Below are 57,671 nucleotides of genomic sequence, written 5' to 3'. Positions count from 1 at the left end.
GGGGACTCCGGTCGGGCGTGCCTCGGCGCGGGTGACGTCGACCTCGCCGATGGGGACGGCGGGGCGCTCGACGCTCTTGGCGGCGGTCGTCCGCGCGGTGACGGCGCCGACCTCGGTCACCGACCCCCAGGCCTGGCACTCGCCGCAGCGACCGACCCACTTGACCGTCGTCCACCCGCACTCCGTGCACCGGTATGCCGGTCTCGTGCCCTTCGCTGCCATGCGGGCCAACCTAGGCGAGCCGACCGACAGGGCGGGGACGCAGGGCGTGCCCGGCTGCCAGCACGAGCGATCCTGCGGCGCAGGTCAGCCAGAGCGGTCCCACTCCGGCGGCGAGCAGGGGCGCACCGACGAGGGGTGCCACGACGGTCGCGACGCCCCAGGACAGGCCGAACACCGTCATGACGGCGGCGCCCAGGCCCAGTCCACCCATCCGCGCCGCGGTGGCCTGGTACGTGCCGAGCAGCAGCGAGCCGCTGGCCCCCTCGAGGACGGCGCCGAGGACCAGACCGGCGAGGTCGCCGGTCGCCCACAGCGCCAGACCCCCGGCGAGCATCACGTGCCCGACGACGAGGGCGGTCCGCGGCGGCATCTGAGCCTCGAGGCGGGAGAGCACCCGCTGCGCCGCGATGGCCGAGGCAGCGGCGACGGCCAGGACCCAGCCGGTGGCCGATGTCGAGTGGCCCGCCCGGTCGACGGCCAGCGGGAGCATGAAGACGATGACCATGACGAGGGTCGCGTGGACGGTGCCGATGGCGGTCCACCCGAGAAGCCGCCGGGACAGGGCGGCTCGCCACGGCGAGGGGTGTCGCTCGGCGCGAGCAGACGGGAGCAGGACGACGGCCGCCCCGGCAGCCACGACGCTCGAGACGGCGTCGCAGACGAAGATCGCCGACACGCCCCACCGCCCGAGCAGCGCCGCGAGCAGTCCGGAGACGACGCCCGCGACCGCGAGGGTCGACCACAGAAGGGCGAACGCGGAGGCCTGCCTCGACGCCGCCACCGTCTCGGCGATGATCGCCTGCGTTGCGGGTTCGATGAGCTCGTAGGCCAGCCCCAGGACGAGCACCGACCCGACGACGACCGGGACGGTGTCGCCCACCCCGATCGCCAGCAGGGCGGCCGCGCAGGACAGCAGCCCGAGCACGACGGTCCACCGGGCCCCGAGCCGGGTCGCGAGGACGCCGCCGAGGATGCGGCTCGGGATGGTGCAGGCACCGAAGACGGCGAGCACGACGCCCACCGACGACAGGGACATGCCGAGGTCGCGGGCGAGCCGCAGGCCGAGGAAGCTCATCCCGAAGCCGCCGAGCCGGTTGACGACCCGCACGGCGACGACGGCGCGCAGCACCGAGGTCGGGTGGGTCAGCGGCACGGGCGCGACCCTACGTGGCCGCACCGACGCCTCGCGCGTCGCCGCCCAGTCGCCGACCCATGCCGCACTCGACCTGCCCAGGTGCCCTCGCTGGTCCATGTCACTCTCGCCGGTCCATGGCGTCCCAGGGCCATGCATGAACGGGAACGACGTGGACGATCGGGACCTGCAGGACCTGCGGGCTTCGGGCCACAGGCCACAGGGAACGGGCCACAGGGAACGCGACAGCGCCCGGCCCCCCACAGGGGACCGGGCGCTGTCGGCGAGCGGGCTTCGTCAGCCGGCGACGACGTTGAGCGTCACCTTGGCCTGCACCTCGGGGTGCAGGCGGACGAGGGCCTCGTGGGCGCCCGTGCTCTTGATCGGGGTCGGGACCTCGATCTTGCGCTTGTCGAGGTCCGTGCCGATGGCGGCCTTGACCGCGGCGGCGATGTCGGCGGAGGAGACGGCACCGAAGAGGCGTCCCTCCTTGCCGGAGTGCGCGGGGACCGTGACGGGCTTGGACTCGAGGTTGCCCTTGATCGACGTGGCCTCCTCGAGCGACTTCACCTCGCGGACCTCGCGGCCCTTGGCGATGGAGTCGACCTGCTTCTGTCCGCCCTTGGTCCACGCCGTCGCGAGGCCGCGACGGAAGAGGAAGTTGCGGGCGTAGCCGTCCTTGACATCGACGACGTCACCGGCGGTACCGAGGCTCGAGACCTCGTGCGTGAGAATCACCTTCATGTCAGCTCTCCTTCTGGTGCAAGGTCGCCGCGTCAGCGGGACGAGCTGGAGTAGGGAAGGAGCGCCATCTCACGGGCGTTCTTGACCGCGTTGGCGATCAGACGCTGCTCCTGGACGGACACGCCGGTCACCCGACGAGCGCGGATCTTGCCGCGGTCGGAGATGAACTTGCGCAGCAGCGCCGTGTCCTTGTAGTCGATGTTCTCGACCTTCGCCGCCTTGAGCGGGTTGGCCTTCTTCTTGGGCTTGCGCACAACTGGCTTGGCCATCGTGGTGCTCTCCTTCTGCTGAGCTCTTCAGCGGATGAGCCCTGGTCTCCCAGGGATGGTGTGGAACGTTGGAGTGTGGTGCTGTGACTCAGAAAGGGGGCTCGTCGTAGGCCGGAGCGTTGCCCCAGCCTCCCTGACCACCCTGCTGACCACCTGCAGGCTGGCCGCCCTGGGGCGCACCACCCTGTGAGGAACCGGCCGACTGACCGCCGGCAGGCTGGTTCCAGCCGCCGCCCTGGCCGCCCTGCGAGGCCCCACCTGAAGGTGCGGATCCGCCGGTCGCCCACGGGTCCTGCTGGGCCCCGCCGTCGCCGCCGCCACCAAAGCCGCCACCGCCGCCGCCACCGCGTGAGGTCTTGTTGACCTTGGCGGTCGCGTACTTCATCGAGGGGCCGACCTCGTCGACGTCCATCTCGATGACGGTGCGCTTCTCGCCCTCCTTGGTCTCGTACGAACGAGACTTCAGACGACCGGTGACGATGACCCGGGTGCCCCGGGCGAGGGACTCGGCGACGTTCTCGGCCGCGTCACGCCAGACCGAGCAGCGCATGAACAGCGTCTCGCCGTCCTTCCACTCGTTGCTGGCCTTGTCGAACGTGCGCGGCGTGGAGGCCACGGTGAAGTTCGCGACGGCAGCACCCGAGGGGGTGAAGCGCAGCTCGGGGTCACCGGTGAGGTTCCCGACGATCGTGAGGACGGTCTCGCCTGCCATGGATCAGATCCCTTTGGTCTGTGAGCGGTGAAGCGGTTTCAGGGTGCGCCGTGGGCGCGGTCAGCGTGGAACGCTGTGACGAGAGTCAGGCAGCGGGACGAAGGAGCTTCGTCCGCATGATCGACTCGTTGAGCCCGAGCTGACGGTCCAGCTCCTTGGCGGTGGCCGGCTCCGAGGTGAAGCGGACGACGGCGTAGATGCCCTCGGCCTTCTTCTTGATCTCGTAGGCCAGACGACGGCGGCCCCAGATGTCGACGTTGTCGACGGTGCCCCCGTCCTTGGTGATGACGGTGAGGAACTTGTCGAGCGACGGCTGGACCGTGCGGTCGTCGAGCTCCGGGTCGAGGATGACCATGAGTTCGTACTGACGCATGCGTTAACCCGCCTCCTTCGGTCTGAACGGTCACGGTCTCTCCGTGACAGGAGGGTATGCAGCGCTGCCGACACCGCCGTGGAGTTGTCCACAGGGCACAGGCAACGTCGCCAAGGGTACCGGCAGGACGGCATACGGCTAAATCCGGGCCGGCCCCACTTCCTGGACCGGCTCCGGCGCGCCCCTGGGGTCGCCCTCGTCGCCGACGGAGGGCCCGGTCGCGGTCTGCCAGGCCCGCGACGCGAGGTACACCACGGACGCCACGCGCAGGAGGAGGGCCAGGGCGTACCAGCTCGGCGGCAGCGACCGGTTCGCGTCCTGGAGCCCGGCGAGGTAGAGCCAGACCGCGACGAAGTGGACGCCCTCCGCGAGCGCCCAGACGAGGTGGTCGCGCCAGCGCAGCCCGGCCAGGGCCACGAGCGGGACCAGCCAGAGCGAGGACTGCACCGGGAAGGAGCGCCCGCTGACGAGCACGACCGCTACGACGACCAGCGCCACCGCGCCGAGACGTGGCGTGCGCGGCGCCCCGAGCACGAGCACGCCCGCGAGCACCACGGCGAGCGCGACCCCGAGGACGCCGAGGACGGTGAGGGTCGTCGGCGACCACGCGCTCCCGCCAAGGGTCGGGAGGTACCAGACCGAGCCCAGCCCCGCCCCGTTCTCGAACGACGCCGTCCACGCCCGCGTCAGCGTCGACGGCGAGGTGAGCAGCAGCGGTCCGGCGACGACGGCGACCACGCCCAGCGCTCCGCCGGCGACACCGGCCAGCTCCCGCTCACGGCCGGTGCGCCACGCGTGCATCGCCACGACGACGAGCAGCAGCGCCGGATAGGTGCGGGCCATGACCCCGGCACCGAGCAGCGCCCCCGCCAGCACCGGGTGACGGCGGCTCCACGCCCACAGCCCGCCCGTGGCGAGCACGACACCGAGCAGGTCGGGCGACAGCAGGAGGGTGAGCGCGGCGACGGGAGCGAGGGCGACGTGGAGCGGGTCGGCGCCGGGTTGACCCGGGCTCGTGCGCACCCACCACGCCATGAGGACCAGGGCGGCGACGGCGAGCACGGCCCACACGCCGAGCACCCAGCGCTGCGTCGCCAGCGCGCCGCTCCCGGGTGCCAGACCCGAGACGAGGGAGACGACCGCGCCGGTCAGCGGCGGGTGGTCGAGCGCGACGTCACCCGCGAACCAGGCACCGACCCCTCGGTCGGCACCGCTGGTCCGCACCGAGACGGCGAGGTCGGAGTAGCAGAAGCGCCAGAACGGCTCCTGACCTCCCCACCCCCGCTCCAGGCAGGGCCCCTGCCGCCACACGGACACGAGCACCGGCAGCGCGGCGAGCAGCGCGACGGGAGCGAGGGCCGCCGCCGTGCCGCCCCGCCGGGCGGGCACGGGTCAGCCCTGGGGTTCGTCGCCGGTCGAGGGCGTCGGCTCGGGGGGGGTCGGCTCGGGGAGGGTCGGCACGGGGACGGTCGGCGTGCCGGGCCTGGTCCTCGTCGGCCCGGGGGTGGGCTCGGGTTCGGCCGTCTGGGTCGGGGTCGGCTCGGACGTCTGGGTCGGGGTCGGGGTCGGGGTCGGCTCCGGCGCCCGGGTCGTCGGCCTCGGGGTGTCACCGGTGTTGCCGCCGGTGTTCGAGGGCCGCTGGGTCTGCCTGGGGGCGGCGTCCTTGTTGATGTAGGCGGGCTCCGGGAACGTCAGCTTCTCCATGCCGTCGGTGGCGACGCGCATGTAGTCGGTCCAGAGCCGGACCGGGATGGTGCCACCGGTGATGGCGCCCCACCCGGGGACGTCGTCCATCTGGTTCTCCTCCTTGATCGACCCGTCGCCCTTGTACATCCCGACGGCGGTGGCCAGCTGCGGGGTGAACCCGTCGAACCACGCGGAGTAGTTGTCGCTCGAGGTCCCGGTCTTCCCGGCCGCCTCACGGTCGAGCCGGTCGCCGGCGTACTCGCCGCTGCCCCGCTCCACGACCTGCTGCATGGAGTAGACGACGTCGGAGACGAGGTCCTCGTCGAAGACGCGTTTGGTGACCGGCTTGGCCGTGTAGTCGAAGGAGTCGTCGGTGGAGGCGACCGCCTGGACGTAGTAGGGGGTCGCCCTGACGCCCTTGGCGGCGAGGGTGGCGTAGGCGTTGGCCATGTCGATGACCTTGACGCTGTCGCTGCCGAGGACGTTGGCGTAGTTGGCGTTGAGCTTGGTCGTGATGCCGGCCGCCGTCGCCGCCGCCGCCGTCTTCTTCGGCGTGGCGAGGATGTTGAGGCGGGCGAAGACGGTGTTGACCGAGTCGGCCGTGGCCTCGGGGACGGTGATCCGGCCGAAGTCGCGATTGTTGAAGTTGCGGACCCCGCCTCGCCGGTTGAAGTCGGTCTCGCCTGCGGGGTTCTCGAACTCGTCGAAGTACTGCGGGCTCGACCCGTCGAAGCTGTTGCGGATGCTCACGTCCCCACCCTGGAGGGCGGCGATGAGGGTGAAGATCTTGAAGACCGACCCGGCCTGCATCGTCGCGTCGGTGGCGGTGTTGAACTGGTTCTTGGCGTAGTCGGCGCCGCCGTAGAGCGCCTGGACCGCGCCGTCACCCGGCTTGATCGAGGCCAGCCCGACGTTGAGGCCGGTGGCCCCCTTGGGCATGCGCTCGGACACCGCGGCGAGGGCGGCCACCTGCTTGGGGCGGTTGATGGTCGTGGTGATCCGCAGCCCACCGCGGGAGATGTCGGCCTCGGTGAGCTTGACCTTCCCCGCGAGCTCGTCCTTGACGAGCTGGACGATGTAGCCGGCGGGACCGGCCGCCGACGGGGGCTTGTAGGGCTCGAACTTCGGGAACACGGCGGCGGTGCGCTGCTGCGGCGTCAGCCAGCCCTGGGCGACCATGGCGTCGAGGATGTAGGAGGAGCGGGTCTGCGCGTTCTTGGTCTGCTCGGCCCCGAGGCGGGGGTCGTAGAACGAGGGGCCGCGGATGGCGGAGGCGAGGAAGGCGCCCTCGGCCGGGGTGAGCTTGGAGACGTCCTTGCGGAAGTAGGCCTTGGACGCGGTCTGGATGCCGTAGGCGCCGCGGCCGTAGTAGATCGTGTTGAGGTAGTTCTCGAGGATCTGGTCCTTGGACTGCTGGCCGTCGATCTTGACCGAGATGAGGATCTCGCGCGCCTTGCGCTGCAGCGTCCGGTCCTGGCTGAGGAAGTAGTTCTTGACGTACTGCTGGGTGATCGTCGACCCGCCCTGCGTGGCCGAGCCGCCCTTGACCGCGACCCACACGGCGCGGGCGATGCCGGTCGGGGAGATCCCGTTGTTCTCGTAGAAGTTGCGGTCCTCGGCGGCAAGCATCGCGCGCTGCACGTGGATCGGGACCTGCTTGAGTTCGACCGACTCCCGGTTGAACTCGGAGATCCGCGCGAGCTCGGACTTGCCGTCGGAGTAGTAGACGACCGAGGTCTGCGCGGTCGCGACCTCGTTGGGCTTGGGCACGTCGGTCATCGCGTAGGCGACGCCCAGGCCGACCACGCCGAGCAGGAACAGCGCGAGCAGCGTCCACAGGATCCGACGGGGCCACGAGCGGCGCTTGCCGCCCTTGGACCGCTTGGCGGGGGTCTCGCGGCGGCGGCTGGCCTCGACGCGGGATCGGGGTGTGGAGCTCATGAAGGACTTTCGGACGACCGGTGCGGGCAGGGCGGCGCGCCCTGTCACGCAGGGTCGGCCGCATCCAGTATGACGTGCCGAACCTGAGAACCGTGCTCAGGGAACTCTCAGGTCCTGCGCGCGACGGCGGCCGTGAGCTGGGCGGCGACGGTGCCGCCCTCCTCGAGGAGGGCGTCCCCGCCCTCGATCCGGAACGGCACGGGGACCCGGGCCAGCCACTCGCGGACGTACATCGCGGGGTTGCTCGTGCTGCCCTCCAGGACACACCCGTCCGTATGCCGTCCGAGCCGTCCCATGGCCGGGTGCACCCACCGCTCGACCTCCTCCACCGCGGCCGCGAAGACGACGCGGGTCTCGTGCTCCCACCCCACACCGAGGTGCTGCTCGAGGGCGGCGACCGGGTCGAGATCGTCGGGCCGCTCGAAGGGCTCAGGGAGCATCTCGACCTCCCGCACGCGGTCGATCCGGTAGGTGCGCACGGCCCCGGCCCGATGGGAGTGGCAGAGCAGGTACCACCTCGTGTGGCGCACGACGACGGCCCACGGGTCGGTGGTGTCCTCCCACGTGGACCCGGAGTCGCTCGCGTAGGTGAGCCGGACCCGGCGCTGCTGGGCGCTCGCGGAGACCAGCGCGCTGGTCGTCGTCGGGTCGGGCCGGCTGGGGTGCCGGTCCGGGGTCGCCGAGGCGTGGTCGCGCAGGGCGGTCGCCTCGCGGGCGGCGCCCCGGGGCAGGGCGCGCACGACCTTGTCGAGGGCGGAGCCGACGTCGTCCGCGCCGCCGGAGGTGGCGGCGCTCGGGTGGCTGTCGATGACGGCCATGACGAGGCTGAGCGCCTCGGTCTCGGTGAACACGACGGGGGCGAGCGCGGCGCCGCGCCCGAGCGCGTAGCCGCCGTGCGGTCCCCGCGTCGACACGACGGGGATGCCGGCCTCCCGCAGGATCGCGACGTGGCGCCGCGACGCGCGCTCGCTCACCCCGAGGCGGCGGGCCAGCTCGGCGGCGGTCACGCCCGGACGGTTCTGGAGGATCTCGAGAGTGCGCAGCGCCCGCGCGGTGGGGCTGATCTCGCCGGGCACGGAGGTCACGAGGACACGCTCGCACGCCGGACGGCATACCGGAAGGGGTTCGTCCGGATCACCTCCTACGGTGACGGAGTCAGGAGCGAGCACCACCCCAAGGAGATCGACATGCACCTCGTCCTCATCGCCGGACTCTGGCTCGACGCGGCAGCGTGGGACGCCGTCGTCCCCGAGATCAGCGCGCTCGGGCACACCGCCGTGCCGGTTCGGCTGCCCGGGCAGGGAGACGGTTCCGCGGGCGCGACCTTCGACGACCAGGTGGTGGCGGTCGTCGCCGCCGTCGACGCGGCTCCGGCGCCCGTCGTGGTCGTGGGGCACTCGGCGGCCTGCAGCCTCGCGTGGGCGGCCGCCGACGCCCGCCCGGACGCGGTCGGCTCGGTCGTCTTCATCGGGGGCTTCCCGGTCGCCGACGGGGCGACCTACGCCGACTTCTTCGACCCGACCGGGGACGCCGTGCCGTTCCCCGGATGGGAGACCTTCGCCGGGCCGGACTCCGACGACCTGGATGACGAGGCGAAGGCTCGGTTCGAGGCCAACGCGGTCCCGGTGCCGGTGGCGGTGACCCGCGGGGTCGTCCACCTGCGCGACGATCGCCGCTACGAGGTCCCCGCGGTGCTCGTCTGTCCCGAGTTCTCGCCGGCGCAGGCCCGGGAGTGGATCGACAGCGGCGACGTCCCCGAGCTCGCCCGGATCCCCCGGCTCGAGCTCGTCGACATCGACTCCGGCCACTGGCCGATGTTCTCGGCGCCGCGCCGCCTCGCCGAGCTGCTCGTGGCGGCGGTACCGACCACGAGCTGAACCCTCCGCTCGCACACGTCCTCGATCGGCGCTGTGCACTGCTGCGCTGAGCCGCAGCAACGCACACTCCGCCCCCCGCGCGCTGTGCACTGCTGCGCTGGGGTGCAGCAGTGCACAGCAGCGCGCGAGGAGGTGCTCGGCGTCGGGATGTATCGGGGCGATATAACCATCGGGTACAGTTCGGGTGACAAAGGCTGACTTTGTCAGTGACGACCCCGGACGAGCGTGAGGTGGTGATCCGATGAGCAAGCGCTCCCAGCTGCTCGACTTCGCCCTCCTCGGCCTGCTCCACGACGGCCCGACGCACGGCTACGAGCTCCGTCGCCGACTCAACGAGGCGCTCGGCGCGTTCCGCGCGCTGTCCTACGGGACCCTCTACCCGGCCCTGTCGGGGCTGCTCGACCGGGGCCTCATCGCCCAGCAGGCGCCGCCGGCCGCTCCGGCGACGACCGCGGCCCGGCCTCCCGGGCGCAACCGGATCGTCTACGCGATCACCCCGGCGGGCAAGGAAGCGTTCGAGGAGGCCGCTCGGCGCACCGACACCGCGGCCTACGACGACGACGGCTTCGGCGTAAGACTGGCCTTCTTCGGGCGCACCGAGGCCGACGTCCGGATGCGCATCCTCGAGGGACGGCGCTCGCGGGTGCAGGAGCAGCTCGAGACCGTCCGCGAGAACTCCGAACGCGGCCGGGAGCGCCTCGACTCCTGGACCGCGGCGCTCCAGCGCCACGGCGAGGAGAGCACCGAGCGCGAGGTGCGCTGGCTCACCGAGCTCATCGACGCCGAGCGCCGCCACCCCACCGACCCCGGCCCCCAGCCGTAGCCGGCCACCCGAACCACCCCCCGACCAACCCGAGGGCCCGGGCGCACGCCACGGACCCCGCCGCAGGACACACAGCACCACACCATCACCGAAGGAGCACCACCATGGGATCGATCCGCGTCGCCATCGTCGGCGTCGGCAACTGCGCGAGCTCGCTCGTGCAGGGAGTCGAGTACTACAAGGACGCTGACGCCACGGCGACAGTGCCCGGCCTCATGCACGTCACGTTCGGCGACTACCACGTGAGCGACGTCGAGTTCGTCGCCGCGTTCGACGTCGACGACAAGAAGGTCGGCAAGGACCTCGCCGAGGCCATCAACGCCTCCGAGAACAACACCATCAAGATCGCCGACGTCCCCACGACCGGCATCGAGGTCCAGCGCGGCCACACCCTCGACGGGATCGGCAAGTACTACGCGCTCACCATCGACGAGTCCCCGGCCGAGCCCGTCGACGTCGTCCAGGTCCTCAAGGACGCCCAGGTCGACGTGCTCGTCTCCTACCTGCCGGTCGGCTCCGAGGTGGCCGACAAGTTCTACGCGCAGTGCGCCATCGACGCCAAGGTCGCCTTCGTCAACGCCCTCCCCGTCTTCATCGCCTCCGACCCCGAGTGGGCCAAGAAGTTCGAGGACGCCGGCGTCCCGGTCATCGGCGACGACATCAAGAGCCAGGTCGGCGCGACCATCACGCACCGCGTCATGGCCAAGCTCTTCGAGGACCGCGGCGTCACGCTCGACCGGACCTACCAGCTCAACGTCGGCGGCAACATGGACTTCAAGAACATGCTCGAGCGCGAGCGCCTCGAGTCCAAGAAGGTCTCCAAGACCCAGGCCGTCACGTCCAACCTCACCGGCTCCCTCGCCGGGCTGACCGACAGCCGCAACGTCCACATCGGCCCGTCCGACTACGTCGCGTGGCTCGACGACCGCAAGTGGGCCTACGTCCGCCTCGAGGGTCGAGCCTTCGGTGACGTGCCGCTGAGCCTGGAGTACAAGCTCGAGGTCTGGGACTCCCCCAACTCGGCCGGCATCATCATCGACGCCATCCGGGCGGCGAAGATCGCCAAGGACCGTGGCATCGGCGGCGCGCTCATCAGCGCCTCGTCCTACCTCATGAAGTCCCCGCCCGTGCAGCGCGAGGACACCGAGGGCCGCACCAAGCTCGAGGCGTTCATCGCCGGCACCGAGGAGCGCTGACCCAGCCGCTCCCACCGCGACTGGTCTGCACCCACCGCCGGGGTCCCGATTCGGGGCCCCGGCGGTCCGCTGCGCGCCATCGGTCGGGGAAACCGGACCGGGGTCAGCTCGCCGAGAGGAGCACGACGGCCCCGGTCGTCGCGGTGCACCGGACCGGCTCCCCGCCGTCGCAGCTGAGCGAGTACCACTTCCCGGTCACCGGGCTGAACGCCCGCAGGTCCGTCGGGCCGCTCGGCGTCCCGGCCTTGCGGTATGCCGTGCGCACGGCTGCCGCGAACCCGCACGACGTCCGGTCGGTCCCGGCCCAGGCGGTGGCGACGGCGTCGTCCCCGCTCGTCGAGCACCGGGTTGCGTCGGCGGGCACGGCCCCGGACGGCTGCGACCCCGCCGACCCGGTCGGCGACGCCGAGGGTGACCCCGGGCCCGGCGAGACCGCGCCGGGCGCCCCCTCGCCCTCGCCGGGCGGTGTCGATGCCGACCCGGACGCCGTTGACGCCGGCGCCACCGGCTCGGGGGAACCGGTGATCCGGACGAGCGCGAACGTGCCGGCGACCGTGAGCACGACGAAGGTCGCCACCATCGCGAGGATGCTGCGCGGAGAGTGCGACCGAGAGCCCGGCGACATGGGCGTCGGGTGCGGCGAAGGGCTCGGCCCCACGGGACCCACGCGGGGCAGCTCGGCCGTGCTGTCCAGGTGCGACGGCTCCCGGTCCCGTGACGGCGCGGGGTCGCGGGGCCGCTCCGGGTCGCGGGAGGCCACCGGCGGCAGGTCGGTGCCGACACCGAGCACCGAGCCCAGCTCGACCCGGGAACCGCAGCGCGAGCAGTACGCGGCGTCGGGGTCCAGGGGGGATCCACACGAGGGGCAGGGCGGCATGTCAGGGTCCTTCTGGCGGGGCTCTGGGCGCCGGGGCGCCCGATCGAGCCGTTCACGCTAACGGTCCCGGCCACCCCCCGTCGACACGCGCACGGGCATGCTGCGGCGGCGGATCCGCGAAACGGAGGTGGCCGGCATACGGGATCGCGTGGTTACCGGTGCGTAGTGGATACGGTCAGCCGTATGCCGCACCACGTCGTGTCCGACCTCGTCGCCAACGTCCTCAGCATCGCCGTCCACGTCGGCGACACGGTCGAGGTGGGCACCGAGATCGCCCTGCTCGAGTCGATGAAGATGGAGATTCCCGTGCTCACCGAGCAGGCGGGCACCGTCAGCGAGGTCAAGGTCGAGGTCGGCGACGTCGTCCAGGAAGGCGACATCCTCGCGGTCATCGCCTGACGAGCACCGACCCGGCCTACCGTCGGACGGTCTTGGTGACGGTGGGGCTGCCCGGTCTCGACATCGTGATGACGAGGTCGCCACCCCTGGCCGGGACGTAGTAGGTGCCCGCCCACGTGTAGCCGTTGCCGGCGGGTCCGACCTCGACGTTGCAACAGCTGTTGTGCGCGCCGCCGAACCCCTTGTGGTCGAAGACGATGTTCCATGACGTGTTGCCGGGGAAGTCGCGGATGTCGAAGTCGATGAAGTTCGCGGAGTTGAACCGGACGTTGTAGATCTCGGCGTTCTTGGGCTCGGGCACGGTCTTCGCACGCACCCCCGCGGTCGCGCCGCTCCAACCCGCGGCACTGTGCGCCCGGACCCGGAGCCCGTGCTCCTCGGAGTATCCGAACGTCTGGCTGTGGCTCTCGCGGTTGTCGGGCGCACGCCAGTTGCCGCCGTCGGTGCTGATCTGGACCTGGTCGATGGCCCGCCCGTTGGTGCGCAGGTTCCAGCGCCAGACGATGGTGCGGTCGTTGACGTTGGCCGACACGTTGTTGGGCTCGAGGGTCGGGCCATAGGGCTGGACCTGGTTGCTCGTCGCCTCGCTGGACTCGCGACCACCGGTGTTGACGGTCCTGGCCTTGATCGTCAGCGGGTCGATCCCCATGTTGGGCAGCGTGAAGGTCACGGTCGTCCCCGGCGCGCACCCGCACGCGTGCGTGCCGGACTTGCCGCCGCCGCGCCAGCGGATGGCCTGGAAGGCGCCCGCGCGCGGCTGACCCACCTGCACGCTGACCACGACCGACTTGTCGGGGGTGGGCGTGCTGGCACCCACGCTCGGGTTGCTGGGGACGCCGACGGACGTGTACGTCCACGGCGTGCCCTGGGGCGACTCGAGGTCGGCGCCGTTGGTGGCGGTGACGGAGTAGCCGTAGCGCCGCCCGTCGTAGGGGATCGTGTCGCCGAGGGTCCGCGTCTGCGCACCCACGCGGCCGATCTGCGTCCAGCCACCGCCGTCGACGTTGCGGTAGACGGTGTAGTGCTTGAGTGGCGGGCCGTTGGGATTGGTCTGCTGGTTCCACGAGACGGTGATCGACTCGGAGTCGAAGCCCGCGCCCGGTCCACGCGTGGCGCCGGTCACGCCCGACACCGCCGGCGGGGTTCCGGCCGACTGCATCTGCACGGCGGGGCCGAACGGTCCGGCGCCGGCCTTGTTCCAGGCCTGGACCGCGACCGAGTACGGCGTGTTGTTGTCCAGACCCGTGGCCGCGGCCCTCGTCGCCGTCCCCGCCGCCTGCACGGTGCGCGCGGAGGCGCCCGAGCTCGTCGGGACCAGCCGCACGACGTACTTGGTGATCGTCGAGCCCTTGTTCGGAGCGGGTGACCACCCCACGCCCAGGGTGCCGTCGCCCCGGCTGAGCATCCCCACGCCGGAGGTCGCCTCGGGCTTGGTGTCGGGCTGCACGACGTTGCTGGCGGCGCTCGGCGGGCTGTCGCCGACCGCGTTGCTGGCAACGACGGTGAAGGTGTAGTCCTTGCCGTTCGTCAGGCCGGTGACCGTGCAGGGCGATGAGGTGCACCGCAGCGGGCTGCCACCGCTCCACCGGACCGTGTAGTGCGAGATCGTCACGCCGCCGTCGTAGCCCGGCGCCACCCACGAGACACGGGCCTGGCCGCCGGCGATCCGGTCGGCCACCGCGCTGACGCCGGTCGGTGCGGTCGGCTTGCCGCGCATCGTGATGGTGACCCGGCCGGCCGCCTGCCGGCCCGGGCCGTCGGCGACGAGCAGCGACACGGTGGCGTTGGGGCTGGGCTGCGAGGTCGCGCGCAGGGTGAGCGTGCAGCCGCTGCGCGAGACCTCGATGCCGGTGCCGCTCTCGAGCTGGGCGGCGGCGATCGAGCACGACGGCTTCTCGAGCGGCGAGTCGAGGTAGCGGCTTACGTCGATGGACTCGGACTCGCCCTCGTTGAGGCCGTCGACGCGGATCGGTCGCAGGCGCGGCTGGCCGACCACCGGCAGCGGCTTGCCGTCGGGGCCGAGCCCGGCTCCCGCGCCGGCCCCGGCGGCATCTCCGTCCCCGGCGCGACCGAGGACACGCACGGGGAACGTCACGGACGGCATACCGGGAGAGGTCACGGAGACCGCACCGGTGCCGGAGGGCGCACGCCCACCCGCGCTGAGGGTGACGAGCCGCCCGCCGCTCTCGGCCTGCTGGAGGTCGGCGCCGTCGGGCTGGGGCTCCCACTTCGCGGAGAACTCGAAGTCGTCGAGGGCGGTGCCCACCGGGAGCCACGCGCGGCAGTACGTCGGGATGTCGACCTCGCGCGCGCGGCCACCGGCGGCGAGGACGATGGGCGCGTCGGGGCAGCGCAGCAGCGGCACCTTGGGTCCGACCTGGACCGGGACGGAGACGTATGCCGTCCGTGCATCGGCCGCATCCGCTGCATCTTCCTGGTCGCTCACCTCGAGCATGAGCGCGGCCGGGCCGATGTAGCCGCCCAGGGAGGTGAGCCGCACCGCGTCGATGCCCTCGGCCTCGGCAGAGACGAACTGTCCCGGGGAGGCCGAGACCGTCGCGGCGGCCGTGATGCCGATGACCTTGTTGCGGGGGGACTTGACGTAGTCCGCAAGCTTCACGGTCCTCGTCGAGTCCTGGTCCATCTCGATGAGGGCCGCGTCGACGACGAAGGGCGCGCCCTTGGCACCCGGCGGGACGAAGATCAGGGCCATCGCGCGGGCCTCGTCCTCGTCCTCGATGACGTAGGGGACGGTGTGCGCGTGGTCGAGGAGGGTGACCCGCACCTTGCCGGCCTCGATCTTCGCGTGCGGGGAGAGGACCTCGACGACCTTGAGGGTGGCCGGGTCGGAGTCGATGTCGGTGTCGTTGACGAGGGCGTCGACCAGGGCCGTGGTCTCACCGGCGGCCGGCTTGGCGACGTCGTCCTGGGCGATCGGCGGGTTGACGAAGCCGACCTGGCCGCGCACGAGGAGCGTCGTGCGGGACGGGTCGAAGATCCCGTTGTCGATGCCGTAGACGAACTGGTGGGTCGCGGCGTCCGGCTGGGGGGCGACCGTCGAGATGGTGTCGTCGTCCTCGTCGACCGTCCACTGCTTCTGGGTCGCGCCCGGGTTGAGGTCCTTGTGCTCCATGCGGACCGCGTCGCCGCGGGCGATGAGGTCGTTGCGCAGGACGTGCGCGGTGACCTTCTTGCCGGGGGCGGCCACGACCTCGTCCTCGACGGCGACCGGGGGCTGCGGGTCCCCGGGGCGCACGACGCCGACCCGGACGAAGGCCTGGCTCGTCGCGCCGAACCGGTCCTGGACCTCGTAGCGGACGAGCTCGGTGCCGGCCGAGTTCGGGTAGCCCTCGTAGCGGATCGTCGACGGGCCGACGGAGACGACGCGGCCGTGGGTGAGGTCGAGGGCGTCGGCGTCCTTGCCGACGATGCCGCGCAGCGTCACCGAGTCGCCGTCCGGGTCGACGCCGGTCGCAGGGATGGTCAGGGTGACTGACTCCCCCGACGTCACCGAGCCGGAGAAGCTGCGGGCGATGGGCGCCTGGTTGGGCGTGGTCCGCGTCGGGAGCGGGTTGACGGTGACGGTGAGGCGGCCGGTCTTGGCCCGCTCGGGTGCGCCCTCGGCATACGCGGCGTACTCGATGACGACGTCCTTGGGCGCGGTCAGGCCCGCGAACTCGGGGACGTAGCGGACGAGGTTGCCCGAGGCGAAGGCGCGGGCCTCCCCGCCGCCGACGACCTTGACGCTGTCGGGGGCGAGCACGAGGGGGATGCCGTCGGCCATCGTGTCGTTGTCGAGGACGCCGACGGAGACGCTGTCGCCCTCACGGACGGTGGCCCGGTCGTCCTCGACGGTCGGCGACGCGCCGGGGAGCGGCGGGCGCTGGACGACGTTGATCGTTCCCGTGGTGCGCTTCGTGCCGTCGCTGATCGCGTACTGGACGGTCCCCTGCCGGCTGCCCTCCCCACTGATCGGTGACGGCTCCAGGGCCTCGATCCGGACCCACCGTCCCTGGTAGACCGTCGCCCGCAGCCACGTGCTGTCACCGGCGACGGTCGCGCTCTGGGTGACGATGACGTCGGCGCGCGGGCTGTAGTCGTTGGCGAGGGCGTCGATCATCGACGGCGCCTGGTCTCGCAGCGAGGCGCTGTCGGGCACGGCGACCGGCGGGGCCTCGGGGTCGCCCGGTTCGACGACGTCGATCCGGATGCGGCCGGGGCTGACCGTGCCGCCGGACTGCGCGGCATACGCGAGCTCGGTCGTCCCGAGGCCGTTGGGCGTCACCGTGACGACGCCGGTCGTGAGGTTGGTGTCGACGTCGAGGGGGCCGGAGGGGGCGACCTCGCCGGCGAGGCGCATGCGGGCGTCGGGGTCACCGGGGTCGGCGCCCGGGATGTCGTTGCCGAGCGGCTCGAGCTGCACCGGCTTGCCGAGGACGGCGCGCACGACGTCGGGCTGGGTGCGGGGCGGGACCGACGTCGGCTCCGCGAGGTCGAGGACCGTGAGGTTGATGTCGCCTCGGGTGCTCTGGCGGCCGTCGTTGACGGCGTACTGGACCGTCGCGGGACCCGGCTTGACCGGCGCGGTGACGCCGACCCGGCTCTGGCCGCCGATGACGGTCGACTGGTCCACGGCGTCGACGGTGAGCGGGTCGCTCTCGCCGTCGCGCCAGTCACCGAGCACCGAGGCGGACACCCGGCCGCCGGAGACGACAGGGTAGGTGGTGCGGGCGAGGTCGGCCTTGCCGTCGCGCACCCGAGGCGGGGTGTTGATCTCCTCACCGACGACGGTGAGGACGATCCGGGCGGCGCCCTTCTGCTTGGCCTTGCCGTTGCTCACCTTGTAGGAGAGCGTGATCGTCGACGCGGACGGGTTCGCCGGGACGGTGACGTCGACGGTCTGCCCGTCGCTGGAGACGGACGCGGTGACGTCGGACGCGCTCGGTGCCGTGAGGTCCTTGGGGTCGATCGCGAGGATGGAGCCCTTGGCGTCGGTGTCGTTGTCGAGCGGGTGGATCTTGCTCGTTCGACCGGGACGGAGCCGGAGGTTGTCCGGCATCGCCTTGGGCGGCTGGCTCACCTGCTGGTCGTCGACGACGTTCTCGTCCTTCTTGTCGTTGTCGTCGTCCTTCTTCGTCGGCGGGATGAGCGAGTCCCAGTTGTCGATCTTCTGCTTCGTGGAGTCGAGGTCCCACAGCTCGCCGGTGTCGAGGTGGTTGAGGACGATGTTGCCCCGGTTGACCCGGAAGGCGACGCCGTCCCGGACGACGCCCTTGCTCGCGTCGCCGAGGGCACCGGCGGCCACGGCGTCGGTGCGGCCGCAGTTGGCGCCGTAGAAGACGTTGCCCGTCTCGGCCCACGCGGCGTGCAGGCAGCCGCGCAGCACGACCGGCCTCGTGACCAGGGGCGGGTCGACCGAGCGGTTGGCCTGGTCGCGCACCTCGACGCCGCCGACGTCCTCGGCGTCGCCGCCGCTGAGCCGCACCGCCCGGGCAGATGTCGCATTCGCGATGACGACCGTGTCGGCGTCCGCTCCCGGCTGCTGCAGGGCGGCGTATGCCGGCCCGTCGCCGAGCGCCGCGCCGGCACTGACCGGCTCGTCACGTCCCTCGACGTGCAGCTCGTCCGTGCTGGGGTCGTAGAGGACCCAGGTGTCGCCGACGGCCGTGAGGTCGAGGAGCGCGGCGCGCACCGGTGTGGCCACCGTGACCGGCTTGGCGAGCCCGTCGCCCGCGGGCGCGATCGTGAGGACCGTGCCGGTGGCGCCGGAGGCGGCGATGACCGCCCCCCTGGTGTCGACGGCGATGACGGCGTTGCCGCCGATGGTGGCCAGCGGCTTGGTCGTGGACCCGACGCCCTCGAGCGAGGTGATGCCGTCCTTGGTGTCGACGCGCTGCGCCCACACCTTGCCGGACTTCGGGTCGACGGTCGCGATGGTGCCGCCGCGCAGGTCGACCGTCGCCGGGGTGAACTGGCCGGCCTTGGCGGGCAGCGGCGCCGGGGCGGCCGCCCCCGACTCCTCGGACGTCGCGGTGCGCACGTCGATGGGCAGGAGGGTGTTGCCCGTGGCCACGCCGACGACGGCGGCGCCGTCCTGGAGGATGTCGACCTTGGAGCCGTCGGCCAGGGCGGTGGAGACCCCGGCGTCGAGCTGGCGGGCCTGGGTGTTGAGCCGGCCGAACTTGGCCTGGGCCGACGACGAGACCCACACGCCGCCGTCGCCGACGTCGGCCTCGTGCACGGTGGAGCCGCTGCTGGTCACGGCGGCATACGTCAGGAGGGACGCCGCGATGGCGACGACCCCGACGGAGGCGAGCCCCCGCCGTCCCCGGGGCGCGACCGCGACCCGACGTTGACCCTGCTTCATGACCTGACCCCGCTCCAGGGGGCGGTGTCAGCCCCACCCCGACGCGAGCCAGTTTCGCACGCCCCGGCGTCGGTCGGGATGGGGAGGACTCCCCGTCCTGCCGCCCCGCCCTCCATCAGTAGTTCGGCCAGGCGTACCAGTCGGAGTAGCGCTCCACGCCGCCCTGGATCACCACGACCCGGACGCGGCCCACGTTCACCCCGTAGAGGCAGTAGCTCGTGTGGGTGCCGCTCTGGGCCGGGATCTGCCACGAGAACGGCCCGACGATGCCGAACTTCTCGGACTGGCACCGGTAGCTCGCCCCGCCCACGGTGAAGTCCTGGTAGTCGAACACGACCTTCGGACACCCCCGGGCTCCCGGGGCGCAGTTGCCGGTGCTGCCCGGGGTGGTCGCGGTGTGCAGGCTCTGGGTCTGCCTGACGTTCGTGACCTGGGGTGCCGGGGGATCGTCCGTGCGCTGCGTCATCTGGAGGACGGGGGACTCGCCGCCGGCCGAGTAGGCCCGGATCTTGACCGTGAGGTCCTGGGAGAAGTTTCCGCTGGCGCCGATGGAGGTGATCGGTCCACCGTCGTGGTTGGCCGCTCCCGTGACGACGACCCGGGTGATCGGGCGTCCGTTGGTCGGCAGCGTCCAGTTGTAGGTCACCGACCGCCCCGACGTGGAGCCGCCGTTGGGGTTGGGCCGCGGGGTGGCGCCGTAGGGCTGGACCTGGTTGCTGCCCCCCGACGGGCTCGACGAGCGCGTGCCGTTGGTCGTCGTCACGGTGAACGTCTGCGGCGTGGTGCTCAGCTGGCTCGTCGTGACGGTGACCCTGCCGCCGGCAGGACAGGACCCGCAGGGGAAGGTGCCGCTGGCACCGGTCGACGACCGCCACGTCACCGACGTGAACCCGCCCGACCGCGGCTGGCCGAGGCTCACCGTGAGCCGGGCCCGCTCGTCGTTGTCGGGTGTCGCGGCGGTCACCGACGGCGTCGACGGCTGGCCGACCGACGTGAACGACTGGGTGTTGGTCTGCGGTGACGTGAGGTCGGCGCCGTTGGTCGCGGTGACGACGTAGTCGTAGCGGCGGCCGTCGTAGCGGACCTGGTCGTTGGTGCTGGTCGTCCCCGGCGCCGTGGTTCGAATCGCCGCCCAGCCCCCGCCGTCGACCCGGCGGTGCACCGTGTAGTTCTTCAGCGGCGGCCCGTTGGGACGGGTGGTGTCCCACGAGATCGCGATGGAGGCGAGGTCCTTGTTGGCCCCGACGCCGTCCGGGGCGAGCTTGAGGCCGGTGACCGCCGGTGGCGTGCCGGCGGACTGCATCGTCACGGCCGGGCCGAAGGGCCCCGGGCCGGCCTCGTTCCACGCCTGGGCGGCCACGGAGTACTGCACCTCGTTCTCGAGTCCCGTGACGGGTGTCCGGTTCGCGGGGGCCGCCACCTCGACCGTCCGCGCCGAGCCACCGGCGGCGAGGGGGACGAGCCGCACGACGTACTTGGACACGGCACTGCCCTTGTTCTCGGGCGCTCCCCACTGGATGCTCAGCGAGCCGTCGCCGCGGCCGGCCATCGTCACACCGGGGACCGGCCCCGGCTTGGTGTCCGGTCGGGCCGCGGTGCTGGGGCCACCGGGGTCGGACTCGCCGACGACGTTGGTCGCCGTCACGGTGAAGAAGTAGTCCTTGCCGTTGGTGAGGCCGTCGATGGTGCACGGCGAGGCGCTGCAGTCGAGGCTGCCGGTGGAGCCGCCGGTCCACGAGGCGGTGTAGGTGCGGATCGGCGCACCACCGTCGTAGCTCGGCGCGGACCAGCTCACCCGGGCGCGGCCACCGGCGGCCCGGTCGGCCTGGGCGGCCACGGCCGTGGGCGCACCCGGACGGCCGAGCATGGTCACGGAGACGGCGCCGTTGGCGGAGCGGTTGGGCCCGTCCGAGACGGTGATCGCGACGCGGCCGGTCGGGCTGGGCCGCTCGCCCGCGGTGACGGTGAGGAGGCATCCGTCCCGCGCCACGGTGAGGCCCTCGCCGCTGGTGACGGTGGCCGCGGTGAGGGTGCAGGAGGCGTCGCGCAGCGGGGAGTCGAGGTAGGAGCGGACGTCGACCTGCTGGCTGTCACCCTCCTGCAGCCCGTTGACCGAGATGGGGCGCAGGCGTGGGGGCGGCAGCATCGAGTCGAGGCCACCGGCCGCGGCCTGGGCCTGGGCCGGTGCACCGATGACCGTGACCTTGACCGGCGCGGTGAGGTCGGAGCCCTGGGCGCCGATCCGGAGCACGCCCTCGCCGGAGCGCGCGTTGCCGCCGGCGCTCAGGGTTACGGTGCGGCGGCCGGCGCCCGACTGCTCGAGGCGGACGTCGTCGGCCTCACGCTCCCAGGACGTCGTGAACTCGACGTCGTCCGGCGTGAGGCCGACCGGCAGCCAGGCGCGACAGAGGGTGGGGATGTCGAGGGTGCGCTCGAGCCCGCCGGCGATGAGCGAGACGGCGGACGTGGGGCAGCGCAGCAGCGGGACCTTGGGTCCGATCTGCACCGGGATCGAGACGTACGCCGTGTGGACGTCCTTCTGGTCGTCACTCTGCTGGTCGGTCACCTCGAACATGACGCTCGCCGGGCCGACGTAGCCGCCCGAGGACGTGAGGGTGAGGCTGCCGTCGGCGTCGGCGGTCACGGCCAGCCTCGACCCGGGCGCGGTGGAGATGGTGCTGGCCGACGTGATGCCGAGGACCCGGGACTGCGGCGACTTCACGTAGTCGCCGAGGCGCACGGTCCGGCTCGCGTCCTTGTCCATCTCGATGACCGACCCCTCGACGACGAACGGGGTGCCCCCGCTGCCGCGCGGCACGTGCACGACGGCCATGGCCCGCGCCCCGTCCTCGTCCTCGATGACGTAGGGGACGCTGTAGGGATGGTCGAGGATCGCCACCGAGACCTTGTTGCCCTCGATGCTCGCGTTCGGCGAGAGCACCTCGACGACCTTGAGGGTCGCGGGATCGGAGTCGATGTCCGTGTCGTTGGCGAGGACGTCGGTGACCGTGGCCGTCTCACCGGGCCTGGGCTTGGCGATGTCGTCGAGGGCGGTCGGTGGGTTGAGCCAGCCCTTCTGGCCGCGCACGAGCAGGCTGGCGCGGGACGGGTCGAAGAGCCCGTTGCTGATGCCGTAGACGAAGTCGTGGACCGGGGCGCCCTCGTCGGGGACGGTGGTCGTCACCGTGGACTCGTCGACGTCGACCTTCCACCGCGACTTCTCGGACGAGGGGTTGAGCTCCTCGTGCTGGAGCTCGACGGCGTCGCCACGGGCGATGAGGTCGTTGGCGGTCACCGGTGAGGTGATCGTCTTGCCCGGTGCCGCGGTGACTGTGTCGTCGACGGCGACGGGGGGCTGCGGGTCACCGGGGGCGACGACGCCGACGCGGACGAAGGCGCGGCTGACCGCGCCGAAGCGGTCGACGACCTCGTAGTTGATGACCTCGGTGCCGCTCGACGTGGGGAAGGACTCGTAGCGGATCGTCGACGGCCCGGTCGACACGACGCGTCCGAGGCCCAGGTCGACCGCTCCCCCGCCGGTCCCGACGACGCCCACGACGCCGACCGTGTCGCCGTCGGGGTCGACACCGGTCGTCGGCACGGTGATGGTGAGCGGGTCGCCGGCGGTCACCGACGACGAGAAGCTGCGGGCGACGGGAGCCTGGTTGGGGACGGCCGTCGACGGCAGCGGCGTGACCCGGACGGTGAGGCGACCGGTCTGCGCGCGCTCGGGCATCCCCTCGGGGTGGACGGCGTACTCGACGGTGACGAGCTGCTCGGTCTTGAGGCCGGTGGCCGGCGGGACGAAGCGGATGACGTTGCCCGAGGCGAACGCCGTCTGCTCGGCGCCCCGGCCGAGGACCTTGACGCTGAGCGGGTCGAGACGCAGCGGGATGCCGTCGGCCATGGTGTCGTTGTCGAGGACGGGAGCGGCCACGGTGTCTCCCTCGCGCACGACCGCCTTGTCGTCCTCGACGACCGGGTCGAGGTCGCGCGCCGGCTTCTGGGTCACGGACAGCTCGCCGGTGGCCGTCTTCGACCCGTCGCTCACGGTGTAGCGGATCGTCCCGCGGCGGGTCGAGTCCGCGGCGGCACCGGCCGGGTCGAGCGCGACGACGCGGATCCAGCGACCCTGGTAGATCGAGGCCCGGAGCCAGGAGTCCTCGCTCGTCGCGGTGCTCACGCCCTGGGTGACGAGGACGTCGGCGCGCGGGCTGTAGTCGTTGGCGAGCGGGTCGACGAGGGTCGGCGACTGGTCGCGCACCGTCGCGGTGTCGCCCACGGCGACCGGCGGCGCGTCCGGGTCGGCGGCCTCGATGACGTCCACCCGGATGCGACCGGGCGTGACCCCGCCACCGACCTGGGCGGCATACGACAGCTCGAAGCTGCCGGGACCGCTCGGGGTGACGGTGACGACGCCGGTGTCGCGGTTGCTGTCCACGGTGAGGTTGGCGACGGCCCGGACGTCGCCGGCGAGGTGCATCGAGTCGTCGGGGTCGCCCGGGTCGGCGCCGGCGATGTCGTTGCCGAGCGGCTCGATCTGCAGCGACTTGCCGACGACACCGCGGATGACGTCGGGCTGGGTCACGGGAGGACGGGCGCGCGTCTGCGTGAGGGCGACGACCTCGACCGGCACCGCGCCCTTGGTCTGGCCGCCGCGAGCGTCGTCGACGACGTAGTCGACGTTGCCCTTGCCGGGGACGGGCGGTGCGAGGTAGGCGATCCGCCCCTGTCCGTCGATGCTCAGCCCGTCGGCGTCGACCGAGGCGATGACCGGGTCCGATTCGGGGTCGCGCCAGTCGGCGATGACCGGGACGCTGAGGCGCTTGCCGGCGAGGACGGGGTAGGCCGTCCTTGCGAGCTTGGCCTGGCCCTCGCGCAGGAAGGGGGCGTTGTTGGTCTGGTCGGCGACGACCGTGACCCTGACGGCGGCGCGGGCCTTGGCCTTGACCTTGCCGTTGCCGACGAGGTAGGTGAACTGGAACGGCGCGTTGGACCCGGCGGGGACGGTGACGTCGATGCTCTGGCCGTCGGCCGAGACCGAGGCGCGCACGTCCGGGTCGGAGACGGCACTGACGTCACGCGGGTCGATGGCGAGGACGGAGCCGGCCGCGTCGGTGTCGTTGTCGAGGACGTGGAGCTTGCTCGTGCGGCCGGGACGGACGGCGAGGGTGTCGGGCTTGGCGGTCGGCGGCTGCTGCGCGACCGCGTCGTCAACCAGGTTTCTGTCTTTCTTGTCGTTCTTTTCGTCGCGCTGCGGCGGCGGGATGAGGGCGTCCCAGTTGTCGATCTTCTGCTTGTCCCGCTCGACGTCCCACGCGCTGCCGTTGTCGAGGTCGTTGAGGGCGACGATGCCGCGGTTGACGCGGAAGGCGACGCCGTCGCGCAGCGGGGTCTCGCTGACGTTGTCGATCGTGCCGGTCGGGACCGGCTGCTCGCGGCCGCAGTTGGCGCCGTAGAAGACGCGACCGGTCTCGGACCACGCACCGTGGACGCACCCGCGCAGGACCACGGGGTGGGCGGGCAGCGGCACCTCGCCGCTCCGGTTCACCCGCTCCTCGATCTCGATGCCGCCGGCCGGCGCACCCCCGTCGAGCCGCACCATCCGAAGGCCGTTGCCACCGGACACGGCGACGGCGTCGGCGCGCGGTCCGGGGAGCTGCACCGCGGCATACGCCCGCTCGCCCTCGGCCGAGGCGAAGCCGGCGCCGACACCCTCGGTGCGGCCGCTGCTGTGGAGCGCGTCGCGCTCGGGGTCGTAGACCGCCCACACGGAGCCCACCGCCGTGACCTGGAGCTGGGAGCCCTTGGCGCTGCTCTGCTCGGTCACCGGCTTGGCGAACGCCTTGGCGGTCGGGCGGATCGTCGTGACCGTGCCCTTCTGGCCGGACGCGACGTGGATGGCACCGTCCTCACCCACGGCGAGGACCGCGTCGGCGCCGACCGTGGCGAGCGGCTTGGCGCCGGTGGCCAGGCCGGAGAGGTTCTCGACACCCGTGCGGGTGTCGACGTGCTGCGCCCAGACCTTGCCGGTCTTGGGGTCGACCGCGGCGACGACGCCGGCGCGCAGGTCGACGAGGGTCGGCGCGACCCGGCCCGGCGCGCGGGTCGGGACACCGGGGGCGGTGGCGGTCTCCTCCCGGAACTGCGCGGTGCGGACGTCGATGGGCTGCAGCTGGGCGGTCGCCCGGGACCAGGCGATGACGGCCATGCCGTCCTGGAGGACGTCGAGGCCGGAGCCGGGCGCCACGTCGGCGGCGACGCCCGCGTCGAGCTGGGCGGCGGCCTTGTTGAGCCGGCCGAACTTCGCCTGCACGTCGGAGGTGATCCACACGCCGCCGTCACCGACGTCGGCCTCGTGGACGGTCGCGCCCTGGGAGGTCACGGCCGCGTAGCCGATCGTCGCCCCCGCGAGGACGACGACCATCGTCGACGCGACCCGCCCCCGGCTGCGCCCACGCCGCGACGAGCGCGACAGGGACGTGGGGCGAGCGGGACGGCGGAACGGCTTCACGCGTATCCTTCGGCGCCGCGGGTGCGGCGCATCGAGGGCAGGGAGGGCAGTCGTGAGCCGGACCCGCGGGGGCGGCGGTCGCGCTCGAGGAGGGGACGCACGCTGAGGTCGGAGCGCAGCCGGCGCCACCGCGAGACCGAGCCGCGCAGCTGGCGGCGCACGTCGTCGGCCTCGGCGAGGAGGTCGGTCGCCACCTCGGGCTCGGGGTCGCCGGGACCGAAGACGGCGGCGTTGGCGCCGACGGCGATGGGCCGGGCCGTGACCGTCTCGGGCAGCGAGCCAGCCTGCTCGAGCCTCGTCGCCGGCTTGGGGACGGCGATGCCGAGGCTGCGGGCGTCGCTGACGAGGTCGCGCCAGACCCAGGCGGCGCGCGACGGGGTCGGACCCGTCGTGGCGTGCCGGCGTCGACGTCTCGCCTTGAGCCAGCGGATGAGGGCGTAGGCCGCGAACGCGAGGAGGACGGGGAGGACCAGGGCGAAGACGAGGAGCTTGAGCCACAGCGGCCAGGCGCCGATGTCGAGCGGGTTGCGCTTCTTCTTCTTGATGTCCGTGGCGTTCTGGGCCTGGTCGGGTCCCTGGAGGACCGACGGCGGGTTGACCCCGGCAGGCGGGGGCACCTGGGCGCCGACCTTCTGCTCCTCGGACTTCAGCTGCTGCTCGTTGGGCTTCTTGTTGCGGTCGGGCAGGAACGTCGACGGGAGGAGGGCGTGCCACGTGCCGTTGTCCTGCTGGACCTCGACCCAGGCGTGGACGTCCTTGCCCTTGACGACCCCGCCGGACGCGGGGATGGCACCCATGACCACGCGGGTCGGGATGCCGATCCGGTTGCCGACGAGGGCGAGGGTCGCGGCATACTGCTCGTCGTTGCCGGCGAGCTGGGTCGAGCCGACGAAGCGGCCGAGGCGGCCGAGTCCGTGGCCGGGCAGGTAGACCTTCTCGTAGGAGTTGGCGGTGCCGCCGTCGGTGTAGGCGCCGTCCTGGGTCATGACCTTGGCGACCGCGGCGAACTTCTCCCACGAGCTGCCGGCCTGGCCCGACCAGGCGTCGAGCTTGGCGTCGAGGAAGCTCGTGTCCTCCGCGAGCGCGCCACCGCTCGCGACGTCGAGCTCGGCGGGCATCGTCGTCGAGACGTCGTCACCGAGGACGGTGTCGAACGAGTAGGAGTCACCCGGCCGGACGAGCGCGGGGACGACGGCCGTCTCGGTGGCGGTGTTGAGCCACAGCGCGTCGGCGAGCTCGTCGCCGCGGGCGCCCTCGAAGCGCACGCCCGTGGTCGACCCGGCCAGCGGGAGCCAGGCGCCGTCGTAGCCGCCGTCGGGCACGGTGACCCTGGCCGTGGCGGTCCGGCCCTGGGTGCGCGGGGCGATGCGAGAGCCGACCTGCTGGTACGGCGTGCCGTCGGTCGCCCGGTCGGCCGCGCCCCAGACCAGGCCGTCGTAGCTGTCGAGCGTCGCGAAGCGGACCGGGGTCCCCTCGGGCAGCCCGGTGACCTTGAGGATCTCCGTGTCGAAGAGGTCGGCGGAGTTGGGCTCGGTGTAGCGGCGGAACCCCGACAGCGGGCTGGTGAACTGCGCGACGTCGTACGGCGGGGTGAGCTGGGTGCGCACGACGGCGCGGGCCGAGCTCTCGTCGGTGCCGGGCAGGAACTGGCCGAGGAACGTGCCGGCGAGGGCCGCGACGGTGAGGAGTACGAGGCCGGTGACGGCGCGGGCCTGGCGCCCGGCGCCGTTCTGCATGGCCGCGCGGGTCCGGCCGGCCCGCACGACGAGCCAGAGGATGAGGACGAGGGCGAAGAGGACGCCCTGGACGAGCTTGGCCGCGGGCTGCTGGGTGCCGAGCGCGATGCTCCCGACGAGGAGCCCGACGGGCACGACCGCGGCGGCGCCGACCCCGGCGAAGCGCCGGGCGACGCCGTAGACGGCGGCCGAGCCGAGCAGACCGGTGACCCACGGGAGCGCGACGAGGGGACCGCGGGCGTCGACGGGCGGGAGCAGCGTGAGCCACTCCTTCCACCCGGTCACCGGGGCCACGGCGAGGTCGGTCAGGGTCTGCAGGCCGGGGATGACCCCGGCGATGAGGTCTTCGCGGACGGCGAGCGGTCCGCCGAGCACGAAGTGGATGGCGACGAGGACGAGGGTGGTGAGGAGCAGCGGCCAGGTGCGCACCGTCGCCACGTGGGCCACGGCGGTGCCGAGGACGACGCCGGCCGCGGCCGCGAGCACCCACTCCCACCCGATGAAGCCGGTGCGGAACCCGACGAGGGCGATGGTGACGAGGACGAGCGCGAAGGCGAGGTCGACGAGGGCGGGGCGGGACGGCATACGGAGCAGTGCCGGCAGGCCCGGGCGCGGTCGGGACACACGCTCGCCGGAACGGGCGCGAGCGGGGGCGTCGATGCTCATGCGGGGTCCCCGCGAAGTGTCCGGGGGAGCGCCGCCGCGCGGGTCCCACGCTCCGCGCGGGCGGAACTTCGTGGGGTGTTCATGCCAGGGCTCCACTGAAGAGGACGCGGCGCAGGTCGGTGAGCCCGCGCACCGTGAGGATGGTCAGCCCGCCGGCGTGGCGGACCCCGACCTGGGCGTCGGGGTCGATGACGAGCGCCACCTTGATGACCTCGACCTCGAACTGGGCAAGGGCCCGCTGGACCTGGATGAAGGGGCGGTGCGAGCCGGTGACGAGGATCGCGACGCTCGCGTCGGGGGCAAGGGCGGCGGCGTCACCCGACGCGGCGAAGACGTCGATCGCCCCGATGCCGGCGCGGGCGAACGTGTCGAGGGTGAGCGCCGCGGTCGAGCGCGAGATCTGCTGGTCGTGGCAGACGACGGTGGTGTCCTGCTCGTCGAGGATCGAGCGCAGCGCCAGCGAGGCGGCGCACGAGATGGCGAGCTCGACCGCCTCGTCCTCGCCCGTGTAGACCTCGGGCGAGGTGTCGACGACGACCGCCAGGTGCGAGCGCCGGGTGTCGAGGAACTGGCGCACCAGCAGGCGGCCGTGCTTGGCCGTCGAGCGCCAGTGGATGTAGCGGCGGTCGTCGCCCGGCTGGTACTCGCGCAGGGCGTGGAAGGCGAGGTCGGACATCGACAGGTCGGGGGTGACCTGGCCCTCGAGGTCGCGCAGGATCCCGGCACCGAGCGGCTCGAGCGAGGTCGTCAGCGGGTGCACGAAGAGCTCGGTCTGCTCGGTCCACTCCATGGTGCGGCGGACGAGGCCGAGGGGGTCGCCGTGCACCGTCGTCGCCGGGCCGACCTGGATGACGCCGCGACGCTCGGTGGGGACGACGAAGAGCTCCTCGTGCGACTTGCCGGAGCCGAGCGAGGGGAGGGTGAAGCGGGCGGCGGAGCGACCAACCGGCAGCTCGACGAGCAGTGGGAGCATCCCGCGGCCCGAGAGGTTGCGGACCTCGATGCGGCCGGTGGCCGGCTCGCCCACCGTGACCCGTGTCGGGTCGACGTCAGTGCGGATCTCGACCTTGGCGTGGCCGACCGCGAGCGCGACGCAGGCGAGGAAGAGGACGAGGCACGCGACGGCGATCATCGCCAGCTCGCTCCACTCGTAGCGGCTCGCGAGGAACCACGCGAGCAGGCCGAGGAGGCACACGGTCCAGCCGAGCGCCGAGACCCACGCGATGGTGCGCAGGACGGGGCGCCAGAGCGGCTCGGAGCGCTCGGCCAGCGGACGGATGCGCTCGCCGGTGAGGTCGAGCAGGCGCGCACCGGTCTCGGTGATGGCGGTCGGGATCTGCACCCGGGGCAGGGTGATCGTCGGGAGCTCGGGGCGACGGCGGGTCGAGCGGCCGGCGGGGCCGGCGGGGCCGGAGGGGCCGCCCGCGCCCCGGGGCTCGACGTCGTGGCGGCGCAGCGACGGCGTGTCGTCGTCGGACGAGCGCCGGCCCAGCAGCCCGCGCCAGCGGGACCCCCCGGTGGCGGTGGCCCCGGAGGAACGCCGCCGAGCTGACTGGTCCTGGGCGGGGCGCACCTTGAGCGAGGAGCGGGAGACGGTCGAGTCGTCCTCGTCCACGGGGGCGCCGGCCGCGGGAGTGACCGGGCGGGCGCTGGTGGCGCTGGTGGCGCCGGAGGTGTCGGGCGCGCCGGGGGTCGACGAGGACGATCCGCGCAGGTCGGATCGTCGGATCGTCGCCGACTCGTCGTCGGGGCCCTGCTCGGACATCGTCAGGCGACGCGCTCGGTCGGAGGTGCGACCTCGCCGAGGATCTGGCCGATGACCTGGTCGACGGTGATACCCGCGAACTGCGCCTCGGCCGTGACGAGCAGGCGGTGGTTGAGGACGGGGTGCGCGAGCAGCTTGATGTCGTCGGGGATGACGTGGGTGCGGCCCTGGCCGATGGCCCAGGTCTTGGCGCACCGGATGAACGCGAGGCATCCACGCACGGACAGGCCGAGGCGGACGCTCACGTGGCGGCGGCTCTCCTCGGCGAGGCGCGAGACGTACTCGAGGATCGCGTCGTCGACGTGCACCTCGTCGGCGAGCTCGGCCATGTCGAGGACGACCTGGGAGGTGACGACCGGCTCGAGCGCCTTGGTGCGGTCACGGGTCTTCGCGTCGCGCAGGACACGGACGGTGGCCTCGTGGTCGGGGTAGCCGAGCGTGGTCTTCATGAGGAAGCGGTCGAGCTGGGCCTCGGGCAGGCGGTAGGTGCCCGCCTGCTCGATGGGGTTCTGCGTCGCGATGACCATGAACGGCTCGCCGACCTCGTGGCGGACCCCGTCGACGGTGACCTTGCCCTCCTCCATGACCTCGAGGAGCGCGGACTGCGTCTTCGGTGAGGCGCGGTTGATCTCGTCGGCGAGGACGATCGTGGCGAAGATCGGGCCCTTGTGGAACTCGAACTTCTTGATGTTGGGGTCGTAGATCGTCACGCCGGTGACGTCGCTGGGCAGCAGGTCGGGCGTGAACTGGATGCGGCTGTTCGTGCCGTGGACCGTGCTCGACACCGCGCGGGCGAGCTGGGTCTTGCCGGTGCCGGGGAAGTCCTCGAGGAGGAGGTGCCCCTCGGAGAGCATGCAGGTGAGGGCCAGCCGGATGACGTGCTCCTTGCCGAGCACCGCCTTGTCGACGTTGCTCACCATCGCCTCGAAGGTCGTGGTGAACCAGGCAGCCTGGTCAGGGGTGACCGTCATCGGGTCCGAGTCCTCTCGTCGGGTGGCGTGAGGCGGAACCGTTTCCCCGCCGAGGACCCAGTGGCCCCGCGCCGGGTGGCGCCACCCCCCATGGGTGCTTCGGCACGCGGCGCAGCCACTTGGCGTGAAGAAGTGACGCGTATGCCGTGTCGAATGCTACCGGGTACCGCAGGCCGCCCACCCCCACGCTTCCGCAGAAAACGAGGTGGTTGAACCCTCACCCTTTTCCGCCCCCGCGCCCACCCCGCCCCCGACTCCGTTGCGTCCGCAACCTTGGTCACGAACCCGACCACCTCTGCGGACGCACCCGGACGGCACGCGCCAGCGTCCGCAACCTTGGTCGGAAACCCGACCACCTCTGCGGACGGACGCGGGAGGAGAGCGCGTATGCCGTCCGCTCGGGTCAGGCGGACCAGCCTCGGCTTCGCAAGAGGGTCGCGAGCGACGTGAAGAACGGCTCCGGGTCGACGCGCAGCGTCAGGACCGACAGGGGAAGGGCGGCCTCGCCCCGTGCCTGGAGGTCGGCGAGCCGCACCTCGTCGCGCATCGAGGTCAGCAGATGGTCGTGGCCGGCGCCGTTGACCTCGACGCACACGCCGAAAGGGTCCCAGAAGGCGTCGAGGACCACGCCGCCGGTCGACAGGCGTCGGCGCACCTGGCGGGACGGCTCGGGCAGCCCGCGGAGGCGGCACTCGGCGGCGAAGTCCAGCTCGTTAAGCGAGTGCACACCGAGCAGGAGGTCCGCGGCCACGGCTCGCAGCATCGAACGGAACTCGTGCCGGGCGATGCGGTCGAGCTCACGGACGAGGTCCTCGGCACGAACGAGGCGTTGCTGAAGCGGCATGACGAGGCAGAGTGCGGCCTGGCGTCGGGACACCGCCCACAGGGCGGCCTGGACCGCTGCCACGGGTGCCGTCGAGCGGCGCATGCCCACGCTCGTGCAGTCCCCCGCGCCCCAGCGGCGCGTCTCGTGCAGGACGATCCCGTCGGGGAGGTCGCGGCCGTCCTTGGTGAAGCCCTTGCTCACCCAGATGTGCGTGCGCGGCTCGTCGAACCCGGTCAGCCCGTGGGCCTGGAGCGCGGTGATGCCACCCAGCCGAGCACCGGGGCCGACGCGCACCAGCGCCGCTCGCCACGCCTGCTCGCCAACCAGAGGACCCGTGTGCAGCACCACGCCCTTTGCGCCGATCGGTCGCCAGTGGCCGGCCCGGATCATGCTCCGACGGAGCGAGCGACTCACGCCCGCCGTGCTGAGCTCGGCCAGGGTTGCCACGCCGTCGAGCTCGACGCAGAGACGCTCCGCCACGTCGCTCCGGTTCGTCATGACGGCAGCGAATCGCCTCCCCGCGGCGTCCACCATCCCCGACCGCCCGGGTTGTGGACGGAGCGGGCGCCCGAGGCGAGCTGTGGACACCCGCCGGCAGGCCGGCATACGCCAGCGTCCGCAACCATGGTCGAAAAGCGACCACCTCTGCGGACGCAACACGGGAGACCGACGCCAGCGTCCGCAACCCTGGTCGAAAAGGCGACCACCTCTGCGGACGCAACCAGCCGGGCCCGGCCTGCGTCCGCAACCCTGGTCGAGAAGGCGACCACCTCTGCGGACGCAACACGGGAGACCGACGCCAGCGTCCGCAACCCTGGTCGAAAACGCGACCAGCATTGCGGACGCAAGGGGTCGGTCTCAGTCGAGGAGGGCGAGGTCCACCTCGGTCACCATCCGGGTGGAGAGGGCGTGCTCGACGAGCCTCGACTTGCGGTTGCTCGCGAGCTTGCCGGGGCCGCCGTGCAGGCCGCGGGTGCCGGCGTCGGCAAGCTTCTGGCAGACGTTGTCGAGCTTGCGGTTGAACTTGGTCGTCGTCCACCCCAGCCGGGCCGCGGCCTGGGCGGAGGACGGGATCTGGCCCTGACCGGCATACGTCGTCCGCAGGAAGCTCTCGCACAGCGCGACGACGAGCAGCTTCTGGTCCGGGGTCATCGACACGCGGCCCACGGTCGTCTCCCCCGGGGAGTCCTCGGACTCGGACTCGAGCTCGGGCTCGGTGACGATCGAGGTGAAGGTCGCGTCGTCGACGGTGATGTCGAAGTCGTAGGTCGTCGGCCCGGCCGTGAACCACACCGTGAACGCCTCGAGCGCGAGCGGGATGCGGGCACCGGGTGAGAGCCACGCCTGGAAGAGTCCCTGGCGGTCGCCAACGGTCGCGGTGAGGTTCGAGCCCACGTTCGTGAGCCACCACAGGTCGTGCTCGCGGTGGACCTGGAGGAAGACGCGGTGCAGGTAGGGGTTGTCGTCGATCTCGACGTCGGCCACCCGGCCGATCGTCAGCGGGGCGTCCTCGGACGCCTGGTACTCCACACCGCAGAACTCCACGGTCACGGACATCGCGTCACCCTCCGGTCAGGCACTTGACGGCCGAGTAGGCCGAGGACTCGCCGGCCGCGCGCGCGACGGCGACCTGGGCGCAGACGACCTGGCCGGTCGCGGCCTTGACGGTGTGCGGGAGCGCGCGCACAGTGAGGACCTGCGCCTCCGGCACGGCGGCCTCGCTCGAGGCCGCGCGGATCCGGTAGTAGTCGCCCTTGCGGACCCCGGCGTACTGCCACGTGAACGCGACGCCGCCCGGGAACGCGCGACCGTCGATGAGGGGCTGCTCGGGGAGGTCGACGACCGGTCCACCGCCGCCGGCGGTCGCCGAGGCGGAGGGGGCGCCGGTCGAGGCCTCTGTGGGGTCGTCGTCCCCGCGGAACCCGACGGCCCAGACGAGCGCGCCGACGAGGATGAGGACGAGCACGCCGACGCCCGCGAGCAGGGCGCCGCCGCTGACCGTCGCCGGCTGGGGCTCGTCGTCGACGCCGGTGTCCGCCGTGGGCGTCCCGGACGGGCTCGGCGTGAAGGCCTGCGGCGAGGTGACCCTGGGGGCGCGCACGCTCGTGCGGTCGGGGTCGGGCTCCGCGGAGTCCGACCGGCTCGCGCTGTCGGCGACCGTCGTGTGCCCGGACTCGTCGAGCACGACGATCGGGGTGCGCGCGAACCGCTGCTCCTGCTCGATCGCCTGCAGCCCGCGGGCGAGGTCGATGGCGGTCTGCGGGCGCGCGTCGGGCTTCTTGGCCATGGCGTGGCCGAGCAGCCGCTCAAGGCTGACCGGCACGTCGGCACGCCCGGTCTGCGGCACGGGGGTCGCGCGGATGCGCGGCATGAGGGCGTATGCCGAGTTGTCGCCTCCCGGTTGCTCGAACGGCGAGCGCCCCACCAGGAGGTGCCACAGGGTCGCGGCGAGCGAGTAGACGTCGCTGCGGGCGTCGCCGTTGCTCTGCCCGTAGAGGACCTCCGGCGGGGACCACGGCACCGAGACGCCGACGTCCTCGTCGTGCTCCTCGGGCCCGAGCGCGCGGCCGGCGATGCCGAAGTCGGTGAGCCCGGGGGCGCCGTACTGACTGATGAGCACGTTCGCCGGCTTGACGTCGCGGTGGATGATGCCGGCCCGGTGGGCGGTCTCGACGGCACTGGCCAGCTGGATGCCGGTGCGCAGGACCTCCTCGACGCTGAGCCGCTCGCGCTTCGCGCGGGTGGCCAGGTTGGGCGGCGGGTAGTACTTCATGACCAGGTACGCGCCACCGTCCGCGAGCTGCTCGCTGCGGAAGACCTGGACGATGTAGGGGTGGTCGGCGAGTTGCGCCATCGTGTTCGCCTCCTCGACGAACTGGCGCAGGATCGACGGGGTCAGCACCTCCCGCTTGAGCACCTTGACCGCGACCGGCATCCGCGGCTGCTGCTGCTCGTAGAGGAAGACGTCGGCGTAGCCGCCGGAACCCAGCGGCTGGCGGTAGACGAGCCCAGGGATCTCCGGGGGCGTCCCTGGTGCTGCTCGGGTCACTCGGAGACCTCGTACGTCAGCGAGACCTCGTCGGCGAGCGTCACGACGGCCCCGGGCTCGATGCCGAAGTCCTCGGTGGGACGCAGCCGGACCGGCTCCTGGCCGGGGAGTGTGACCGTCGTGCCGTTGGTCGAGCCGAGGTCGCGCACGAGCACGTGCCAGCCCTCGAGGATGACCTCGGCGTGGTTGCGCGAGATGTCGTTGTCCTTCGACGCCAGGCGCACGAGGTGGGGACGGCTGCTCGGGGGCAGGTCGGAGTTCACCTTCGGCGCCCGGCCCAGGAGGATGCCGCGGTCCAGGGGCACCTGGCCCCCCGCCGAGACGTGCAGGACCCCGAGCTGCGGCCGTGGGGCCTGGAACGGCTGCTGCGTCGGGATGTCGCGGTCGCACACCCGGCAGGCGCTCGCGTGCGGCGAGGAGTGGTGGCCGGCGGGACAGATGACGGCGAGGACGATCGGGCCGTCCGCCGGTCCGTCGAGGCCGGGCGTGAGGGCGCTGCGGTCCATGGTCACGTCGGGTGCGGAGGCCGCCTCCGCGGCAGCGGCGGGCGGTGGCGCGTCGATCTGGTCGGCACCGAGGGCGGGCGCTGCGGGCGGGAGGGGTGCGAGAGGTGCGGGGTCGTCCGCCGCGGTCTGCTGGAACGGCGCCGGGCCGGTCATGCCCCAGTTGTCAGGTCCGGTCGGGCCGTCGGCCAGTGAGGGGACGGGCTCGGACGGCTCGGGCGGCACGGGCGGCGGCGGCGGAACGGCGGGGGCCACAGGGACGGCGGACGCCGCGTCGGTGGGCGGGGCGGCGGCGGGCGGGGCCGCGGCGGGGGCGGCCGGGCGGCCCTCGTCGGACGGCGTGCGCCACGGGACGCTGTCGATGAGGACCTTCTTGCCGGGGCTGGCGGGTGCGGGCGCGGGGGTGATCCGCTCGGCAGGGGTCGCTCCGGCGTACTCCTCGGACGGCGGCAGCGTGAGGTCGGCCGGCGGGACCGCGGGGGGCGCGGGGCTGGGGTCCGGCCCCGGCTGCACGTCCGTCTCGGCCTCGACCTCCTGCTTCGGATCGGGGGTTGCCTCCGGTTCCGGGGCCAGATCGCGCTCGGACGGGGCTGCGACCGTGGGAGCGCTCTCCGGCTCGGCCTCCGTGGTCCCGGCAGTCGTTCCAACAGTGGCGGCAGCGCCAGCGGCGGCGCCGGCAGCGGCAGGACGACCCAGCTGGGTCGGGCGGCGCCACCCCCCGCGGGCGCCGGCCACCGTCAGCTCGAGGACCGCGGCCTCGACGTCGACGTCCCGCCACGGCACACGACCGCCGGCGCCGACGTCGGACCCGTCGGCGCGGACCAGCCCAGCCCCGCGCACGACGACCCGCGCCTGCTCGCCCGACGTGTCGACGAGGGCGAAGTCCGGCAGCCCCCCGAGCCCGTCGCGGCCCAACGCCTCGAGGACGGGAACGAGCCCGGACTCGAGGGCGCCCTGGAGCGCTCCGGCGACCGAGGCGGACCCCTGGACGACGAGGTGGCGCTCGGCGGCGGACAGCGCGACCCACCCCCGCGGGGTCTGGGTGGTGACCTCGGTGCTGCTCACGGTGTCGTCCTCAGGTCGGCAACAGGGTGTGGCGTGGAGCCGTGTCGGCCTCGTCGCTGTCGTCCTCGTCCTCGTCCGAGTCGAAGGCGACGACGACGACACTGATGTTGTCACGGCCCCCTGCCTCGACGGCAGCATGGCACAGGGCGTCCGCCACCTCCTGCGGGTCGTCGAAGCGCTGGAGCGCCACCATGATCGTGCGGTCGTCGATCTCGTTGGACAGCCCGTCGCTGCACAGGACGAAGCGCTCGCCGGGGTGCGGTGGGAAGACCCAGACGTCGGCGTGGGGCCCCGGGTGTGTGCCGAGCGAGCGCGTGATGATGTTGCGCAGCGGGTGCCGCAGCGCCTCTTCCGCAGTGATGAGGCCGGCGTCGACCATCTCGCGGACCTCGGAATGGTCCTGGGTGACCATGCTCATCCGGTTGCCGAGGAAGCGGTAGACGCGGGAGTCGCCGACGTTGAAGACGATCCAGTGGTCGGCGCCGCCGGCGTCGACGACGGTGAGCCCGGCGAGCGTCGTGCCCATGCCGGTCTGCTCGGGGTTCTGGGCGGCGGACTCGAGGATGCGGCGGTTCGTCGCGCGGATGAGGGCGACGACGTCCTCCGACCGGACCCGGCTGCGGGTGTTGAGCTCGCCGAGGGTCTGCACGGCGATGCCGCTCGCGACCTCACCCGCAGCGTGGCCGCCCATGCCGTCGGCGATGACGAAGACCCGGCCCTCGGCGATGAGGCTGTCCTCGTTGTGGTCGCGGACCCGCCCGACGTGGGTCGCCGCACCGTGGCGGATGCGCACGTCCGGCCCGGTCAGCGACGCGTGGTGACGGCTCACCCGCCGCCGCCCGTCGGCGTGACGACCGCACTCTCGAAGATCTGCTGGATCGTCTCGTAGTCGCGCTCGGAGTCGGGACCCGCGACGCGGCCGGTGAGCCGGACGTGCTGGGTGACCCCGCCGCCGTGGACGGCCGTGACGAGGTGGACGACATGGACCGGCTGGCCGTCCTCGAACCACGACACGTTGAGTCCGGTCCAGGCGCGCTCGTCGATCTCGACCTCGAACGTCGGGTCGGCCTCACCCTCGTCGTGGGCCGTCGCCTCGGCTGCCAGCACATCGACGAGGTGGTCGGTGCTCGCCTCGCGCGACGTGTGGACGTATGCCGTCAGCCGCGGTGCGTGGGCCCCCGCACTCTCGTGCTGGGCGAGGAACAGGGCGTCGCCACCGGGCTCGGCGACCCACTCGGCGGGCAGGTCGAGCTCGATGCGCGGGAGCGCGGGACTCACTGCGCTGGGATGGCCCACCATGGGCATCGGGCCACCTCCGAGAGGGTTGGTGGAGAGCCCGGGTCGGGGGCGCTCTGCATGGACCGAACAACCCTATCCCCGTGCTGAGCGGGCCGCGATGTGGAGATCTCCCCACCGCTTCCCGCTACCGCGACTCGGGCTGGTCGGCCCACCAGGTGCGCAACCGGTCGGCCGCCGCCTCCTTCCCGATCGGCCCCTCGTCCATGCGCACCGACAGGAGGTACTTGTAGGCCCGGCCGAGCACCGGCCCCGGCGGGATTTTCAGGACCGAGGCGATCTCGTTGCCGTCGAGCTCGGGACGGACCGCGGCAAGCTCCTCCCGCTCGAGCAGCAGGCCGATCCGGCGCTCGAGCTCGTCGTAGGTGCGCGAGAGCCGCTGGGCCTTGCGGGCGTTGCGGGTCGTGCAGTCGGCCCGGGTGAGCCGGTGCAGCCGCGGGAGCAGCGGCCCGGCGTCGGTGACGTAGCGGCGCACGGCAGAGTCGGTCCACTGCCCGTCGCCGTACCCGTGGAAGCGCAGGTGCAGCTCGACGAGCCGCGACACCGCCTTGACCGTGTCCTTGTCGAAGCGGAGCGCCTTGAGCCGCTTGGCCGTCATCTTGGCGCCGACGACCTCGTGGTGGTGGAAGCTCACCCCGCCCGCGGGCTCGAACCGGCGGGTCGCCGGCTTGCCGATGTCATGGAGCAGCGCCGCGAGCCGCAGGACGAGGTCCGGCCCCGGCACCGAGTCCACGGGGCCGTCCGCCGGTCCCTCGAGCGCGATGGCCTGGTCGAGGACGATGAGCGAGTGGTCGTAGACGTCCTTGTGGCGGTGGTGCTCGTCCACCTCGAGCTTGAGGGCCGGCAGCTCGGGCAGCACGTGGGCCGCGAGCCCGCTGTCGACGAACATCTCCAGCCCGGCGCGCGGCTCGCGGGCCATGAGCAGCTTGACGAGCTCGTCGCGGACGCGCTCCGCCGAGACGATCTCGAGGCTGCCCGCCATGGCCTGCATCGCGGCATACACCTCGGGTGCCGGCACGAGACCGAGCTGCGCGACGAAGCGCACCGCCCGCATCATCCGTAGCGGGTCGTCCCCGAAGCTCACCTCCGGGGCGGAGGGTGTCCGGAGCACCCCGGCCTCGAGGTCGGCGAGCCCGCCGTACGGGTCGACGAACTCGAGCGAGGGCAGCCGCATCGCCATCGCGTTGACGGTGAAGTCGCGCCGGACGAGGTCGTCCTCGAGCGACTCGCCGAAGGCGACGACCGGCTTGCGGGTCACCCCGTCGTACGCGTCGGCGCGGTAGGTCGTGACCTCGACCGTCGTCTCGACCCCGCCGGCGCGGCGCACCGCCCCGATCGTCCCGAACTCGCGCCCCAGGTCCCACGTCGCCGAGCCCCAGGCGCGAAGGATCGCCTCGGTCTCGTCGGGCGACGCGCTCGTCGTGAAGTCGAGGTCGGGAGGGGTCCGCCCGAGGAACGCGTCGCGCACGGGGCCGCCCACGAGGGCCAGCTCGTGACCGGCCCGGGAGAAGCACTCCCCGAGGTCGGTGAGCAGGGGCAGGACCGGTGCGAGACGGGCAACGGCCTGCTGCATGAGCAGTGCGGACGGCGGGGTGGGTGACACGAGTGACAAGAGTAGGTGTCCAGTCGTCGTGGTTACAGTGACGCCATGAGCCATGCCACCGCAGAGCCGCCCCGGGTCACCCGGCGCCTCCCTGCCGTGGAGGAGCGCTCCGCGGGGGGCGTCGTCGTCGACGTGCAGGACGGAGAGGCCCGGATCGCCGTCATCGCGCGGCGCAACCGCGCCGGCCGGGTCGAGTGGTGCCTGCCCAAGGGCCACATCGAGGGCGCCGAGACCCTGCCGCAGACCGCAGCCCGAGAGGTCGCGGAGGAGACCGGCATCGAGGGCAAGGTCCTCATCGAGCTCGGCACGATCGACTACTGGTTCGCGGTGGGGGACCGGCGCATCCACAAGTACGTCCACCACTACCTCCTCGAGGCCGTGGGCGGGGACCTCACCATCGAGAACGACCCGGATCACGAGGCGATCGACGTCGCGTGGTTCCTCCTGCGCGACGCGCACCGCCACCTGACCTTCCCGAACGAGCGGCGCATCGCCCGTCTGGCCTGGCAGCGGCTCGCCGGAGACTGAGCCCGGGGATGACCGATGGCCCCGCCTAGGATGGGCGCCACACCGATCGGAAGGGGCACCCGTTGGAGGGCGTCGGACCCGGTACCACCCTCGACGGGCGGTACACCACCCAGCGCAGGATCGAGCAGCGCCACGGTGCTGAGCGCTGGACCGCTGACGACACGACCCTGGGTCGCTCCGTCGTCGTCCTCTGCCTCCCCGAGCGCGACCACCGCGCGAGTGCCCTCCTCGACGCCGCCCGCCGTGCCGCCGGGCTCGACGCGCCCACCCTCCAGCGGGTGCTCGACGTCGGCCGCGAGGGCGGCCTGGCCTGGGTCGTCGAGGCCGACGGCGCCGAGGCGCGCAGCCTGACCCAGCTCGTCCACGACGGCGGCCTGCCCGCCGACGAGGTCCGGCGCATCGTCGGTGAGGTCGCGACCGCCCTCGAGTCCGCCCGCCAGCGCGGGCTGCACCACCTCGACCTCCGCCCCGACGACGTGCTGCGCACCCTCGACGGCGAGGTCCGGCTGCGTGGCGTGGCCACGAGCGCGGCGCTCGCCGAGCTCGACGACCTCGAGTCCGAGGTCGCCTCCCGTCGCGACGCCGTCGGCGTCGTCTCCCTGACGTATGCCGGTCTCACCGGACTGTGGCCCGGCGCCGGCCAGACCTCGCTCGGGTCCGCTCCGCGCGTGCTCGGTGGCGTGGCCGCCCCGTCCGAGATCGCCGCCGGGGTGCCGCGCGACCTCGACACGCTGTGCCGGCTGACCCTCGGCGAGGACCAGGGACCGACCTCCCCCGGGGACTTCGCCCGCCAGGTCGCCCCGTGGCCCTCCCGGCAGGTCGCCGGCCGGTCCACCATCACCACGACCGCGGCCCAGGACCCCAGGCTGTCCACGACGGCGTCTCCGCCGGCGCCTCCCGCACTCACGCCCGCCGGCCTGTCGCCGGCCGTGGCGACGCCTCCGGAGGCCGCGGACGACGGGAACGACGACACCAGGACCCTCACCGCCCCGGTCGGCGGCGCCGATTCCGGTGCCGACTCCGAGACCGAGACGCACGAGATCGACCCCGAGGCCGACGAGCCCACCCGGGTGATGCCGCGCCCGGGGTCGGACCGGGCGGTGACCGAGGCCATCCCGGTCACCCAGCCCGCGACCGAGGCGCTCCCGGTGCCCCGGGGCGACGCCGATGCCGCCGCACCCGGGTCTCCCGCGGCGGACGAGCCCCGGGCGACCGGCGCGCGCGCCGCGGAGAGCGCCGCCGCGGCAGCCGCCGCGACGGGCGCGGCGCTGGCCGGTGCGAGCTCGGTCGTCGCCGGAGCGGTCAACCGGGCCGGCACCAAGGTCGGGACGATCGGACGCCAGGTCGGCGAACGCGCCGCCGAGAAGGCCGCCGAGCGCCGCGAGTTCCGCGAGCGGATCACCGCCCCCAACGCCCCGGGACTGGCCACCGACGGCGACCGCGTCCGCCCCGGCACCGGCCGGGACACGCACCTCGAGGCGCCGGCCCCCCTGGTCCCTGCCCAGCCGCTCAACCGCCGCGAGTCCCGGCTCGCGCTCGGCATCGTCGCTGCCTTCCTCGTGTTCGCGCTCGTCATCGGCGTCCGCGGCGTCATGCAGATCGGCTCCAACACCGACCTCGACTTCGGCGGGGTGCCCGGCAGCTCGCCATCCCCCTCCGCCCGCCCCTCGGCGAGCAGCGGAGGGCCGACAGCGAGCGCCACCGCGACGAGCGGCGAGCCCCTCCAGATCCTCGCGGCCGACGGCTTCGACCCCGAGGGCGACGGCAAGGAGAACGGCACCCGCGCCCCGCGCGTCTTCGACGGGGACCGGTCGACGGCGTGGCAGTCGGAGGGCTACGGCTCGGCGGCTCTCGGTGGTCTCAAGAGCGGGGTCGGCGTGAGCGTCGACCTCGGCCCCAACGTCGCCGCCCGCACGATCAGCCTCACCCTGGGCCTGCGCGCCGACGTCGAGGTCTACGTCAGCGGCGAGCGCTCACTCGACGGCGCCACGAAGGTCGGCGCCAAGGCGGGGGCCAACGGCACCGTCTCCTTCCCTGTGCCCGCCGGAACCACCGGGCAGTACGTCATCGTCTGGTTCACGAGCCTCACCCGCGACGACGGCGGTCGCTTCCGCGCCATCCTCGGCGAGGTCGAGGTCAACAACTGACATGGACGGGCTGGAGGACGCCCCGGACCGCGACCTCATGGCCCGCCACGTCGCCGGGGACCCCGACGCGTTCGGGGAGATCTTCCGCCGACACCGCGACCGGCTCTGGGCGGTGGCCGTGCGCACGACGGGTGACCGGGAGCTCGCCGCGGACGGCGTCCAGGACGGCTTCGTCAACGCCTTCCGCCGGGCCGAGTCCTACCGCGGCGACGCCGCGGTCTCCACGTGGCTGCACCGGATCGTCGTCAACGCCTGCCTCGACCGGCTGCGCCGCGAGCGCGACGTCCTGCGGCGGGCCGGGGACGCCGCCGACCTCGACATCGCCGACACGCACGACCGGCACGACGAGGCCGAGACCGGGATGGACGTCCGCGCGGCGCTCGCTCGGCTCCCCGAGCACCAGCGGCTCGCCCTCGTGCTCGTCGACATGCACGGTATGCCGGTGAGCGAGGCCGCGCAGACGCTCGGCGTCGCGGAGGGCACGGTGAAGTCCCGTTGCGCCCGGGGTCGGGCCGCGCTGGCGGAGCTGCTCGGGGCGACGCGGGAACCCGAGGTGCGCCCATGACGTCCTACTCACGACACCGCTGGGCCCGCCCCTGCGAGCGCGCGACTCCGGTGGACCGACCAGGTACGGGAACGAGGAGAGGGTGGTGAGCGTGCGCGACGACGAGCCGGACCCCACGGGCATGCGCGAGCTGCTGCGCTCGATGCCCGACCCCGGACCGATGCCGGATGACCTCGTGGCCCGGATCCACGCCTCCCTGTCCGACCTCGGCCCGCTTCACGTCGAACCCGCGGCGCCGGACTCGGACGGCGTTCCACGTGAAACCACCGGCCCGACCCGCGGCTCCTGGCTGGCCCGGCACGCAGGCAAGCTCGCCGTGGCGGCCGTCCTCGTCGTCGGTGGAGGCGTCCTCGCCGACGACCTGCTCGGCATGGGGGGCGCGACGAGCGACACGGCCAGCGAGTCGACCGCCGGAGGCGGCAGCGAGGACCAGGGGGCCGCAGGAGCCGACTCGGGCCAGGACCGCGACACCTCCGGGGCCGTGACGCTGCCCGGTCCGGTCGTGGTGCGGCTCTCGGAGCGCGACTACTCCTCGACGAGCCTGTCGACCCAGGTGGCAGCCCGGATCATCGGCCCGGAGGTGAGCCCTGAGACCGGCCCCCTCACCGCGGAGTCCCCCGCCATCGGTCCCATCGGGAGCGAGCTCGGGGTCCGCTCCTGCCTCGAGGCGCTGGGCCTGCCCCGCGACACGGCGGCCGACGTCGAGCTCGCCCGCGTCGACGGCGCACCCGCGGCGGTGCTCGTCGTGACCACGGAGGGTGAGCGGACGGCATACGCCGTCCGCCGTGAGTGCACCACCGGCAACCCGTCACTGCTCGCCGGGCCGGTCCCCCTGCCCTGACCGCGGGTCGGGCTGCGGGTCGGGAACACCGAGCGCCTAGGATCGGTTGGACCAGACCACCGTATGTAGCGGTGATCCTCCATGACAGACACAAGGGACGGTGTTCGTGAGCTCCTCCGCCGACGCGACTGCGATCGCGACCGACGACCAGGACGTCCGCAACGTCATCATCATCGGCTCCGGCCCGGCCGGCTACACCGCCGCGGTGTACGCCGCCCGCGCCAACCTCCACCCCGTGCTCTTCGAGGGAGCCGTCACCGCCGGTGGCGCCCTGATGAACACGACCGAGGTCGAGAACTTCCCCGGATTCCGCGACGGCATCATGGGTCCGGACCTCATGGACGAGATGCGCGCCCAGGCCGAGCGCTTCGGCACCGAGCTCGTCACCGACGACATCGAGTCGGTCTCGCTCGAGGGTGAGATCAAGACCGTCGTCGACGGGGAGGGCCGCACCTGGCGCACCCGGTCGGTCATCCTGGCCATGGGCTCCGCCTACCGCGAGCTCGGGCTCCCCGACGAAAAGCGCCTGTCCGGCCACGGCGTCTCGTGGTGCGCGACCTGCGACGGCTTCTTCTTCCGCGACCAGGACATCGCCGTCATCGGTGGCGGCGACTCCGCCGTCGAGGAGGCCACCTTCCTCACCAAGTTCGCCCGGACCGTGACGATCGTGCACCGTCGCGACGAGCTGCGCGCCTCCAAGATCATGGCCGAGCGTGCCCTCGCCAACGACAAGATCCGCTTCGCATGGAACAGCGAGGTCGCGAGCATCCACGGCGGCGACAAGCTCTCGGGCATCACCCTGCGAGACCTCCAGACCGGTGCGACGAGCGAGCTGGACGTCACCGGCCTCTTCATCGCCATCGGCCACGACCCGCGCAACGAGCTCATCCAGGGCGTCGTCGAGCTGGACGCCGAGGGCTACGTCCTCGTCGAGGGCCGATCCACGCGCACCAACCTTCCCGGCGTCTTCGCCTGCGGTGACCTCGTCGACCACACCTACCGTCAGGCCATCACCGCGGCCGGCTCCGGCTGTGCCGCCGCGCTCGACGCCGAGCGGTTCCTCGCGGCCTCCGAGCACGCCGGCGCCCCGGCCCGCGACGCCGCCCTCATCGCGCCCTGACCCTGCCCACCGACCCCCACCCACCCCCTGAACCGCGACAACCCAGGAAGGACCCCCGCCATGGGAGCCACCCGCACCACCGACGACGCGTCGTTCGACGCCGACGTCATCAAGAACAGCAAGGTCACCCTCGTCGACTTCTGGGCGCCCTGGTGCGGCCCGTGCAAGGCGATCGCCCCCGTCCTCGAGGAGATCGCCCGTGACCACGCCGACACCCTTGACGTCGTGAAGCTCAACACCGACGAGAACCCGGCCATCACCGGCAAGCTCGGCATCACCTCGATCCCGACGATGCACGTCTACAAGGACGGCGAGATCGTCAAGACGATCGTCGGCGCCATGCCGAAGCCGAAGCTCCTCCGCGAGCTCGAGCCCTTCCTCAGCTGACGAGACCCAGACACGACGAAGCCCCCGGCGCAGACGCGCCGGGGGCTTCGCGTTAGGCGAAGCGAATACCGTTCTGCCCCAACGCAATCGGTGAGAGGCGCGCAGTCCGAGCGGAGCGAGCACACGCCTGTTCGCCGCCGGCTGGGCCTGGCGGGAGCAGGAGCGCGCGCAGCGCGCGAGTGCGGATGGGACAGCGGCGAACAGGCGTGTGAGCGCGCAGCGGACCCGGAAGGACTCGGCGAGAGAGCGGAGTCAGACGGTTGAGCGGAGGTGCATGGCGTCGAGGATGCGGTTGAGGTCGTCGACGGAGGCGAAGTCGATGGTGACCTTGCCGCGGGACTTGCCGAGCGTGATGCCGACGCGGGTCTCGAGGCGGTCCGAGAGCCCGGCGGCGATGTCGTCGAGCTGCGGGTGGCGTCCACCGGCGCGCGGCCGACGCCGTGCGGGCTTCTCGTCCTCGACGCCGAGCGAGACGATCTCCTCGACGGAGCGGACGGAGAGGCCCTCGGCGACGATGCGCTGGGCCAGGCGCTCCATGGCGGCACCGTCCCCGACGCCGAGCAGGGCGCGGGCGTGACCGGCGGACAGGACGCCGGCGGCGACGCGGCGGGCGACCATCGGGGGCAGCTTGAGCAGGCGCAGGGTGTTGCTGATCTGCGGGCGCGAGCGGCCGATCCGGGTCGCGAGCTCCTCCTGGGTGCAGCCGAAGTCGTCGAGGAGCTGCTGGTAGGCGGCGGCCTCCTCGAGGGCGTTGAGCTGGCTGCGGTGGAGGTTCTCGAGGAGGGCGTCCCGAAGGAGATCGTCGTCCTCGGTGGCCTTGATGATGGTGGGAACCGTGGTGTTGCCGGCCTCACGGCTGGCCCGCCAGCGGCGCTCGCCCATGATGAGCTCGAACTGCACGCCCTCGGGGACGTCGGTGGCGTCCTCGGGGACGCGGCGCACGACGATCGGCTGGAGCACCCCGATCTCGCGGATGCTGTGGACGAGCTCGGCGAGATCGTCCTCGTCGAAGATGGTGCGCGGCTGGCGGGGGTTGGGGCGGATGGCATCGACGGGCACGTCGGCGAACTGGGCGCCGGGAACGGGCACCAGCTCAGGGCCGTCGGACACGACCGGTGCCGACGGGTCGGCGGGGGTCGTGTGCTGCCCATTCAGGGCGCTGACCTGCAACGATGCCGGGTCGGACCCGTTCGCGTCCGTGTGGTCGGCAGGCGAGTGGGTCGGCTCGGACCCGTCGGCGCCGGGGCGCTCGACGGTCTCGAGCGGCGAGGTCACGTCGGGGCGCTCCTTGAAGAACACGTCGGTGGGACGGGTCGCACCGACTCCGGCGCCGCCCGGGGGAATGAGCGCTCCCAGACCTCGACCCAAGGCACGTCGCTTGTCACTCATGAGCGCTCCTCGTTCTTCTCCGCGGCATTCTGCGCCGCCATCTCGGACGCGGCCTCGAGGTACGAGAGGGCGCCACTGCTGTTGGGGTCGTACGTCATGACGGTCTGACCATGGCTGGGTGCCTCGGAGATGCGCACCGAACGCGGCACGGTGGCCTTGAGCGTCTGGTCGGGGAAGTGGCTGCGGACCTCGTCGGCCACCTGTGCCGACAGCCGCGTTCGCCCGTCGTACATCGTCAGCAGGATCGTCGACACGTGCAGCGTCGGGTTGAGGTGGTCGCGGATGAGCTCGATGTTCTTGAGCAGCTGCGAGAGCCCTTCCAGCGCGTAGTACTCGCACTGGATCGGGATGAAGACCTCGCTCGCGGCCACGAAGGCGTTGACGGTGAGCAGGCCCAGGCTGGGCGGGCAGTCGATGAACACGTAGTCCAGCGCCTCGCCGCGCTCGGTGACCTCGGTGACGTAGGCCCGGACGGCCTTGCCCAGCCGAGTCTCGCGGGCGACGAGCGAGACGAGCTCGATCTCCGCTCCGGCGAGGTCGATCGTCGCCGGAGCGCACCAGAGGCCGGGGATGTCCGGGGACGCCTGAACGACCGTGCTCAGCGGGTCGCCATCGACGAGGACGTCGTAGATGCTCGGCACCTCGGCGTGGTGGGGGATGCCCAGGGCCGTGCTGGCGTTGCCCTGCGGATCGAGGTCGATGACGAGGACGGTGGCGCCGGCCTGGGCGAGGGCCGCGGCGACGTTGACCGTCGTCGTCGTCTTGCCGACCCCACCCTTCTGGTTGGCCACGGTGAGCACGCGCGTCGCCGCCGGGCGGGGCAGGTCGCGGCCGGTCAGGCTGATCCGCTTGCGCGCGTCCGCGGCGACCGCCTGGGCGAGCGGGGTGTCGTTGCCCGCGGCGGGTATGCCGGCGAGGTCCTCGTCGTGCGCCTCACGCGCGACGTTGGCGAGCGCGTCGGCGGCCCGCTCGGCCTCCGTGCCCTCCGTGAGGTCGGTGGCGGCTGAGTCGGTGACAGGCGCATCGGTAGCGGCTGCGTCGTCCGTTTCACGTGAAACGTCGTCCGCTCCGGCCTGCGCGTCTGCGACGTGCTCGCCCCGGATGCCCTGCGTCGGTGCGGTGGGAGCGTCACCATCCGTTTCACGTGAAACGTCGTCCGCTCCGGCGTCAATGACGGAGCCCTGCGCGTCGTCACGGATGGGGGCGTCACTGTCGGCCTCCCCGGCCGTCCCATCCTCCGACCGTGCGTTACTCTCGGCCGCGGCGCTCTCCAGTGGGGCGGCGTCGGATGTTTCACGTGAAACGTCACCGCGGGCCACCCCGTCGTCGAGCGGCCACCCCAACGGGGCGGTCGGGCGTCCCGGCAGGGCGGGAAAGCCCAGTCCAGGGGTCACGCGGCGTTCGGTCTCGACTGCCATCGTCGGAGATCCACCTCACGGTCGTCGGTCACGGACCCCCATCCAACAGGAGCACCCACCGACACACCAAAACGCCGCTCCGGTGCGGCCGTCGTTGCGCTCTTGGCGCAATGTTTCACGTGAAACGCGTTCGCACGCCCCGTGCCGAGGCCTCCGCGTGCGACCGGAACGGCACGGTCTCGAGAGGCAGGCGCCCCACCGCGGCGTGGCTCAGCCGCCCGGCCGCGAGCCAGTGCTGCGTCCCCGCCGGTCAGGAGGTGGGGCGGGACGGCTTCTCCCGGCGGGCCTTCGACGCCGCCTTCGCGGCCTTGCTCCGGGCGGGCCGCGGCTCGAAGGTGAGGTCGAGCGTGATCGTCGGCTCGTCCAGGACGGAGTCACCGTGCTGACGAACCGCGGCATCGACGAGCCCCAGCTTGTTGAGGTCGCGCCGGTCGGCCTCGAGCTCCTCCGGCGCGGAGCGGCCCTTCATGGCGACGAGGGTCCCGCGTCCATCGAGCAGGGGGACGCACCAGCGCGCCAGCTTGGCGATGCGGGCCACGGCGCGGGCCGTAACCCAGGGTGCGGCGACGACACCGACGAGCTCCTCGGCCCGACCGCGGTGGACCGTGACGTTGTCGAGCCCGAGCTGCGCCACCGTGTCGCTGAGCCAGTCGGTCCGGCGCTGCATCGGCTCGACGAGGTGCACGTCGAGGTCGGGACGGGCGATCGCCAGCGCGATCCCCGGCAGCCCCGCTCCCGAACCGACGTCGACGAGTCGGGCTGCCGCGGGAAACGCGTCCTCGATGACGGCGCAGTTGAGCACGTGACGCTCCCACAGCCGCGGCACCTCGCGCGGACCGATGAGCCCGTGGCTCACCCCTGTGTCGGAGAGGATCGCGACGAACCGGTCGGCGAGCGGCGCACGGTCCCCGAACACCACAGCCGCACCCGAAGGTGCGGCTGGGGGTGTGGTGGGGGCGTCGTCCTGCTCGCCGCTCACCGTTTCACGTGAAACATCGCTCACGCGGGCAGGACCACGACATGACGACGGGGCTCGACGCCCTCGGACTCGGACACGAGACCGGCAGCGAGGACCTCGTCGTGGACGACCTTGCGCTCGAAGGCGGTCATCGGGTCGAGCGCGGTCTTCTCGCCGGACTCCCGCACCGCCTCGATGGCGTCTTTGGCGACCTCGACCAGCTCGGCACGACGTCCGGCGCGGTGACCGGCGACGTCGAGCATGAGCCGGCTGCGATGGCCGGTGGCCGACTGCACCGCGAGGCGGGTGAGCTCCTGGAGCGCGTCGAGGACCTTGGCGTTGTCGCCGACGAGGCGGCGCGGGACGCGACCGTCCTCGGAGTCGACGATGGCCACGGCCGCGCGGTCGCCGTCGATGTCGACGTCGATGTCCCCGTCGAGGTCGCAGATGTCGAGGAGGTTCTCGAGGAAGTCGGCGGCGACCTCCCCCTCCTTCTCGAGGTCGGCCGGGGCGCTGGGCGCGGCCGAGCCCTCGTCGCCATCGCGGCGGGCCGTCTCGGCGACGTCCCCGTCCTCGTCATCCGTCGACGTGGATGAGTCGTCGGCGTGGTCGGCGTCGCCGGCCTCGGCGGCGTCGCTGTCGACCTGGTCGGACGAGGCAAGCGCGTGCTCGCCGCTCCCGACGGTCACGGTCTCCGTCTCGGCCGAGTCGGTGCCCTCGGTCGAGGTCGGCGACGCGGTGGTCTCGTCGACGGAGTCGCTCGACTCCTCCTGCTCGGCCAGGTCGCGTGGGGTGCTGGTGTCGCTCATCGGGTGGTTCCTCTCGTGGCGGCGAACGTCGTGGTTCGCCGGTCCGGAGCCGCATCGTCGCAGGTCAGGGACCTGATGCGGCCGTGGGTGGTCACTTCTCGGTCTGGGCGGCCTTGCCTGCTCGCGGGCTCTTGCCGGTCCGCGCTGCCTTCGCGCCGCGTGCTGCCTTGTCGGTTCGCGGAGTCTTGTCGAGCCGCGGGCCCTGGGCCGCCTGTGTGGGCTGGTCACCCTGCGTGGGCGCATCACCCGGCGTGGCCGTGGGGCCCTGGGCCGGCTTGTCGGTGGCGGCGCCGGCCGGGCCCTTCTTCTTCGCCCGCTTCTTGCCCTTGGGCTGGACCCGCTGACGGGTGCGCTCCGCGGCAGCCTCGGCCTCGGCCGCCTCCGCGGCCTTGCGCTCGGCCTCGCCGGGGATCGGCTTCCCCCGCTTGGCGAGCCGCTCGTGCAGGGCCTTCTCCGCCGCCGACCCCGGGGCCGGCATCTTCCGGATGACGTAGAACTGCTGGACCATCGACCACAGGTTGGTGGTGAACCAGTAGAGGAGGACACCGATCGGGAAGTTGATGCCCGAGACCGCGAAGACGATCGGCATGACGTACATGATGAGCTTCTGCTGCTTCGCGAACGGGTTGTCCAGCGCCGACGCCGGCATGTTCTTGGTCATCAGCTGGCGCTGCGTCGTGAACGTCGTCGCCGACATGAGGATGATGAGGATGACCGTGACGATGTACGTCGCCGTGTTGTCGGCACTGAGGAAGGTGTCGGACAGCTGGGCACCGAACAGCGTCGCGGACTCCGCCTGACCTGCGACAGTCCGGGTGATCGGCCCGATCGGCTCGTTCGCACCCGTCGAGATCTTCTCGAGGCCGTTGAGGACGCGGAAGAGGCCGAAGAAGAACGGCGACTGCACGAGGATCGGCAGGCACGAGGAGAACGGGTTGGTGCCCTCCTTGCGGTAGAGCGCCATCGTCTCCTGGGTCATCGCCTGGCGGGACTCGGGGTCGCTCTTGCCCTTGTACTTCTTCTGGATCTTCTGCAGCTCGGGCTGGATCATCTGCATCTTGCGCGACGCGTTGATCTGCTTGACGAACAGCGGGATCATGGCGGCTCGCATGACGATGACGAGCCCGATGATCGACAGGCCCCAGGCCAGGCCCGACGCGGGGTCGAGGCCGATCGACGTGAACGCCTGGTGGAAGCCGTACATGATCCACGCGACGAGGAGCTCGATCGGGCGGAGCAGGGTGTTGAAGAAGTCTCCCATGCTGTCCTTCGGTTGTTCCGACGTCTCTGCCGGGGGTGGGCCCACACCGTGCTGCAGGGTGTGTGGGTCAGGTGGTGGTCTCGTGGGGGATGTGGCGGGCGATCAGGTCCTCGTCACTCGGCTGACCCGGCAGCGGCGGCACGTGGTCGACGCCACCGGGGGTCCAGGGGTGACACCTGCCCAACCGACGGATCGTGAGCCAGGTTCCGCGGAACAGGCCGTGCCGGCTCAGGGCGGTCACGGCATACGCGGAGCAGGAGGGGTAGTAGCGGCACGTGGCCGGGGTCAGCGGCGAGAGGACCAGCTGGTAGGCGCGCACGAGCCACACGAGCGGCTTGGCAGCGACCTGACCGAGGGTCATCTGGCGACCTCGAGTCGGCGAATCACCTTGTGCAGCAATGGTTTCATTTCCTCGGAGAGCTCCGCGAACGTTGCCCGGGCAGCAGCCGGCTGGGCGCGAACGACGACGTCGGCACCACGAGGTATGCCGGTCAGCTCGGTCGCGACGGCGGCGCGCAGCCGGCGCTTGGTCCGGTTGCGGACGACCGCGTTGCCGACCCCCTTGGACACGACGAAACCGACCCGCGGCGGGAGTCCCGCACGAGAGTCGGTCACGTTGGCGTGCACCACGAGGATCCTCGATCCGGCTCGTGTCGCACCGGGGGCACGGATGGCCGTCGCGAAGTCCGATCGCTCTCGCAGTCGGTTCGGCGCCGGCAGCACCGGGGCCTCAGGCGGAGAGCTCGGAGCGACCCTTGCGGCGACGGGCACCGAGGATGGCGCGGCCGGCGCGGGTGCGCATCCGCAGGCGGAAGCCGTGGGTCTTGGCCCGGCGGCGGTTGTTGGGCTGGAACGTACGCTTGCTCACGGTGAACTCTTCTCACGGGACGGACCCAAACGGCACGGGTCCTGCATGGTCGGGGCAGTCTGGTGGTGCTGGCTCAGTGACTGTGGGCAGGCGTCAGTGGCCGCACCAACAGGCCATGCCACGGTACGGGAGGGGGCCCGTACGGGTCAAACTCGCATCGCCGCACGCCGTGGAGCAGGGCAACCGCCTATGCTCTCACCTCACGGTGCGCCCGTCCGAGCACGACACGCCGTGGTCGACGGACACATCGCTCTCGAGGGCCGCACGGGTTGCCGCACCGTCGCCCCCTTGTTAGCGTCACCCGGCATACCCACAGTCTGTGGACAACTCTGTGGACATCTCCAGGGCCACGCACGACAACGAGCAGAAGGAAGAGTGGTCAGGTGCCGGACGTGGGGATGGACCAGATCTGGCGCACGACGCTGGACGCCCTCGACTCGGACGGCATCCCCGTCCAGCAACGGGCCTTCCTTTCGCTGGCCAAGCTCGTCGGCCTGCTCGACGAGACCGCGCTCATCGCCGTCCCCAACGACTTCACCAAGGACATCGTGGAGACGCGCCTGCGCGACCGGGTCACCGAGACCCTGAGCAGCCAGCTCGGCCACACGGTGCGCCTCGCGGTCACCGTCGACTCCTCGCTCGGCGACATCCCCGTCCTCGACCCGCCGGCCGACGGCCCCACGGGCACGACGACCACCGACCCACGCGAGCTGGGGGGCACCGACGGCGACGGGCGCCACGCCGAGCGCCGCGCGGAGCTCGACGGGATCGCCCTCGTCGAGGACGACGACGACGGTGACTCCTCGCGCACCGGCCGGTCCGTCGGGCACACCCGCTCCCCGGGAGCCCTGCGCCCGCGCCCGGGTGTCACGGTCCCCGAGCAGGTCGAGCTGACCCGGCTCAACCCCAAGTACACCTTCGACACCTTCGTCATCGGCGCGAGCAACCGGTTCGCCAACGCGGCCGCCCTCGCGGTCGCCGAGACGCCGGCCAAGGCCTACAACCCGCTCTTCATCTACGGGGAGTCGGGGCTGGGCAAGACCCACCTCCTGCACGCGATCGGGCACTACGCCCGCAACCTCTTCCCGCACGTCAAGGTGCGCTACGTGAACTCCGAGGAGTTCACCAACGACTTCATCAACAGCATCCGCGACGACAAGGCCGCCAACTTCCAGCGCCGCTACCGCGATGTCGACGTGCTGCTCATCGACGACATCCAGTTCCTCCAGGGCAAGGTGCAGACGCAGGAGGAGTTCTTCCACACGTTCAACACCCTGCACAACGCCAACAAGCAGGTCGTCATCACCAGCGACCTGCCCCCCAAGCTGCTCAGCGGCTTCGAGGAGCGGATGCGCAGCCGCTTCGAGTGGGGTCTCATGACGGACGTGCAGCCCCCCGACCTCGAGACCCGCATCGCGATCCTGCGAAAGAAGGCCGCCCAGGAGAAGCTCAGCGTCCCCGACGACGTCCTCGAGTTCATCGCCTCACGGATCAGCACCAACATCCGCGAGCTCGAGGGTGCCCTCATCCGGGTCACCGCGTTCGCGAGCCTCAACCGGCAGCCGGTCGACATCTCCCTCGCCGAGATCGTCCTCAAGGACCTCATCCCGCACGACAGCTCGAGCCAGATCACGAGCGCGACGATCATGGCGCAGACGGCCGCGTACTTCGGGCTCACCCTCGAGGACCTCCAGGGACAGTCCCGCTCCCGCGTGCTCGTCACGGCCCGCCAGATCGCCATGTACCTGTGCCGTGAGCTCACCGACCTCTCCCTGCCCAAGATCGGGCAGCAGTTCGGCGGACGCGACCACACGACGGTGATGCACGCCGACAAGAAGATCCGCCAGCTCATGGCCGAGCGCCGAGCGATCTACAACCAGGTCACCGAGCTGACGAACCGGATCAAGCAGCAGTCCCGCTGACGGGCCCGGGTGTCGTCCCACCCGTCGTCCACAGGTTCATCCACACCTGTGGGGTCTCCGTCATCTCCCCGACACCTCCCGGCCGCGTGCCGGACGTCCTGGCACGAGCGGGGCGCGTCCCGATGCCGCCGTCCACGGGCTGTGCACAAGTCTGTGGACAACTCCACACCCCCGCACCTTGGACAAACCTTTCATCCCCATGGCCCTGTGGATGACTGTGGACAACCCACCCTCGCGACGTGGACGGGGCGGGACGTTCCGGTGGACGCGAGCGGACGGCATACCCGTCGTCAACAGGACCTCGCTCTCGCTCCACACGCGGTCCACCGCTCGTCCACCGGCGCGTTGTGGGCCTGGCCTGCACGGACACCCGGTTGTCCACAGGATCCACACCTCCTACCACGATGACGAGATCTCCCTCTCTCCTGTCCTGCCCCGATGACCTGCCTGTGGATCCGAGCCTCGAGCGAGTCGAGAACGACACCATCGGGCTCACGTCACCCCCGAGGCCGTCGTGCACTAATGTCATCCTTCCCGTACGCCCGCGCCGTGACCCTGCGTGCGCTCCAGCCTGCAGCGTGCCCGTTGCAGCACCACAGTGAAGGTCGGTATGCCGTGAAGTTCCGCGTCGAGCGTGAAGTCCTTGCCGAGGCGGTCACCTGGGTGGCCCGTGGACTTCCGGCGCGTCCGCCCGTCCCCGTGCTCGCCGGCATCCTCATCGAGGCCAGCGAGGAGGGGACGGTGACGCTCTCCGCGTTCGACTACGAGGTCTCCGCCCGGCTCACCGTCCCGGCCGAGGTCAGCGACGCCGGCACCGTGCTCGTCCTGGGCCGGCTGCTCGCCGACATCTCGCGCAACCTGCCCAACAAGCCGGTCGACGTCGAGGTGCACGGCTCCAAGGTCCAGGTCGTCTGCGGCTCGAGCCGCTTCAGCCTGCTGCAGATGCCCTCGGACGACTACCCGACCCTGCCGACGTCGCCGGAGCCCAGCGGCTCCATCGACGGCCACCTCTTCACCCAGGCCGTCGGCCAGGTCGCGATCGCGGCGGACCGCGGCGACACCCTGCCGATCCTCACCGGTGTGCGCGTCGAGATCGAGGGCGACAAGATGACGCTGCTCGCCACCGACCGCTACCGCCTGGCCATGCGCGAGCTCACGTGGAACCCCACCGACAGCGCCGCGAGCCACATCGTGCTCGTCCCGGCCCGCACCCTCTCGGACACCGCGCGCTCGCTGGGTGCCAGCGGCTCGATCGACGTGGCCCTCGGCTCCGCGGCCGGTGGCGACGGGCTCGTCGGCTTCGAGGCCGGCTCCCGCCGCACGACCACCCGCCTGCTCGACGGCGAGTACCCCAAGGTCAGCTCCATCTTCCCGTCGACCTCCGAGACCGAGTCGGTCGTCGCGACCGCCGACCTCGTCGAGGCCGTCAAGCGCGTGGCGCTCGTCGCCGAGCGCAACACCCCCGTCCGGCTGCGCTTCAGCGAGGGCCAGGTCGCCATCGAGGCCGGCACCGGCGAGGACGCCCAGGCGAGCGAGGCCGTCGAGGCCACGCTCACCGGCCCCGACATCGAGGTCGCGTTCAACCCCGGCTTCCTCCTCGACGGCCTCGGCGCGGTCGGCACGGAGTTCAGCCGGCTGTCGTTCACGCAGCCCTCACGGCCGGCGGTCCTCAGCGGCCAGGCCGAGATCGACGGCGAGGCGGACACGAGCTACCGGTACGTCATCATGCCGGTGCGTTTCGCGAGCTGAGCGGCGTAGCCTGACCAGCACTGCGCGCACACGAACGTCCGCCACCTGAAGGGGCAGCCACATGCAACTGGGACTCATCGGCCTGGGCAAGATGGGCGGCAACATGCGCGAGCGCATCCGTCGCGCCGGGCACGAGGTCGTCGGCTACGACCGCAACCCAGACGTCTCCGACGTCAGGACCCTCGCCGCGCTCGTCAAGAAGCTCGAGGCGCCGCGCGTGGTCTGGGTGATGGTCCCCCACGGTGACCCGACCCGCGAGACCGTCGCCAAGCTGGCCGACCTCCTCGACAAGGGTGACCTCGTCATCGACGGCGGCAACAGCCGGTTCACCGACGACATCGAGAACGAGAAGCTGCTCAAGACCCAGGGCATCGGCTACCTCGACTGCGGCGTCTCCGGCGGCATCTGGGGCCTCGACAACGGCTACGGGCTCATGGTCGGCGGCACGAAGGCCAACGTCGCCAAGGCGATGCCGATCTTCGACGCGCTGCGTCCCGAGGGACCGCGCGACGAGGGCTTCGTCCACGCGGGCGACATCGGCGCCGGCCACTACGTGAAGATGGTCCACAACGGCATCGAGTACGGCCTCATGCACGCCTACGCCGAGGGCTACGAGCTGCTCCAGAAGAAGGACATCGTCAAGGACGTCCCCGGCTCGTTCAAGGCGTGGAGCCGCGGCACCGTCGTGCGCTCCTGGCTGCTCGACCTCATGGTCAAGGCGCTCGAGGACAACCCCGAGCTCGAGGACGTCTCCGACTACACCGCCGACTCCGGCGAGGGTCGCTGGACCGTCGAGGAGGGCATCGCCAACGCCGTGCCCATGCCCGTCATCTCGGCCTCGTTGTTCGCCCGCTTCGCCTCGCGGCAGCAGTCCTCCCCGACGATGCAGGCCGTCGCCGCCCTGCGCGGCCAGTTCGGCGGCCACCAGGTCATGTCGATCGGCGAGGGCGACACGCTGCGCTCCGAGGCGGCCGCCGGGCCCAAGGCGCCCGAGACCGCCAAGGCCAAGGCGGCCCGCAAGGAGAAGCCGGTCAAGAGCGCCACCAAGGCCGCCGCCAAGGGACGCGAGGCCGCCGCGGCCGGCCCGTCCTCGGGATCCGGGTCGACGGGGTCGCCCTCCGGCCCGACGTCCGGCACCGCGTCGACGCGGAAGCGCGCCGCCAAGAAGACCTGAGCCCCGCGTGTACGTCCGACACCTCACGGTCGGTGACTTCCGCAGCTACGCGAGCGCCGAGCTCCCGCTCGAGCCCGGGATCACGACCTTCGTCGGGCTCAACGGGCAGGGCAAGACCAACCTCGTCGAGGCGATCGGCTACCTCGCGTCGCTGAGCAGCCACCGCGTGTCCAACGACGCGCCGCTGGTCCGTTTCGGCGCCGCCCAGGCGATCATCCGCGGCGCGGTGGTGCGCGACGGCCGCGAGTCGATGGTGGAGCTGGAGATCACCCCGGGCCGGGCCAACCGGGCGCGGCTCAACAAGTCGCCGATGACCCGCCCTCGTGACGTCCTCGGTCAGGTGCGCACCGTACTCTTCGCGCCCGAGGACCTCGCGCTCGTCAAGGGCGACCCGTCGGAGCGCCGACGCTTCCTCGACGACCTCCTCGTGGCCCGCCAGCCGCGCTGGGCCGGGGCCCGGGGCGACTACGACAAGATCCTCAAGCAGCGCAACGCCCTGCTCAAGTCGGCGGCGCCCGTGTTGCGCGGGCGCGGCAAGCAGCGGCGACCGGTCGAGGGCCTCGACGTCGCGAGCGAGCGCGAGGACGCCCTGCGCACGCTCGAGGTCTGGAACGGTCAGCTCGCCGGCGTGGCGGCGCCCCTGCTCTATGCGCGGCTCCGACTGCTGCGCGACCTGGGGCCTCTGCTCGGCAAGGCCTACGACGAGGTGAGCGCGGGCCAGTCCGACGCCCGGGTGAGCTACCGCGCCTCGGTGCGCGAAGAGATGGCCGCCCGGATCGCCGCCGGCGAGGTCCCCGAGATGGCGGAGCTGCACGCCGAGCTGCTCGAGGCCTTCGCGGAGGTGCGGCCGCAGGAGATCGAGCGGGGGGTCACCCTCGTCGGGCCGCACCGCGACGACGTCGTCCTCACCCTCGGCGAGCTCCCGGCCAAGGGCTACGCCAGCCACGGCGAGTCCTGGAGCTTCGCCCTGGGACTCAAGCTCGCGGCATACCACCTGCTCCGGCACGACCTCGGGGACGACCCGGTCCTCATCCTCGACGACGTCTTCGCCGAGCTCGACTCGGGACGCCGTGCGCGCCTCGCGGCGATGGTGGCCGACTGCGAGCAGGTGCTCATCACCGCGGCCGTCGAGGAGGACGTCCCGGTCCAGCTGCGGGGACGCACGTATGCCGTGTCGCTGGGTGAGGTGACCGCGCGTGAGTGACGTGACCGGTCCCGGTGGCGTGCCGGGCACCGACGAGGGCTCCGACCCGGACGCGGGGCCGACCCCGGAGGACGCGATCGGCGCCCCGGCGGACGCGCTGCTGCGGGCGCGGGCGGCGGCCCGGGCTCGAGGGCTGCGCCCCGGCGTCAAGCCGAAGCGGCGGTTCAAGGACATGCCGGGGGTCGGTGGCGAGAGCCGGCGCGGCGGTCGGGACCCGCAGACGCTCGGCGACGAGCTCGACGCGTTCGTCAGCGAGCGCGGGTGGAAGGTCGACGTCGCCGTCGGCTCGGTCATCGGCCGCTGGCCCTCGATCGTCGGGACGGAGGTCGCGCAGCACTGCCACCCGGTCGAGTTCGTCGACACCGTCCTCACCGTGCGGGCCGACTCGACCGCGTGGGCGACGAACCTGCGGCTCATGGCCAACACGCTCATGGCCTCGCTCGCCCGCGAGGTGGGCGAGGGCACGGTGAGCCAGATCCGGGTCGTCGGACCGTCGGCGCCGTCGTGGTCCAAGGGTGCGCGCCGCGTGCAGGACGGCCGCGGGCCGCGCGACACCTACGGCTGAGCCTGCCGCTCTGGCCTACTGGTAGGAGATGAACGAGGGGCGCGGGTCGACCCGGTCCATCGTCTGCTCGACGCTGAGCATGGGCCGGTCCTCGTCCTCGAAGTTCTTCCAGCCGAGCCACACCCCCGCGGGCAGGCTGCGGCGCAACGCGGTC

Annotated in this window: 46 protein-coding genes and 1 pseudogene (2 of these 47 only partly in view); 15 read left to right on the top strand and 32 right to left on the bottom strand. The window is 72.3% G+C overall.

Going from position 1 to position 57,671, the window contains the following annotated elements; all coding sequences use genetic code 11:
- From radA to AC3EU2_RS07750, 9 genes are all read right to left on the bottom strand, one after another.
- Positions 1-222: the 5' end (the start) of a DNA repair protein RadA gene (gene radA, locus AC3EU2_RS07790; RefSeq protein ID WP_488179133.1), read on the bottom strand. It extends 1,188 nt beyond the left edge of the window; the window shows 222 of its 1,410 coding nt (coding positions 1-222); it begins with the start codon at positions 220-222; its stop codon lies off the left edge, out of view.
- Positions 223-232: 10 nt separating this feature from the next.
- Positions 233-1,375: an MFS transporter gene (locus AC3EU2_RS07785; protein ID WP_488179132.1), complete on the bottom strand. Its 1,143-nt coding sequence runs from the start codon at positions 1,373-1,375 to the stop codon at positions 233-235.
- Positions 1,376-1,651: 276 nt separating this feature from the next.
- Positions 1,652-2,098: a 50S ribosomal protein L9 gene (rplI, locus tag AC3EU2_RS07780; protein WP_488179131.1), complete on the bottom strand. Its 447-nt coding sequence runs from the start codon at positions 2,096-2,098 to the stop codon at positions 1,652-1,654.
- 32 nt (positions 2,099-2,130) lie between these two features.
- Complete coding sequence (rpsR, locus tag AC3EU2_RS07775; protein WP_035904052.1) at positions 2,131-2,367, bottom strand: 30S ribosomal protein S18; 237 nt, start codon at positions 2,365-2,367, stop codon at positions 2,131-2,133.
- 88 nt (positions 2,368-2,455) lie between these two features.
- A complete protein-coding gene (locus AC3EU2_RS07770) occupies positions 2,456-3,079 on the bottom strand; it encodes a single-stranded DNA-binding protein (protein WP_488179130.1) in 624 nt (207 codons plus the stop codon).
- Between the two features lie 85 nt (positions 3,080-3,164).
- Positions 3,165-3,452: a 30S ribosomal protein S6 gene (rpsF, locus tag AC3EU2_RS07765; protein WP_035938125.1), complete on the bottom strand. Its 288-nt coding sequence runs from the start codon at positions 3,450-3,452 to the stop codon at positions 3,165-3,167.
- A gap of 138 nt (positions 3,453-3,590) precedes the next feature.
- The gene (locus AC3EU2_RS07760; RefSeq protein ID WP_488179129.1) at positions 3,591-4,841 is read right to left on the bottom strand and encodes a glycosyltransferase 87 family protein; all 1,251 of its coding nucleotides are present in this window, start codon (positions 4,839-4,841) and stop codon (positions 3,591-3,593) included.
- A gap of 3 nt (positions 4,842-4,844) precedes the next feature.
- Positions 4,845-7,079: a transglycosylase domain-containing protein gene (locus AC3EU2_RS07755; protein WP_488179128.1), complete on the bottom strand. Its 2,235-nt coding sequence runs from the start codon at positions 7,077-7,079 to the stop codon at positions 4,845-4,847.
- A 107-nt stretch (positions 7,080-7,186) separates the two neighbouring features.
- Complete coding sequence (locus tag AC3EU2_RS07750; protein ID WP_488179127.1) at positions 7,187-8,164, bottom strand: helix-turn-helix transcriptional regulator; 978 nt, start codon at positions 8,162-8,164, stop codon at positions 7,187-7,189.
- 102 nt (positions 8,165-8,266) lie between these two features.
- Between AC3EU2_RS07750 and AC3EU2_RS07745 the strand changes: the two genes are divergently transcribed.
- The 3 genes from AC3EU2_RS07745 to AC3EU2_RS07735 all read left to right on the top strand — a co-directional run bounded on the left by AC3EU2_RS07745 (position 8,267) and on the right by AC3EU2_RS07735 (position 10,975).
- Positions 8,267-8,956, top strand: a complete 690-nt coding sequence (locus AC3EU2_RS07745) for an alpha/beta fold hydrolase (RefSeq protein WP_488179126.1) — start codon at positions 8,267-8,269, stop codon at positions 8,954-8,956.
- 241 nt (positions 8,957-9,197) lie between these two features.
- Positions 9,198-9,779, top strand: coding sequence for a PadR family transcriptional regulator (locus AC3EU2_RS07740; protein ID WP_488179125.1), 582 nt, complete (start codon positions 9,198-9,200; stop codon positions 9,777-9,779).
- A gap of 104 nt (positions 9,780-9,883) precedes the next feature.
- Positions 9,884-10,975 carry an inositol-3-phosphate synthase gene (locus tag AC3EU2_RS07735; RefSeq protein WP_488179124.1) on the top strand — a complete coding sequence of 364 codons (1,092 nt, stop codon included), beginning with the start codon at positions 9,884-9,886 and terminating at the stop codon, positions 10,973-10,975.
- 103 nt (positions 10,976-11,078) lie between these two features.
- Here the strand turns inward: AC3EU2_RS07735 and AC3EU2_RS07730 are convergent, their stop codons facing one another.
- Both AC3EU2_RS07730 and AC3EU2_RS07725 read right to left on the bottom strand, forming a co-directional pair.
- Complete coding sequence (locus AC3EU2_RS07730; protein ID WP_488179527.1) at positions 11,079-11,555, bottom strand: hypothetical protein; 477 nt, start codon at positions 11,553-11,555, stop codon at positions 11,079-11,081.
- Positions 11,556-11,783: 228 nt separating this feature from the next.
- A pseudogene (locus tag AC3EU2_RS07725) lies at positions 11,784-11,852 on the bottom strand (zinc-ribbon domain-containing protein); the annotation flags it as partial.
- Positions 11,853-12,035: 183 nt separating this feature from the next.
- On the opposite strand from AC3EU2_RS07725, the gene AC3EU2_RS07720 reads away from it, so the two are divergent.
- A complete protein-coding gene (locus tag AC3EU2_RS07720) occupies positions 12,036-12,251 on the top strand; it encodes a biotin/lipoyl-binding carrier protein (RefSeq protein ID WP_488179123.1) in 216 nt (71 codons plus the stop codon).
- Positions 12,252-12,267: 16 nt separating this feature from the next.
- Here AC3EU2_RS07720 and AC3EU2_RS07715 read toward each other — a convergent pair whose 3' ends face one another.
- The 12 genes from AC3EU2_RS07715 to AC3EU2_RS07660 all read right to left on the bottom strand — a co-directional run bounded on the left by AC3EU2_RS07715 (position 12,268) and on the right by AC3EU2_RS07660 (position 38,666).
- On the bottom strand, positions 12,268-18,618 hold the full coding sequence (locus tag AC3EU2_RS07715; protein WP_488179122.1) for an Ig-like domain-containing protein: 6,351 nt from the start codon (positions 18,616-18,618) through the stop codon (positions 12,268-12,270).
- Positions 18,619-18,733: 115 nt separating this feature from the next.
- Positions 18,734-25,132 (bottom strand): Ig-like domain-containing protein, encoded by a 6,399-nt coding sequence (locus AC3EU2_RS07710; protein ID WP_488179121.1) that lies wholly within the window; start codon positions 25,130-25,132, stop codon positions 18,734-18,736.
- Positions 25,129-27,534, bottom strand: a complete 2,406-nt coding sequence (locus AC3EU2_RS07705) for a transglutaminase family protein (RefSeq protein ID WP_488179120.1) — start codon at positions 27,532-27,534, stop codon at positions 25,129-25,131. The genes AC3EU2_RS07710 and AC3EU2_RS07705 overlap by 4 nt, the downstream gene beginning before the upstream one ends.
- 79 nt (positions 27,535-27,613) lie before the next feature.
- Positions 27,614-29,299: a DUF58 domain-containing protein gene (locus tag AC3EU2_RS07700; RefSeq protein ID WP_488179119.1), complete on the bottom strand. Its 1,686-nt coding sequence runs from the start codon at positions 29,297-29,299 to the stop codon at positions 27,614-27,616.
- Positions 29,300-29,301: 2 nt separating this feature from the next.
- Positions 29,302-30,270, bottom strand: a complete 969-nt coding sequence (locus AC3EU2_RS07695) for an AAA family ATPase (RefSeq protein WP_488179118.1) — start codon at positions 30,268-30,270, stop codon at positions 29,302-29,304.
- Positions 30,271-30,673: 403 nt separating this feature from the next.
- Positions 30,674-31,594: a hypothetical protein gene (locus AC3EU2_RS07690; protein ID WP_488179117.1), complete on the bottom strand. Its 921-nt coding sequence runs from the start codon at positions 31,592-31,594 to the stop codon at positions 30,674-30,676.
- Between the two features lie 360 nt (positions 31,595-31,954).
- Positions 31,955-32,653 carry a hypothetical protein gene (locus tag AC3EU2_RS07685; RefSeq protein WP_488179116.1) on the bottom strand — a complete coding sequence of 233 codons (699 nt, stop codon included), beginning with the start codon at positions 32,651-32,653 and terminating at the stop codon, positions 31,955-31,957.
- Positions 32,654-32,657: 4 nt separating this feature from the next.
- Positions 32,658-34,145, bottom strand: coding sequence for a serine/threonine-protein kinase (locus tag AC3EU2_RS07680; protein WP_488179115.1), 1,488 nt, complete (start codon positions 34,143-34,145; stop codon positions 32,658-32,660).
- Positions 34,142-35,713 carry an FHA domain-containing protein gene (locus AC3EU2_RS07675; RefSeq protein WP_488179114.1) on the bottom strand — a complete coding sequence of 524 codons (1,572 nt, stop codon included), beginning with the start codon at positions 35,711-35,713 and terminating at the stop codon, positions 34,142-34,144. Before AC3EU2_RS07675 ends, AC3EU2_RS07680 begins: the two co-directional genes overlap by 4 nt.
- Positions 35,714-35,723: 10 nt before the next feature.
- Entirely contained in the window at positions 35,724-36,542 is an 819-nt protein-coding gene (locus AC3EU2_RS07670) for a PP2C family protein-serine/threonine phosphatase (protein ID WP_488179113.1), read from the bottom strand.
- The gene (locus AC3EU2_RS07665; RefSeq protein WP_488179112.1) at positions 36,539-37,018 is read right to left on the bottom strand and encodes a hypothetical protein; all 480 of its coding nucleotides are present in this window, start codon (positions 37,016-37,018) and stop codon (positions 36,539-36,541) included. The genes AC3EU2_RS07670 and AC3EU2_RS07665 overlap by 4 nt, the downstream gene beginning before the upstream one ends.
- A gap of 118 nt (positions 37,019-37,136) precedes the next feature.
- A complete protein-coding gene (locus AC3EU2_RS07660) occupies positions 37,137-38,666 on the bottom strand; it encodes a CCA tRNA nucleotidyltransferase (RefSeq protein ID WP_488179111.1) in 1,530 nt (509 codons plus the stop codon).
- Here AC3EU2_RS07660 and AC3EU2_RS07655 point away from each other — a divergent pair.
- From AC3EU2_RS07655 to trxA, 6 genes are all read left to right on the top strand, one after another.
- The gene (locus tag AC3EU2_RS07655) at positions 38,658-39,140 is read left to right on the top strand and encodes an NUDIX hydrolase (RefSeq protein ID WP_488179110.1); all 483 of its coding nucleotides are present in this window, start codon (positions 38,658-38,660) and stop codon (positions 39,138-39,140) included. The genes AC3EU2_RS07660 and AC3EU2_RS07655 overlap by 9 nt on opposite strands.
- Positions 39,141-39,202: 62 nt before the next feature.
- Entirely contained in the window at positions 39,203-41,287 is a 2,085-nt protein-coding gene (locus AC3EU2_RS07650; RefSeq protein WP_488179109.1) for a hypothetical protein, read from the top strand.
- 1 nt (position 41,288) lies between these two features.
- On the top strand, positions 41,289-41,852 hold the full coding sequence (gene sigM / locus AC3EU2_RS07645) for an RNA polymerase sigma factor SigM (RefSeq protein ID WP_035938101.1): 564 nt from the start codon (positions 41,289-41,291) through the stop codon (positions 41,850-41,852).
- Positions 41,853-41,943: 91 nt separating this feature from the next.
- Entirely contained in the window at positions 41,944-42,693 is a 750-nt protein-coding gene (locus tag AC3EU2_RS07640; protein ID WP_488179108.1) for a hypothetical protein, read from the top strand.
- A 100-nt stretch (positions 42,694-42,793) separates the two neighbouring features.
- A complete protein-coding gene (trxB, locus tag AC3EU2_RS07635; RefSeq protein WP_488179107.1) occupies positions 42,794-43,813 on the top strand; it encodes a thioredoxin-disulfide reductase in 1,020 nt (339 codons plus the stop codon).
- A 60-nt stretch (positions 43,814-43,873) separates the two neighbouring features.
- On the top strand, positions 43,874-44,200 hold the full coding sequence (gene trxA / locus AC3EU2_RS07630) for a thioredoxin (protein WP_488179106.1): 327 nt from the start codon (positions 43,874-43,876) through the stop codon (positions 44,198-44,200).
- A gap of 252 nt (positions 44,201-44,452) precedes the next feature.
- Here the strand turns inward: trxA and AC3EU2_RS07625 are convergent, their stop codons facing one another.
- The 8 genes from AC3EU2_RS07625 to rpmH all read right to left on the bottom strand — a co-directional run bounded on the left by AC3EU2_RS07625 (position 44,453) and on the right by rpmH (position 50,903).
- Positions 44,453-45,589 (bottom strand): ParB/RepB/Spo0J family partition protein, encoded by a 1,137-nt coding sequence (locus tag AC3EU2_RS07625; protein ID WP_488179105.1) that lies wholly within the window; start codon positions 45,587-45,589, stop codon positions 44,453-44,455.
- The gene (locus tag AC3EU2_RS07620) at positions 45,586-47,007 is read right to left on the bottom strand and encodes an AAA family ATPase (protein WP_488179104.1); all 1,422 of its coding nucleotides are present in this window, start codon (positions 47,005-47,007) and stop codon (positions 45,586-45,588) included. Before AC3EU2_RS07620 ends, AC3EU2_RS07625 begins: the two co-directional genes overlap by 4 nt.
- A gap of 250 nt (positions 47,008-47,257) precedes the next feature.
- Positions 47,258-47,986, bottom strand: a complete 729-nt coding sequence (rsmG, locus tag AC3EU2_RS07615) for a 16S rRNA (guanine(527)-N(7))-methyltransferase RsmG (RefSeq protein ID WP_488179103.1) — start codon at positions 47,984-47,986, stop codon at positions 47,258-47,260.
- A 20-nt stretch (positions 47,987-48,006) separates the two neighbouring features.
- On the bottom strand, positions 48,007-48,654 hold the full coding sequence (locus tag AC3EU2_RS07610) for a Jag family protein (RefSeq protein ID WP_488179454.1): 648 nt from the start codon (positions 48,652-48,654) through the stop codon (positions 48,007-48,009).
- 211 nt (positions 48,655-48,865) lie between these two features.
- Positions 48,866-50,035 (bottom strand): membrane protein insertase YidC, encoded by a 1,170-nt coding sequence (gene yidC, locus AC3EU2_RS07605; protein WP_488179102.1) that lies wholly within the window; start codon positions 50,033-50,035, stop codon positions 48,866-48,868.
- Between the two features lie 67 nt (positions 50,036-50,102).
- Positions 50,103-50,396 carry a membrane protein insertion efficiency factor YidD gene (yidD, locus tag AC3EU2_RS07600; protein WP_488179101.1) on the bottom strand — a complete coding sequence of 98 codons (294 nt, stop codon included), beginning with the start codon at positions 50,394-50,396 and terminating at the stop codon, positions 50,103-50,105.
- A complete protein-coding gene (rnpA, locus tag AC3EU2_RS07595; RefSeq protein WP_488179100.1) occupies positions 50,393-50,758 on the bottom strand; it encodes a ribonuclease P protein component in 366 nt (121 codons plus the stop codon). Before rnpA ends, yidD begins: the two co-directional genes overlap by 4 nt.
- Before the next feature lie 7 nt (positions 50,759-50,765).
- A complete protein-coding gene (gene rpmH / locus AC3EU2_RS07590) occupies positions 50,766-50,903 on the bottom strand; it encodes a 50S ribosomal protein L34 (RefSeq protein WP_035938086.1) in 138 nt (45 codons plus the stop codon).
- Between the two features lie 398 nt (positions 50,904-51,301).
- Here rpmH and dnaA point away from each other — a divergent pair, with 398 nt between their 5' ends.
- The 5 genes from dnaA (at position 51,302) to AC3EU2_RS07565 (ending at position 57,517) form a co-directional block, all read left to right on the top strand.
- A complete protein-coding gene (gene dnaA, locus AC3EU2_RS07585; RefSeq protein ID WP_488179453.1) occupies positions 51,302-52,825 on the top strand; it encodes a chromosomal replication initiator protein DnaA in 1,524 nt (507 codons plus the stop codon).
- 615 nt (positions 52,826-53,440) lie between these two features.
- A complete protein-coding gene (gene dnaN / locus AC3EU2_RS07580; RefSeq protein WP_488179099.1) occupies positions 53,441-54,574 on the top strand; it encodes a DNA polymerase III subunit beta in 1,134 nt (377 codons plus the stop codon).
- 61 nt (positions 54,575-54,635) lie between these two features.
- Positions 54,636-55,748: a phosphogluconate dehydrogenase (NAD(+)-dependent, decarboxylating) gene (gene gnd / locus AC3EU2_RS07575; protein WP_488179098.1), complete on the top strand. Its 1,113-nt coding sequence runs from the start codon at positions 54,636-54,638 to the stop codon at positions 55,746-55,748.
- Positions 55,749-55,755: 7 nt separating this feature from the next.
- Positions 55,756-56,952, top strand: coding sequence for a DNA replication/repair protein RecF (recF, locus tag AC3EU2_RS07570; RefSeq protein WP_488179097.1), 1,197 nt, complete (start codon positions 55,756-55,758; stop codon positions 56,950-56,952).
- Position 56,953: 1 nt separating this feature from the next.
- Complete coding sequence (locus tag AC3EU2_RS07565) at positions 56,954-57,517, top strand: DciA family protein (RefSeq protein ID WP_488179452.1); 564 nt, start codon at positions 56,954-56,956, stop codon at positions 57,515-57,517.
- 15 nt (positions 57,518-57,532) lie between these two features.
- Here AC3EU2_RS07565 and AC3EU2_RS07560 read toward each other — a convergent pair whose 3' ends face one another.
- Positions 57,533-57,671, bottom strand: the final stretch of a protein-coding gene (locus tag AC3EU2_RS07560) for a hypothetical protein (protein WP_488179096.1). 1,415 nt of this gene lie beyond the right edge of the window; the window shows 139 of its 1,554 coding nt (coding positions 1,416-1,554); its start codon lies off the right edge, out of view; it ends in the stop codon at positions 57,533-57,535.

The sequence above is a fragment of the Knoellia sp. B-D-2 genome (assembly GCF_057714695.1).
This window is presented reverse-complemented; position numbering and strand designations above follow the sequence as displayed.

Coding starts and splice junctions, on each gene's coding strand:
- AC3EU2_RS07705 (WP_488179120.1), bottom strand. CDS start 27,534: ATGAGCATCGACGCCCCCGCTCGCGCCCGTTCCGGCGAGCGTGTGTCC.
- AC3EU2_RS07770 (WP_488179130.1), bottom strand. CDS start 3,079: ATGGCAGGCGAGACCGTCCTCACGATCGTCGGGAACCTCACCGGTGAC.
- trxA (WP_488179106.1), top strand. CDS start 43,874: ATGGGAGCCACCCGCACCACCGACGACGCGTCGTTCGACGCCGACGTC.
- AC3EU2_RS07620 (WP_488179104.1), bottom strand. CDS start 47,007: ATGGCAGTCGAGACCGAACGCCGCGTGACCCCTGGACTGGGCTTTCCC.
- AC3EU2_RS07700 (WP_488179119.1), bottom strand. CDS start 29,299: ATGTCCGAGCAGGGCCCCGACGACGAGTCGGCGACGATCCGACGATCC.
- AC3EU2_RS07735 (WP_488179124.1), top strand. CDS start 9,884: ATGGGATCGATCCGCGTCGCCATCGTCGGCGTCGGCAACTGCGCGAGC.
- AC3EU2_RS07660 (WP_488179111.1), bottom strand. CDS start 38,666: ATGGCTCATGGCGTCACTGTAACCACGACGACTGGACACCTACTCTTG.
- AC3EU2_RS07625 (WP_488179105.1), bottom strand. CDS start 45,589: ATGAGTGACAAGCGACGTGCCTTGGGTCGAGGTCTGGGAGCGCTCATT.
- AC3EU2_RS07690 (WP_488179117.1), bottom strand. CDS start 31,594: ATGACGAACCGGAGCGACGTGGCGGAGCGTCTCTGCGTCGAGCTCGAC.
- rpsR (WP_035904052.1), bottom strand. CDS start 2,367: ATGGCCAAGCCAGTTGTGCGCAAGCCCAAGAAGAAGGCCAACCCGCTC.
- AC3EU2_RS07695 (WP_488179118.1), bottom strand. CDS start 30,270: ATGACGGTCACCCCTGACCAGGCTGCCTGGTTCACCACGACCTTCGAG.
- AC3EU2_RS07685 (WP_488179116.1), bottom strand. CDS start 32,653: ATGTCCGTGACCGTGGAGTTCTGCGGTGTGGAGTACCAGGCGTCCGAG.
- gnd (WP_488179098.1), top strand. CDS start 54,636: ATGCAACTGGGACTCATCGGCCTGGGCAAGATGGGCGGCAACATGCGC.
- yidC (WP_488179102.1), bottom strand. CDS start 50,035: ATGGGAGACTTCTTCAACACCCTGCTCCGCCCGATCGAGCTCCTCGTC.
- rplI (WP_488179131.1), bottom strand. CDS start 2,098: ATGAAGGTGATTCTCACGCACGAGGTCTCGAGCCTCGGTACCGCCGGT.
- sigM (WP_035938101.1), top strand. CDS start 41,289: ATGGACGGGCTGGAGGACGCCCCGGACCGCGACCTCATGGCCCGCCAC.
- rpsF (WP_035938125.1), bottom strand. CDS start 3,452: ATGCGTCAGTACGAACTCATGGTCATCCTCGACCCGGAGCTCGACGAC.
- AC3EU2_RS07755 (WP_488179128.1), bottom strand. CDS start 7,079: ATGAGCTCCACACCCCGATCCCGCGTCGAGGCCAGCCGCCGCCGCGAG.
- AC3EU2_RS07730 (WP_488179527.1), bottom strand. CDS start 11,555: ATGGTGGCGACCTTCGTCGTGCTCACGGTCGCCGGCACGTTCGCGCTC.
- AC3EU2_RS07745 (WP_488179126.1), top strand. CDS start 8,267: ATGCACCTCGTCCTCATCGCCGGACTCTGGCTCGACGCGGCAGCGTGG.
- AC3EU2_RS07715 (WP_488179122.1), bottom strand. CDS start 18,618: ATGAAGCAGGGTCAACGTCGGGTCGCGGTCGCGCCCCGGGGACGGCGG.
- AC3EU2_RS07720 (WP_488179123.1), top strand. CDS start 12,036: ATGCCGCACCACGTCGTGTCCGACCTCGTCGCCAACGTCCTCAGCATC.
- AC3EU2_RS07665 (WP_488179112.1), bottom strand. CDS start 37,018: ATGCCCATGGTGGGCCATCCCAGCGCAGTGAGTCCCGCGCTCCCGCGC.
- yidD (WP_488179101.1), bottom strand. CDS start 50,396: ATGACCCTCGGTCAGGTCGCTGCCAAGCCGCTCGTGTGGCTCGTGCGC.
- dnaA (WP_488179453.1), top strand. CDS start 51,302: ATGGACCAGATCTGGCGCACGACGCTGGACGCCCTCGACTCGGACGGC.
- AC3EU2_RS07740 (WP_488179125.1), top strand. CDS start 9,198: ATGAGCAAGCGCTCCCAGCTGCTCGACTTCGCCCTCCTCGGCCTGCTC.
- AC3EU2_RS07655 (WP_488179110.1), top strand. CDS start 38,658: ATGAGCCATGCCACCGCAGAGCCGCCCCGGGTCACCCGGCGCCTCCCT.